The organism is Bradyrhizobium sp. BRP56 (genome assembly GCF_020194035.1).
Classification (GTDB): domain Bacteria; phylum Pseudomonadota; class Alphaproteobacteria; order Rhizobiales; family Xanthobacteraceae; genus Bradyrhizobium; species Bradyrhizobium australafricanum.
Map to the genome: position 1 here is coordinate 1 of NZ_JADYVV010000082.1, position 42687 is coordinate 42687.

General features: G+C 65.8%; 44 protein-coding genes. 24 read left to right on the forward strand and 20 right to left on the reverse strand.

Annotated features, from left to right (window positions below; translation table 11 throughout):
- Positions 1 to 170: 170 nt before the first annotated feature.
- Positions 171 to 1034 (reverse strand): LysR substrate-binding domain-containing protein, encoded by an 864-nt coding sequence (locus tag I6F38_RS37480; RefSeq protein WP_225163934.1) that lies wholly within the window; start codon positions 1032 to 1034, stop codon positions 171 to 173.
- A 98-nt stretch (positions 1035 to 1132) separates the two neighbouring features.
- Here I6F38_RS37480 and I6F38_RS37485 point away from each other — a divergent pair, with 98 nt between their 5' ends.
- Genes I6F38_RS37485 through I6F38_RS37495 form a run of 3 tightly spaced genes read left to right on the forward strand, consistent with a single transcriptional unit; the run spans position 1133 to position 4210 of the window.
- Positions 1133 to 2059, forward strand: a complete 927-nt coding sequence (locus I6F38_RS37485; RefSeq protein ID WP_225163935.1) for a DMT family transporter — start codon at positions 1133 to 1135, stop codon at positions 2057 to 2059.
- Positions 2056 to 2820 (forward strand): MBL fold metallo-hydrolase, encoded by a 765-nt coding sequence (locus I6F38_RS37490; protein ID WP_225163936.1) that lies wholly within the window; start codon positions 2056 to 2058, stop codon positions 2818 to 2820. Before I6F38_RS37485 ends, I6F38_RS37490 begins: the two co-directional genes overlap by 4 nt.
- A gap of 58 nt (positions 2821 to 2878) precedes the next feature.
- Positions 2879 to 4210, forward strand: a complete 1332-nt coding sequence (locus tag I6F38_RS37495) for a divalent metal cation transporter (protein ID WP_225163937.1) — start codon at positions 2879 to 2881, stop codon at positions 4208 to 4210.
- A 14-nt stretch (positions 4211 to 4224) separates the two neighbouring features.
- Here I6F38_RS37495 and I6F38_RS37500 read toward each other — a convergent pair whose 3' ends face one another.
- Complete coding sequence (locus I6F38_RS37500) at positions 4225 to 4716, reverse strand: Lrp/AsnC family transcriptional regulator (protein ID WP_225163938.1); 492 nt, start codon at positions 4714 to 4716, stop codon at positions 4225 to 4227.
- 147 nt (positions 4717 to 4863) lie between these two features.
- Between I6F38_RS37500 and I6F38_RS37505 the strand changes: the two genes are divergently transcribed.
- Complete coding sequence (locus I6F38_RS37505; RefSeq protein ID WP_225163939.1) at positions 4864 to 6174, forward strand: aspartate aminotransferase family protein; 1311 nt, start codon at positions 4864 to 4866, stop codon at positions 6172 to 6174.
- 1 nt (position 6175) lies between these two features.
- On the opposite strand, the gene I6F38_RS37510 is transcribed toward I6F38_RS37505, so the two are convergent.
- The 5 genes from I6F38_RS37510 to I6F38_RS37530 all read right to left on the reverse strand — a co-directional run bounded on the left by I6F38_RS37510 (position 6176) and on the right by I6F38_RS37530 (position 13621).
- Positions 6176 to 6958 carry a TIGR02186 family protein gene (locus tag I6F38_RS37510; RefSeq protein ID WP_225163940.1) on the reverse strand — a complete coding sequence of 261 codons (783 nt, stop codon included), beginning with the start codon at positions 6956 to 6958 and terminating at the stop codon, positions 6176 to 6178.
- Positions 6955 to 7884, reverse strand: coding sequence for a sulfite exporter TauE/SafE family protein (locus tag I6F38_RS37515; protein WP_225163941.1), 930 nt, complete (start codon positions 7882 to 7884; stop codon positions 6955 to 6957). Before I6F38_RS37515 ends, I6F38_RS37510 begins: the two co-directional genes overlap by 4 nt.
- A gap of 265 nt (positions 7885 to 8149) precedes the next feature.
- Positions 8150 to 8851: a hypothetical protein gene (locus tag I6F38_RS37520; protein WP_346657166.1), complete on the reverse strand. Its 702-nt coding sequence runs from the start codon at positions 8849 to 8851 to the stop codon at positions 8150 to 8152.
- Positions 8852 to 9107: 256 nt separating this feature from the next.
- A complete protein-coding gene (locus tag I6F38_RS37525) occupies positions 9108 to 12665 on the reverse strand; it encodes a tetratricopeptide repeat protein (RefSeq protein ID WP_225163943.1) in 3558 nt (1185 codons plus the stop codon).
- A gap of 368 nt (positions 12666 to 13033) precedes the next feature.
- Positions 13034 to 13621, reverse strand: a complete 588-nt coding sequence (locus tag I6F38_RS37530; protein WP_057016062.1) for a PadR family transcriptional regulator — start codon at positions 13619 to 13621, stop codon at positions 13034 to 13036.
- A gap of 160 nt (positions 13622 to 13781) precedes the next feature.
- Here I6F38_RS37530 and I6F38_RS37535 point away from each other — a divergent pair, with 160 nt between their 5' ends.
- The 4 genes from I6F38_RS37535 (at position 13782) to I6F38_RS37550 (ending at position 19672) form a co-directional block, all read left to right on the forward strand.
- Entirely contained in the window at positions 13782 to 14198 is a 417-nt protein-coding gene (locus I6F38_RS37535) for a nuclear transport factor 2 family protein (RefSeq protein ID WP_225163944.1), read from the forward strand.
- Between the two features lie 107 nt (positions 14199 to 14305).
- Positions 14306 to 16093 (forward strand): acyl-CoA dehydrogenase C-terminal domain-containing protein, encoded by a 1788-nt coding sequence (locus I6F38_RS37540; RefSeq protein WP_225163945.1) that lies wholly within the window; start codon positions 14306 to 14308, stop codon positions 16091 to 16093.
- Between the two features lie 137 nt (positions 16094 to 16230).
- On the forward strand, positions 16231 to 17439 hold the full coding sequence (locus tag I6F38_RS37545) for an acetyl-CoA C-acetyltransferase (protein WP_225163946.1): 1209 nt from the start codon (positions 16231 to 16233) through the stop codon (positions 17437 to 17439).
- 19 nt (positions 17440 to 17458) lie between these two features.
- On the forward strand, positions 17459 to 19672 hold the full coding sequence (locus tag I6F38_RS37550) for a 3-hydroxyacyl-CoA dehydrogenase NAD-binding domain-containing protein (RefSeq protein ID WP_225163947.1): 2214 nt from the start codon (positions 17459 to 17461) through the stop codon (positions 19670 to 19672).
- A 305-nt stretch (positions 19673 to 19977) separates the two neighbouring features.
- On the opposite strand, the gene I6F38_RS37555 is transcribed toward I6F38_RS37550, so the two are convergent.
- The 3 genes from I6F38_RS37555 to gstA form a co-directional block, all read right to left on the reverse strand.
- Positions 19978 to 20364 carry a hypothetical protein gene (locus I6F38_RS37555; protein ID WP_225163948.1) on the reverse strand — a complete coding sequence of 129 codons (387 nt, stop codon included), beginning with the start codon at positions 20362 to 20364 and terminating at the stop codon, positions 19978 to 19980.
- A gap of 82 nt (positions 20365 to 20446) precedes the next feature.
- Positions 20447 to 20602: a hypothetical protein gene (locus tag I6F38_RS37560; RefSeq protein WP_225163971.1), complete on the reverse strand. Its 156-nt coding sequence runs from the start codon at positions 20600 to 20602 to the stop codon at positions 20447 to 20449.
- A 47-nt stretch (positions 20603 to 20649) separates the two neighbouring features.
- Complete coding sequence (gene gstA / locus I6F38_RS37565; protein ID WP_225163949.1) at positions 20650 to 21267, reverse strand: glutathione transferase GstA; 618 nt, start codon at positions 21265 to 21267, stop codon at positions 20650 to 20652.
- A 130-nt stretch (positions 21268 to 21397) separates the two neighbouring features.
- On the opposite strand from gstA, the gene I6F38_RS37570 reads away from it, so the two are divergent.
- From I6F38_RS37570 to I6F38_RS37580, 3 genes are all read left to right on the forward strand, one after another.
- Positions 21398 to 21922, forward strand: coding sequence for a MarR family winged helix-turn-helix transcriptional regulator (locus I6F38_RS37570; RefSeq protein ID WP_225163950.1), 525 nt, complete (start codon positions 21398 to 21400; stop codon positions 21920 to 21922).
- A 93-nt stretch (positions 21923 to 22015) separates the two neighbouring features.
- Positions 22016 to 23386 carry a glutamate--cysteine ligase gene (locus I6F38_RS37575; protein WP_225163951.1) on the forward strand — a complete coding sequence of 457 codons (1371 nt, stop codon included), beginning with the start codon at positions 22016 to 22018 and terminating at the stop codon, positions 23384 to 23386.
- Between the two features lie 179 nt (positions 23387 to 23565).
- Positions 23566 to 24084 carry a PAN domain-containing protein gene (locus I6F38_RS37580; RefSeq protein ID WP_225163952.1) on the forward strand — a complete coding sequence of 173 codons (519 nt, stop codon included), beginning with the start codon at positions 23566 to 23568 and terminating at the stop codon, positions 24082 to 24084.
- 103 nt (positions 24085 to 24187) lie between these two features.
- Here I6F38_RS37580 and I6F38_RS37585 read toward each other — a convergent pair whose 3' ends face one another.
- From I6F38_RS37585 to I6F38_RS37605, 5 genes are all read right to left on the reverse strand, one after another.
- On the reverse strand, positions 24188 to 24481 hold the full coding sequence (locus I6F38_RS37585; protein WP_225163953.1) for a nucleotidyltransferase family protein: 294 nt from the start codon (positions 24479 to 24481) through the stop codon (positions 24188 to 24190).
- Entirely contained in the window at positions 24478 to 24825 is a 348-nt protein-coding gene (locus I6F38_RS37590) for an MmcQ/YjbR family DNA-binding protein (protein ID WP_225163954.1), read from the reverse strand. Before I6F38_RS37590 ends, I6F38_RS37585 begins: the two co-directional genes overlap by 4 nt.
- A gap of 108 nt (positions 24826 to 24933) precedes the next feature.
- The gene (gene lepB, locus I6F38_RS37595; protein WP_016847099.1) at positions 24934 to 25704 is read right to left on the reverse strand and encodes a signal peptidase I; all 771 of its coding nucleotides are present in this window, start codon (positions 25702 to 25704) and stop codon (positions 24934 to 24936) included.
- Entirely contained in the window at positions 25704 to 27128 is a 1425-nt protein-coding gene (tldD, locus tag I6F38_RS37600) for a metalloprotease TldD (protein ID WP_225163955.1), read from the reverse strand. The genes lepB and tldD overlap by 1 nt, the downstream gene beginning before the upstream one ends.
- Positions 27129 to 27399: 271 nt before the next feature.
- Positions 27400 to 27855 (reverse strand): helix-turn-helix domain-containing protein, encoded by a 456-nt coding sequence (locus tag I6F38_RS37605; RefSeq protein ID WP_225163956.1) that lies wholly within the window; start codon positions 27853 to 27855, stop codon positions 27400 to 27402.
- 132 nt (positions 27856 to 27987) lie between these two features.
- On the opposite strand from I6F38_RS37605, the gene I6F38_RS37610 reads away from it, so the two are divergent.
- Genes I6F38_RS37610 through I6F38_RS37620 form a run of 3 tightly spaced genes read left to right on the forward strand, consistent with a single transcriptional unit; the run spans position 27988 to position 29529 of the window.
- Positions 27988 to 28380 (forward strand): DoxX family protein, encoded by a 393-nt coding sequence (locus I6F38_RS37610; RefSeq protein ID WP_225163957.1) that lies wholly within the window; start codon positions 27988 to 27990, stop codon positions 28378 to 28380.
- A gap of 10 nt (positions 28381 to 28390) precedes the next feature.
- Positions 28391 to 28894 carry a hypothetical protein gene (locus I6F38_RS37615; protein ID WP_225163958.1) on the forward strand — a complete coding sequence of 168 codons (504 nt, stop codon included), beginning with the start codon at positions 28391 to 28393 and terminating at the stop codon, positions 28892 to 28894.
- Positions 28895 to 28929: 35 nt separating this feature from the next.
- Positions 28930 to 29529, forward strand: a complete 600-nt coding sequence (locus I6F38_RS37620) for a TlpA disulfide reductase family protein (protein ID WP_225163959.1) — start codon at positions 28930 to 28932, stop codon at positions 29527 to 29529.
- A gap of 117 nt (positions 29530 to 29646) precedes the next feature.
- On the opposite strand, the gene I6F38_RS37625 is transcribed toward I6F38_RS37620, so the two are convergent.
- Both I6F38_RS37625 and I6F38_RS37630 read right to left on the reverse strand, forming a co-directional pair.
- Entirely contained in the window at positions 29647 to 30195 is a 549-nt protein-coding gene (locus I6F38_RS37625) for an invasion associated locus B family protein (protein ID WP_225163960.1), read from the reverse strand.
- 12 nt (positions 30196 to 30207) lie between these two features.
- The gene (locus I6F38_RS37630) at positions 30208 to 30498 is read right to left on the reverse strand and encodes a hypothetical protein (RefSeq protein WP_156436115.1); all 291 of its coding nucleotides are present in this window, start codon (positions 30496 to 30498) and stop codon (positions 30208 to 30210) included.
- 282 nt (positions 30499 to 30780) lie between these two features.
- On the opposite strand from I6F38_RS37630, the gene coxB reads away from it, so the two are divergent.
- The 9 genes from coxB (at position 30781) to I6F38_RS37675 (ending at position 38078) form a co-directional block, all read left to right on the forward strand.
- Complete coding sequence (gene coxB, locus I6F38_RS37635) at positions 30781 to 31620, forward strand: cytochrome c oxidase subunit II (protein WP_050385950.1); 840 nt, start codon at positions 30781 to 30783, stop codon at positions 31618 to 31620.
- Positions 31621 to 31701: 81 nt separating this feature from the next.
- A complete protein-coding gene (gene ctaD / locus I6F38_RS37640) occupies positions 31702 to 33318 on the forward strand; it encodes a cytochrome c oxidase subunit I (RefSeq protein ID WP_225163961.1) in 1617 nt (538 codons plus the stop codon).
- Between the two features lie 64 nt (positions 33319 to 33382).
- On the forward strand, positions 33383 to 34321 hold the full coding sequence (locus tag I6F38_RS37645) for a heme o synthase (RefSeq protein ID WP_225163962.1): 939 nt from the start codon (positions 33383 to 33385) through the stop codon (positions 34319 to 34321).
- Between the two features lie 37 nt (positions 34322 to 34358).
- The gene (locus I6F38_RS37650) at positions 34359 to 34523 is read left to right on the forward strand and encodes a hypothetical protein (RefSeq protein WP_028334632.1); all 165 of its coding nucleotides are present in this window, start codon (positions 34359 to 34361) and stop codon (positions 34521 to 34523) included.
- 5 nt (positions 34524 to 34528) lie between these two features.
- Positions 34529 to 35158, forward strand: coding sequence for a cytochrome c oxidase assembly protein (locus tag I6F38_RS37655; RefSeq protein ID WP_225163963.1), 630 nt, complete (start codon positions 34529 to 34531; stop codon positions 35156 to 35158).
- A gap of 55 nt (positions 35159 to 35213) precedes the next feature.
- A complete protein-coding gene (locus I6F38_RS37660) occupies positions 35214 to 36110 on the forward strand; it encodes a cytochrome c oxidase subunit 3 (RefSeq protein WP_057016083.1) in 897 nt (298 codons plus the stop codon).
- 203 nt (positions 36111 to 36313) lie between these two features.
- Positions 36314 to 36700 carry a DUF983 domain-containing protein gene (locus tag I6F38_RS37665; RefSeq protein WP_225163964.1) on the forward strand — a complete coding sequence of 129 codons (387 nt, stop codon included), beginning with the start codon at positions 36314 to 36316 and terminating at the stop codon, positions 36698 to 36700.
- Positions 36697 to 37467, forward strand: coding sequence for an SURF1 family cytochrome oxidase biogenesis protein (locus I6F38_RS37670; protein ID WP_225163965.1), 771 nt, complete (start codon positions 36697 to 36699; stop codon positions 37465 to 37467). Before I6F38_RS37665 ends, I6F38_RS37670 begins: the two co-directional genes overlap by 4 nt.
- Before the next feature lie 59 nt (positions 37468 to 37526).
- On the forward strand, positions 37527 to 38078 hold the full coding sequence (locus tag I6F38_RS37675) for a GrpB family protein (RefSeq protein ID WP_225163966.1): 552 nt from the start codon (positions 37527 to 37529) through the stop codon (positions 38076 to 38078).
- 53 nt (positions 38079 to 38131) lie between these two features.
- Here the strand turns inward: I6F38_RS37675 and I6F38_RS37680 are convergent, their stop codons facing one another.
- Entirely contained in the window at positions 38132 to 39733 is a 1602-nt protein-coding gene (locus I6F38_RS37680) for a DHA2 family efflux MFS transporter permease subunit (protein ID WP_225163967.1), read from the reverse strand.
- The gene (locus I6F38_RS37685; protein ID WP_225163968.1) at positions 39733 to 40926 is read right to left on the reverse strand and encodes an HlyD family secretion protein; all 1194 of its coding nucleotides are present in this window, start codon (positions 40924 to 40926) and stop codon (positions 39733 to 39735) included. The genes I6F38_RS37680 and I6F38_RS37685 overlap by 1 nt, the downstream gene beginning before the upstream one ends.
- Before the next feature lie 283 nt (positions 40927 to 41209).
- Between I6F38_RS37685 and I6F38_RS37690 the strand changes: the two genes are divergently transcribed.
- Entirely contained in the window at positions 41210 to 41926 is a 717-nt protein-coding gene (locus I6F38_RS37690) for a TetR/AcrR family transcriptional regulator (RefSeq protein WP_225163969.1), read from the forward strand.
- 6 nt (positions 41927 to 41932) lie between these two features.
- Here the strand turns inward: I6F38_RS37690 and I6F38_RS37695 are convergent, their stop codons facing one another.
- On the reverse strand, positions 41933 to 42649 hold the full coding sequence (locus I6F38_RS37695) for a dihydrofolate reductase family protein (protein WP_225163970.1): 717 nt from the start codon (positions 42647 to 42649) through the stop codon (positions 41933 to 41935).
- Positions 42650 to 42687 lie beyond the last annotated feature (38 nt).

A 42687-nucleotide genomic window follows, 5' to 3' on the forward strand; every position in this document is an offset into this window, starting at 1 on the left:
GGCTGCATCGCTGGCGCTCCTTCGAATCAAAGCGCCAGTGAGAGAATCATACAACATGCTGCAGAGACGCCACTTCTTGCTGCACCGAGTCAATCTGTCGCGCCCCAAAACCGTGTAGACACGCTAGTGCTTTCGCAGGGACGACAGCGGAGTAGCGGCGCGACCTCGCCCTAAGCCGCCTTCGCCTGCACGCTTTCGCAATACTCCGCGAGCCTGTCGGCCAGCCGCAGTGTCGCCGGGCTGGCTTCGGGGGCGGCGACGAGGGCGACCTCGGTGCGGTCGATCGGCGCAAAGCCGTCCTTTGCGGTCAGCACGCGATGCTCCGCCTGGATCGACATTTCCGACAGGATGCTGAGCCCGAGGCCTGCGGCGACCGCGGCCTGGATGCCGGCGAGGCTGGAGGAGGTGTAGGCCATATGCCAGTTGCGGCCGGCGCTCTCCAGCGCATGGATGGCGCGGGCGCGGTAGAGACAGCCCGAGGCGAAACCGATCAGCGGAACCGAGCCGGCCGTCGTATCGCGCGGGTGGCCCTTGCTGGTGACCCAGTGCACGCGTTCAGGCCAGACCGCGATGCCGCCCTTCTCATTGGCGGCGCGCTTGATCAGCGCGAGATCGAGATCGCCGCGTTCGAGATCACGGTACAGGAAAAGGCTCTGCCCGGAGCGCACGTCGAGCCGCAAGGTCGGATGACTGCGCGCGAAGGTGGCGAGCAGCTTTGTCAGCCGATAGGCGGCAAAATCCTCGGTGATGCCGATCCGGATCGCGCCTTCGCTGCCGGGGCGCGAGAGCACGTCGCGGGCCTCTTCGGCGAGTGACAATAGCCGCCGCGCATAGGTCAACAGCCGCTCGCCGGCTTCCGTCGGGGTGACGTCCTTGCCGCTACGGATCAATAGCGGCTGGCCGACATCCTCCTCCAGGCGCTTGATCTGCTGGCTCACCGTCGACTGCGTGCGGTGGACGCGCTCTCCGGCGCGGGTGAAGCCGCCGGCATCGACCACCGAGACGAAACTGCGCAACAGCTCCAGGTCGAGCATCGCAGCCTCCATTTATAAATCCACTGCACGCCAGTCTATCATTTAATTTCCAAATATCAAGGCGCGGGCCTAGATCATGGCCGAAGGAGAATTCGCCCATGTCCGCCGCTACCTCGATGGCCGCCCCCCGCGCCCGCTTCAACACCCTGCCGCTGCTGATTGCCCTGTTCTGCCTGCTCTGGAGCTACGCCTTCGTCGCCGGCAAGATCGGCGTCACCGATTGCCCGCCGCTGATCCTGCTGGCCGCGCGGTTTTCGCTCGCCGGGGTTCTGATCCTCGCCATCTCCTGGCTGCGCCGCGACCAATGGGATCTCAGCTGGCGCGATGCGGCGGTATTTGCCGTGCTCGGCGTCGCCAACAACGCGCTCTATCTCGGCCTCGGCTATACCGGCCTGAAGACGGTCTCGGCCGGGCTTGGCGCGCTGATCGTCTCGGCCAATCCGGTGTTCACCGCCATGCTGGCGGCGCTGTTCCTCGGCGAGAGCATGACCTTGCGCAAGGTGATTGGTCTCGTGCTCGGCATCGTCGGCGTCGCCTTCATCGTCTGGCATCGCATGTCGGTCGGATCGGACAGCCCGCATGGCATCCTGTTCACGCTGGCCTCGCTCGCCTCGATCGTCGCCGGCACCGTGCTGTTCAAGCTGCTGGCACCGAAGGGCAGCCTGTGGATCGGCAACGGCATCCAGAACATGGCCGGCGGCCTTGCGGTGATGCCGTTCGCCTTCACGCTCTCCAGCGTCAGCGACATCGTGCCCAGCATGCGGCTTGCCGGCGCCTTCACCTTCCTCGTGCTCGGCGGCTCGATCCTTGCCTATCTGCTCTGGTTTCATCTCCTGAAAGTGTGTGGTGCGACCGCCGCAAGCGCCTATCACTTCCTGATGCCGCCGCTCGGCATGCTGTTCGCCTATCTCGTGCTCGGCGAGCATGTCGAATTTCGCGACCTGCTCGGGATCGTTCCGGTGGCGCTCGGCATTTACCTGGTGACCCGCCCCGCAGCCGCCGCGGCCAACAGGAGTATGACGTGAGCATCACCATCACGCTGATCGGAGGCCCCACCGCCCTGATCGAGATCGACGGGTTCCGCCTGCTCACCGATCCGACCTTCGATGCGCCCGGCGAGTATCAATTGCCGCATGTGAAACTGGAGAAGCTGACGGGTCCCGCGCTCGGCGTGCGCGATGTCGGCGCGATCGATGCGGTGCTGCTGAGCCACGACCAGCATTCCGACAATCTCGACCATTCCGGCCGGGATTTCCTTAAAGGCGTGAAGCGCGTGCTGACGACGGAGGCCGGCGCCAGGCGGCTCGGCGGCAACGCCGAGGGCTTTGCGCCCTGGGCCTCGACCGAGTTGCAGAAGGGCGGCCGGACCCTCACCATCACCGCGACGCCGGCGCGGCACGGACCGGCCGGGATCGAGCCATTGTCCGGCGACGTCATCGGCTTCGTTGTGCAGCCGGCAAGACCGGGCCGTCCGGTCTATGTCAGCGGCGACACCACCTGGTTCGACGGCGTCGCCGAGGTTGCGCGGCGCTTCGACTGCGGCGTGGTGCTGCCGTTCGCCGGCGCCGCGCAAACCCGCGGCCCCTTCCATCTCACGATGGACACCAATGACGCGATCGAAACCGCGCACGCCTTTGCGGACGCGGTGATCGTGCCGGTTCATACCGACGGCTGGGCGCATTTCCGGCAGAGCGCGAGCGACCTGCGCGCGAGCTTCGATACGCTCGGCTTCGGCCGCCGTCTGCGCATCCTCGAGCCCGGCGTCGCCACGGTCATCGAGCCGTAGGTTTCGTCCCAGGAACCTTGCCGGTATCCGGCTCGTTGTCTGACGGCTGGAACCGGACATGACGCGGCAAGGGACAATCTCGCAGCACGACGATCAAGACGATGCGCCGGCGGCGAAGCCCCGGCGCCAGCCGTTCAGTTTCAGCCGCGTCCTGAAGGCGCTCGGACCCGGGCTGATCACCGGCGCTTCCGACGACGACCCTTCGGGGATCGGCACTTACAGCCAGGCCGGCGCGCAACTCGGCTACGGCATCGGCTGGACCATGCTGCTGACGTTTCCGCTGATGAGCGCGATCCAGGAGATCTCGGCGCGGGTCGGCCGCGTCACCGGGCATGGCATCGCGGGCAATGTATGCCGGCATTATCCAGGCTGGCTCCTCGCCGTCGTGGTGACGCTGCTGTCGATTGCCAACACCATCAACATCGCGGCCGACCTCTCGGCCATGGCCGATGCCACAAAGCTTCTGATCGGCGGTCCGGCCATTCTCTATGTGGTGCTGTTCGGCGTCACCTCGGTGGCCGCGCAGATCTTCATGAACTACCGGCGCTACGTCACGATACTGAAATGGCTGACGCTCAGCCTGTTCGCCTATGTCGCGGCGCTCGCCTTTGCCAAGGTGTCGTGGATGGAGGCCCTGGCCGGCGTGCTGCTGCCGCGCATCAGCTGGAGCGCCGACTATTTCACGACCATCGTTGCGATCCTCGGCACCACGATCTCGCCCTATCTGTTCTTCTGGCAGGCCTCGCAGGAGGCGGAGGAGCAGCGGGTCGACGCCACCAAGCATCCGCTGATCGAACGGCATTACGGCGCCCAGCACGAATTCTCGCGCATCCGCGCCGATACCATCACCGGCATGGCGTTTTCGAACCTGATCGCATTGTCGATCATCGTCACCGCCGCCGCATCGCTGCACGCCACCGGCAAGACCGACATCCAGACCTCGGCGCAGGCCGCCGAGGCGCTGCGCCCGATCGCCGGGCCGTTTGCCGAGGTGATCTTCGCGCTCGGCATCGTCGGCACCGGCCTTCTGGCGATTCCGGTGCTCGCGGGTGCGACGGCTTATGCCGTCGGCGAGGGCCGGCGATGGCGGGTTGGGCTGACGCGCAGGCCGAAGGAGGCGATCGCGTTCTATTCGGTGCTGGCGCTGTCGGGCGGCATCGGCATCGCGCTCAACTTCACGCCGATCGATCCGATCGCGGCGTTGTACTGGAGTGCGGTCGTCAACGGCGTGCTCGCGGTGCCCGTGATGGTGCTGCTGATGTTCATGGCCCGCCGCCGGGACGTCATGGACCGCTTTGTGGTCCGCGGATGGCTGTACTGGCTCGGCTGGCTCTCGACCGGCGCGATGGCGCTCAGCGTGATCGCGATGGGGATCGGCTTCCTGCTGTAGCTTGTTCGAACTCCTCAACCCTCGCCGAACAGCGAGCTATCGATCTTGGTCGTCGATTTGACCTTTCGCAGGATGATCGTCGTGCGGTAGCTCGCGACGTCGCTATCCGGATGCATAAGGCGGTCGAGGATGAACGATTGGTAGCGCGCGAGGTCCGAGGACACGATCCGTAGCGAGTAATCCCAATCGCCGGCAATCATGCAACATTCGACGACCTCCGGAAGGTCGATCACCTTCCGCTCGAAGCGCGTGAAGGATTCCCTGTTCTGTTGCTTGAGACGGACCTCGACGATCACGTCGAACCCGAGTCCAACCCGCGTCGGGTCCACCAGCGCCACATAGGAATTGATGACGCCGGCCTCTTCGAGGGTACGAACGCGTCGCATGCAGGGGGCGGACGAGAGGCCGATCCGCTCGGCCAGCTCGAGATTCGTGATGCGCCCCTCGACCTGCAGCACGTCGAGGATTTTACGGTCGATCACGTCAATCACGATCGCGGTTCCCATTTCTTTCGCATTCTCCATCTTTTGCGCAATTGTTTGCAGAAGAAGGGCTGAAATGCATCTCAAATCGCAATGTCATTGCCCTCGCGCGCGCATAAGATGTGGTGCGAGGGTTCTTTGATCGCTGCGACCGAGCAGCAAGGAGCGGGCATGGCCGGAAATGACGACAAATCCTTTTGGGATCGCGCGCGGCGGCACCTCATTCGCTATGGCGGGACGTTCGCTCCCGTCATCATCGAGCGCGCCTCCGGGGCCTTCGTCTATGACGCCGACGGCCGGGCCATCCTGGATTTCACGTCCGGGCAGATGAGCGCCGTGCTCGGTCATGGTCACCCGGAGATCGTCCAGACCATCAGCGAGCATGCCGAACGGCTCGACCATCTGTTCAGCGGCATGCTGACGCGCCCGGTCGTCGCGCTGGCCGAACAGCTCGCGGGCCTGCTGCCGCCGGGGCTTGATCGCGTCATGCTGCTCAGCACCGGCGGCGAGTCGAATGAAGCTGCGATCAAGATGGCCAAGCTCGCCACCGGCGGCTTCGAGACCGTCGCGTTCGCGCAGTCCTGGCACGGAATGACGTCTGGCGCGGCCGGAACGACCTATTCGGCCGGCCGCAAGGGTTATGGTCCCGCGCCAATCGGCTCGCTCGCGATCCCGACGCCGAACCCCTATCGCCCGCGCTTCGGCAACGCGGCCGATTGGCGGGCCGAGCTGGCCTATGCCTTCGATTTGATCGATCGCCAATCGACCGGCTCGCTCGCCTGCATGATCGCCGAGCCGATCCTCAGCTCCGGCGGGCTGATCGATCTGCCTGAAGGCTACCTTGCCGAGCTCAAAGAGCTGTGCCGGGCACGCGGCATGCTGCTGATCGTCGACGAGGCACAGACCGGCCTCGGCCGAACCGGCGCCATGTTCGCTTTCGAGCGCGACGGCGTCGTGCCTGACGTCCTGACCTTGTCGAAGACCCTCGGCGCCGGCCTGCCTCTGGCTGCGGTCATCACCTCCGCCGAGATCGAAGAGCGCTGTCACGAACGCGGTTTCCTGTTCTACACGACGCATGTGTCGGACCCGATTCCGGCCGCGGTCGGGCTGAAGGTCATCGAGATCATCCTTCGCGACAGATTGGTCGAGCGCGCCGGGATAGCGGGCGCGCGGCTGAGGGACGGGCTCCTCGCACTTCAGAACCGGTTCGAATGCATCGGTGACGTGCGCGGCAGGGGGCTGATGCAGGGTATCGAGATCGTGCGCGACGGTTACAGCAAGGAGCCTGACGAAGCGCTCGGAACGCGTGTCTCCCAGCGCTGCATGCAGCTTGGACTGAGCACCAACATCGTTCAGTTGCCCGGCATGGGCAGCGTATTCCGCATCGCCCCGCCGCTGACGATCAGCGACGACGAGATCGATCTTGGCCTCTCGATCCTCAGCGACGCGTTCGAAAGCGCATTGCAAAGCAGGGCTGGCTAGATCAATCCTTGCGGAACACGATCGAGGCCATCCAGCCGGTCATCAGCGCCATGAACGCGGTGATCAGGCCGTAGACAAGGCCGTTATGCCGCGCGGTGGTGGCGACGAACTGCTCGAACCCGACCTTGACGATCTCGAACGCGGTCTCGGCCTTGGTCACCAGCGCGCCGTCGGAAAACAGCTTGATCTCGACATTATAGGTGCCGATCGGCACCTCCGCCGGCAGCGGAATGCCGGTGCGGAACAGGGTCGGGGTCAGGAAGGTCACTGCCGAGGTCGCCTCACGGTACAGCCCGTGCTCGGAGCGCAGCCGCACGAAGGCGCTGCGGAACGGGTCGTTCGGCACCACGTCGGCATAGTCGGGCCCGACCCGCTGCATCAGCAGCACGTTGTTGAGCCCGAGCTGCTGCCGCCGCTGCACCTCGGGCGAGGCGATCTGGTCGAACGGGCGATTCGAGAACAGCGCGAGATAACCCGGCACCTGCAGGAATTGGCGCGAGTCGGTGTTGATCCAGATGCCGAACTTGCGCTCCTTGCGCCGCGTGACCATGTCGGCGCGCGGGCCGGACACCGTGACGACGAGATCGTAATTGTTGCGATTGGCCGGCGTCTTGTCGTCCTTCTCGACCGAGCCGAACAGCACGAGCTCGCCGCCGGAATAGTTCGGCGTCACAGTGACGCGGTGGTTGGAGACCGACACGATCAGCCGCTCGGCATGAGCGGGCGCGGCCGCCAGGCCGGCGGCGGCGAAGCCGATGATCGCGAGCGCCGCGCGCAGCCTCATGGCGGGGCTCCGCCGGTTTCGCGGATGCTGTAGAGGTCCTGCGGCCGGATCACCAGTTCGACCGCAAAGCGGATGCCGACCGCGAGCACGAGCAGGCCGAGCAGCAGGCGCAGATGCTCGCCACGGATCTTCTGGCCGGCGCGGGCGCCGAACTGCGCGCCGGTGACGCCGCCGACCATTAGGATCAGCGCCAGCACGGCGTCGACCAGATGGTTGGTCACTGCGTGCAGCATGGTTGCAAACACCATGGTGACGAGCGTGAGCACCATCGAGGTGCCGATCACGGTCGAGGTCGGCACCCGCAGCACATAGATCATCAGCGGCACCAGGATGAAGCCGCCGCCGATTCCCATCACGGCGCCGACGAAGCCGATCGCGAGGCCGACCACGACCACCGGGATGACGGAGAGATAGATCTTGGAGCGCTTGAAGCGCAGCTTCAGTGGCAGGCCGTGGATCCAGCCATGGCTGCCGGGCTTGCGCAGCGCGATCGGACCGCCGCGGCGGACGCGCAGCATCGCGCGCAAACCTTCCCAGAACATCAGCCCACCGACCGTCGTCAGCAGGATGACGTAGGACAGCGCGATCATCAGGTCGAGCTGGCCGAGCGAGCGCAGGAAGGTGAAGGTCCACACCCCGAACGTGGTGCCGAGCGTGCCTCCGACCAGCAGCACCGCCGCCAGCAGCGGATCGATCGCGCGTCTGCGCCAATAGGAAATGGCACCGGAGAACGAGGAGGCCGCGATGTGGCTGGCGACGGAGGCGACCGCGACCGCGGGCGCGATGCCGACGAAGATCAGCAGCGGCGTCATCAGGAAGCCGCCGCCGATGCCGAACATGCCGGAGACGAATCCAACCGCCGCGCCCATCGCCAGGATGAGGAAGACATTGACCGGAATGTCGGCGATCGGGAGATAGAGCTGCACGCGCGTCGCTTCTTGTCGGTTCGCCGCGAACTCGGCACAAGGCCGCATCACGGCGTGATGTCGTTCTGGTCGGGCATTCTCCGGCTGAACGAATCCGGTCGGCGCGCAAGACGCAGGCGAACGCGGGTCGATTGCCGCGTTCTTGCATAACCGAATTCGGCGGGGGGAGGGACTAAAGAATCCGCTCCCGGGGGCATTTTTCGCCGCACTCGGCCGCCGTCTGCGGACGTGGTTGATAATTCAGATTAATGGCGCCGGTGGCGCCTCACGGCCGATCGACAGGCTTGGTGATCAGGTTCAGCGCGAGCGCTTCCTTCGGGTTTAGCCAGCAGATATCGGAGGTTTGCGACATCGCCTCGACGATCGCGGAGGAGACGCCCATCTTGGTCATGTAGCCCAGCACCATGCCCTGGATGCGTTGGGCCTCGGCGAGGGGATCGCTGACGGGCGTGCTCGTCGTGAAGCGATGCACGCCGAGCCGCGAGCCCGCGATGCCATAGCGGGTCTGACCGCCGGCATAGACCAGGACGCAAGCGCTGGCGCAGGACGCGGGGCGGAGCTTGCCCGAGACATCTGATGCGGCGACCGCGGTGACGAGCCCGCGCGTGCGGATCACCTCGCCCATGATGGCGGCCTGGTTCAGCGCGCCGCCGGGCGACGATAGCAGCACGACGTCGCCTGGTGTGAGACGCGCCTCGCTGAGCCGGTCGCGGAACCAGCTCGCGCTGGCCGAGCCGATCTTGCCGCTGATCGCAAGCGCCCGCCGGCCGCGGCCCGATCCGTCGATGTCGACATCGGGAATCACCGCGGACGTCATGCTGGCTGCGATGTAGGTCTCGCGCCAGAAGTCCCAGGCGCCCGGCGTCGACAGGTCACGGTAAGCCTGGATGGCGACGCTCGACAGCAGCAGCACGAAGATGATGATGGACCAGAGCGAGAACCGGAACGCGCGGGGCGGCGATGCCACGTTCCCTTGCGGCGTCGGCGGAGGCGAGGCCGAAGGGCGCCGGGCAAATGGAGACGGCGCCTGCCGCGGCGGCGCAACGCGGGGACCGGTCGGGGACGAACGGTGGCCCGTTCCATCATCCTGGCGATCGTCGACAGACAAGCCTGACCCTCCGGAACGCGTGCGCCGACGGCGCGGAACTGCGCGCCTGTCTACACGGCCGAAGGCCGGAGGTATAGGACAGCGGCGCCGTCAGGGCGCCGCAGCCGTCTCGAACCTAGTGAGCTGGAGCGGCGAGCGCCGCCGTCCGCTTCGAGGGCTGCTTGACCGGCTTCGCCGCTGCGGGCTGCGCGGCCGCGCCGTCCCAGCCGCCGGCGGGCGCCGGGACGTTGACCGCATCGCTCGGCTGCGGCTCGGCGGTGAAAGTCTGGATCGCCAGCTTCGCTGCGGCCAGCGACTGCGGGTCGAGCCGCTTGGCAATATCGTCGCGCTTGTGGCCGGCGTCGGCGTCGCCCTGTGCGGCCGCGAGGCTGAACCACTTGAAGGACTCGGCGAGGTTCTGTTCGACACCGATGCCGCGGGCATAGAGGATGCCGAGATTGACCTGGCTGTCGGCAACACCGCGATCGGCCGCCTTGCGGAACCACTGCGCGGCGCTCTTGTAGTCGGCGCCCTTGCCGCCGCCATCGGCGTCGAGCACGGCGAGATTGTGCATCGCCTTGGCGTTGCCGCGCTCGGCGGCCTGCACGTAGTAGCGTCGCGCCATATCGAAGTCGCGCTTCACGCTGAGGCCCTTCTCGTAGAAGGTGCCGAGCCGGAACATCGCGGGCACCACGCCGGCCTGCGCTGCGCGGGCATACCATTTGGCGGCTTCGTCGACATTGGCGGTCACGCCCTTGCCTTCGGCAAAGCGGACGCCGACTTCATAGGCCGCGGCCGCATCGCCCTTGATCGCAGCCGTGCGCAGCGCCGGACCGCCGATCGCGTCGGGTAGCTTCTCGCCCGCCGGGATCTGGACCATGGCGAGCTTGCCGCCGAGCGGCGGTGCGGTCGGAATCGTGCCGGTGACGTCGTTGGCGGCGGCTGTTGGCGCGGCGGTCGGCTCAGGCGCGGCGGCGGGTGCGGGTGCGATTGCCGGCGGGATCGTCACCTGCGCGCTGTCGAGCGTGTTCGGCGCCGGAGTATTGTTGGACTGGCGGCCGAGCGGGGTCGGCGAGGTCATCGACGGCCCGGGCACTGACGGTCCGGGCACGCCGGACGGCGCAGCCGGGGCGGGCGCGACGGAATTCTCGGCAGGCGGCTGCATGGGCGGCGTGGCCGGCTCGCTGTGCTCGATCGCCGGCACCTGCGGCGCGGAGCTGGTGTCGAGCAGGTTCATCGCCATCTTGGCGGTCGAGAGCAGGATCACGACCACGCTCGCGCCGACCAGCAGCGAACGGATCTTGGAGGTGATGGTCGAAGGCTGCGCCTCCGGCGCGCCAGTCGCCGTCGCGCCGGCCGCGGCCGTGCCGGCCTTGGCGGCAGCCGCCTTCGCGGCCTTGTCGGCCTTCTCCTTGGCCTTGGCTGCAGCCTTGCTCGCGGCGCGCGCCGCCTTCTCGTTGACGGGTTGCGCGGCAGCGGCCTGCGCGGCGCGGCGCGCGGCGGCGATGAAGCTCGATGTCGAGACCGGCTCCTTCTTGCCGGCGGGAAGATCAGAGATCGCGCGCTCGGAATCCGCGATCCGCTCCGACGGCGAAGCGACCCGGCCGGAGGGGCGTGTGCCCGGTTCGAGCGGATGATCCGGCGGCAGGTCCGGCGCGATCGCGGCGCGTGCGGACGCCGCATGCGGCTCGAGGATCTCGCTGATCGCGCGCGGCGGCAGCGGCGGCGGCGGCGCGCTCTCGACCGGCTGCGCGGCATGGAATTCGCGCGGCGCGGACATGAAGTGCTCCTGCGCCAGCGCAGGATTGGGCAATCCGGGCCTGTACGATTCAGGCTTGTACGCTTCAGGTTTGGGCTGCGCGATCGGCTGCGACATCGCCGCGCGCGGCATCTCCATCCGCGGAGCTTCCATCCGCGGTTCGGCCGGCGCGGGAGCAGGCGGCGCGGTGCGCACCGTACGCAGATCGTTCTCGATCATCGCGAGACGATCGACGACATGGCCGAGCGTGTTGTGAACGGTCTCCAGCGAATCCTGGGTGCGGCGGTCGGTCTCCGACTGGCTGAAGCGGATGTCGGACAGCTCGCGCTTCACCATGTCGACGATGCCGCTGTCCATCATCGGCTGCGGCGAGGAGGTGTTGACGTTGCGGGCGGCGTCGGCGAGCGAGGCGATGTGGGCGTGCTGCGCCTCGAGGTGCCGCATGATGTCATGCAGCGCTTCCTCGACCCGGCCGAGATTGCCGGAGCGCTGGTCGGCGGACTCCAGGCGCTCGAGCAGATAGGAGACGCGCTGCTCGAGATGGGTGAATGCCGACGAACTGTCGTTGCCGACCTGCAGGCGGTCAATCCGCTCCGACAGCGAGCGCAGGGCGCCTTCGATGGCATCGGTGTTGTCGTAGCCGGCCGGCCGCTCGCGGGTCTCCAGCGTCGAGGCCAATGCGGCAATGCGTTGCTCGATCCCGGCGAAGGCATCGTCATGGGTCTCGGCGCGCGACATCTGCGACAGCTGGTCGACCTTCGCGGCCAGCGCATGCACGTCCCCGGAGAGCTGCAGCAGCGCGTCGTTGGAGGCGACGTTGGAGACGATGGCGCGCAGCGCGGCGATCGCGCTCTCGAGCTGATGCACCGTCGACGGATCGTCGTTGGCGCGCAGGATCATGTCGAGCTTGGCGCCGAGATTGCGGATCGCCTCGTCGTAGCCGGTGAGCTGCTCGGCGGGCGTGAGCGTGCGCAGCGACTCGCGGATCTCCGACAGCGCGCGTTCGATGCCGGCGATCGCCTGGCCCTGGCCGTTGCGGCCCTCCTGGCGGAGCTCGTCGATCCGGTGATGCAGCGAGCGGATCTCGTTCTCGATCGACTCGATCGCCCGGCGCGGCATCGCCTCGGTGATCGCCTGGCGGATTTCCGCAAGCTCGCCGCGGAAGGCCGCGATCGACTGCTCGATATGGTCAGGCCGCTGCAGCGCCTCGATCTGGCTCGTGATCTTGAGCAGCTGACGCTCGAGCGAGGAGAAGTCGGGCCCGACCGGCGGCGGTGGCGCATAGGCGGCCATCGGCGGCGTCGATTGCGGCATCGGCGGCGCGCCGCGCGGCGGCATCTGGCGTTGTGCCGATACGTCGAGCTCGTTCTGGCGCGCGGCGATCTCCGCGATCGCGAAATCGAACGAGGCCGGGCTCAGTGGCGGCGAGGGACGATAGACCTGGGCTGCGGCGCGCTCGACCGCCTCCGCCTGGCGCAGCCTCTCCTCCAGTTGCCGGTCATGCATCTGCGGCTCGCGCTGCATCTGCGATTCGCGCATCGGCTGTGGCTGCGGCTCGCGCGCCGGCTGCGGCCGCGAAATTTGCGACAGCCGGGCATCGAGGCGCGAAATCGCGTCGTTCAGCTGTCGCGCGACGGCGGGCTGGCCGCGCGGCACTTCGGCGCGCACCGCTTCGGCGCGCGTCAGAGGCTTTGCAATCTGTTCGATCTGCCGGGTGATGGCGTCGAGCCGCTGGTGGATATCGGCGACCTCGCGGCTTTCCCGGCTCGGCATCGGCTGCCGTTGCTCCATGCGCCAATCCGGCGGGCTCGGCTCGCCGACGGTGGAGTTGAGCCAGTCGTTCAAAGACATGCCGGCGCGGCGCGCAGCCGCCTCGGCCCTGTCGCGGACGGAGGGATCGATGCCGTCAACACTCCACGATACGCGCGAATTCATGATTCCGTCCGGTCCCGACTCCGGCGCTACACCCTGCGCCCGCAGCCTCCCCGCGCATTCCCGTTAAGAGACAATCGAATTCTGCGCCGGGCGTCTGCCTCAGCTGCTGACTTTTTCCCGTCACGGTAAATAACGGGTTAAGGAATGCGGCCGGCGGGCGCTAAAGTTAGGGAATCCGGGAACCTGTTGCGCCGGATCAGGACAGCGACTTGTGTCGCCGCCAAGCTTCTCCTTCCCCCTGAAAGGGGGAAGGTCGGGATGGGGGTCAGCCGCACACACTGCTGCGTGTGGAGAGAGATGATCTCCACCCGCTTTGCTCTTCGAGCAAAGCGACCTCCCCTTTTCAAGGGGAGGTTGGAGATTTGTTTCTAGCCGTTGCTTTCGCGCTTGCCGTCGTCGAGCGGCAGCACATTGCTGCGGCCGGACATGGCCGAGAGCGCGTCGAGCGCCTCCTCGCACCATTCCACCACCATGCGCTCATGGCGCATGCCGAGGCGCAGACTGAGCATCTTGCCGACATCGGCCGGCGGCGCGGTGCCGTCGGGGAAGCGCTTGTTGAGCAGGCGCTCATAGCGCTCATAGCGGTCGCGGTGATGCTCCAGCCGCGCCATCAGGTCGTTGCGCAGCGGCTCGATATCGACGCAGTCGAGCGCATAGAGCCGGACCAGAAGGTCATCCTTGATCGAGGGCGGCACGCTCGGGCGCGCTGCCCAGTGCTTCAGCGCCGCGCGGCCTTCGGCGGTCAGGGTATAGACCAGCTTGTTGGGCTTGCCGGACTGCACCACCTCGCGGCCCTGGACGTGCCCCTTGTCGCGCAGCCGCGAGAGCTCCCGGTAGATCTGCTGATGGTCGGCCTTCCAGAAGAAGCCGATCGACGCATCGAACGTCTTGGCGAGCTCATAGCCCGTCATCGGACGTTCCGTGAGGCAGGCAAGGATTGCGTCACCGAGTGCCAACGCCCACCTCCATCTCAGTTCCCCAAAAGGCCATTCTGAAGTTCGCTTGACTTTATGCATTAGTGTGCATATGCGTCAATATGCATATGGTGATCGGCGTGCCGCCCTGTCGCGCGCGCCGATGTCCAGGCTTCTTAACCCCGCCGCAGGAGACGTCCGAATGAGCAAGCCGGGCCTCGACAAGTGGTACGCCTACATGAAGTCCCACGACACCGCCGCTCTGTGGGACCTGCTGCATCCCGACGCGGTGTTCGAAAGTCCGGTCGTGCACACGCCGCAGCGTGGCCGCGACATCACCTTCAAATATCTCACCAGCGCCGCCAAGGTGCTCGGCGGCCCGACCTTCAAGTATCTCGGCGAGTGGCGCAATGACACCGGCGTGGTGCTCGAATTCGAGAACGAGATCGACGGCATCAAGCTCAACGGCGTCGACATCATCACGTTCGATGGTGACGGCCGGATCACGCATTTCAAGGTGATGGTGCGTCCGCTCAAGGCGATCAACCTGCTGCATCGGATGATGGGCGAGGAGTTGATGGAGCAAAGCGGCGCAACGTCGCAATCACAGTCGCGATAGCATCTGCCGCGGACCTCCGGAACCGGATAAGGTCCGCTCCAACAACCCAAGGACACGCTGCGCAGCGTCCGTCGCATATGCGGCCATGTGCCAGCCGGGAGACCAGCATGCCAACCTACAAAGCCCCCGTCGAAGACGTCAGCTTCCTGCTCAACGACGTTTTCCAGATCGACCGCTACGGCAATCTTCCCGGCTTCACCGATGCCTCGGCCGATGTACGCGAGGCGATCCTCGGCGAGGCCGCCAAGCTCAGCGAAGAGGTGCTGCAGCCGCTCAATCGCACAGGCGATCTCGAAGGCTGCAAGCGCAATGACGACGGCAGCGTCGCCACGCCGAAGGGCTTCAAGGACGCCTTCAGGCAGGTCGCCGAAGGCGGCTGGCTCGGCCTCTCGGCGCCGACGGAATTCGGCGGCCAGGGCCTGCCGGTGACGCTCTCGCAGGCGGTCAACGAATTCCAGATCTCCGCCAACATGGCGTTCTCGATGTATGGCGGGCTGACCATGGGCGCGACCGCAGCGCTCCTGGTGCACGGCACCCCCGAGCAGAAGCAGACCTATGTGCCGAAGATGGTCGCCGGCCAGTGGACCGGCACCATGAACCTGACCGAGCCGCAGTGCGGCACCGATCTCGGCCTGCTCCGCACCAAGGCGGTGCGCCAGGCCGACGGCAGCTTCAAGATCACGGGCACCAAGATATTCATCTCCGCCGGCGAGCACGACCTCACTGAGAACATCATCCATCTGGTGCTGGCGCGCATCGAAGGCGCGCCGGCCGGCATCAAGGGCGTCTCGCTGTTCGTGGTGCCGAAGGTGCTGGTCAATGCCGACGGCTCGCTCGGGCAGCGCAACGGCGTCAGCTGCGGCTCGATCGAGCACAAGATGGGCATCCACGGCAATTCCACCTGTGTGATGAACTACGACAACGCCACGGGCTGGCTGATCGGCGAAGAGAACAAGGGCATGCAGGGCATGTTCGTGATGATGAACGAGGCCCGCCTCGGCGTCGCGGTGCAGGGCCTCGCGCAGTCCGAGGTCGCCTATCAGAACGCGGTCGCTTATGCCCGCGAGCGCCTGCAGGGCCGCTCGCTGACCGGCGTGAAGGAACCCGAGAAGCAGGCCGATCCGATCATCGTGCATCCGGACGTGCGCCGCACGCTGCTCACCATCCGCGCCTTCAACGAGGCGGCGCGCGCCATGGTGGTATGGACCGCGCTGAAGAGCGACGTCGCGCACCGCTCCAACGACGCTGGGGATCGCCAGGCTGCGGACGATCACATGGGCCTGATGACGCCGGTGCTGAAGGGCGTCCTGACCGACACCGGGTTCGCCAACACGGTCTCGGCGCAGCAGATGTTCGGTGGCCATGGCTACATCGCCGAGCACGGCATGGAGCAGTTCGTGCGCGATGCGCGCATCGCGATGATCTATGAGGGCGCCAACGGCATCCAGGCGCTCGACCTGGTCGGCCGCAAGCTGCCGCGCGACGGCGGCCGTGCCGCGATGGCGTTCTTCGGCGAGGTCGGCGCTTTTGCCAAGGAGCATGGCGCCGACGAGGCGATGAAGCCGTTCATCACCCCGCTCTCCACCGCGCTCGGCCATCTGCAGCAGGCCACCGGCTGGCTGATGCAGAACGCGCTGACCAAGCCCGACAATGCCGGCGCCGCGGCGACCGACTACATGAAATTGTTCGGCCTCGTCGCGCTCGGCTACATGTGGGCGAAGATGGCCAAGGTGGCGCAGGACAAGGCCGCCGCCGGCACCACGCCGTACCTCAACACCAAGCTCGTGACCGGCCGCTTCTTCATGGAGAAGCTGCTGCCGGAGACCGCCGTGCATCTGGCCCGGATCCAGAGCGGCAGCGCCACCACGATGGAATTGGCCGCGGAAGCGTTCTGAAGCGTTTTCCAGCGAAGTGGAGACCGGTTCGCGTGAAGAAAACGCGTCAAACAAGAAAGCCCTGAAAATTGCCGCCGCACTGCTGCGGCGGCGTGTCCTTCCGTATATATTATGATCCTCATATCAAGGAGGGCGTCATGCCTGAGGCATACATCTACGATCACGTTCGTACCCCGCGCGGCCGCGGCAAGGCCGACGGCGCGCTGCACGAGGTCACCGCGCTGGCGCTCGCCACGGTGCCGCTGAAGTCGCTCAAGGAGCGCAACAATCTTCCCGAGGATTCCGTCGACGACGTCGTGCTCGGCGTGGTCGATCCGGTCGGCGAGGCCGGCTCCGACATCGCCCGTTTCGCGGCGCTGAACGCCGGCCTCGGCGAGAAGGTGCCGGGCGTGCAGATCAGCCGCTTCTGCGCCTCCGGCCTCGATGCCGTGAACTTCGCCGCAGCCCAGATCATGAGCGGCCAGCATGAGCTCGTGATCGGTGGCGGCGCGGAATCGATGAGCCGCGTCGGCATCGGCGCCTCCGGCGGCGCCTGGCCGATGGATCCCTCGATGGCGGTGCCGGCCTATTTCATGCCGCAGGGCATCTCGGCCGATCTGATCGCGACCAAATACGGTTTCTCGCGTGACGACGTCGACGCTTACGCGGTGCAGAGCCAGCAGCGCGCGGCCAAGGCCTGGGACGAGGGCCGCTTCGGCAAGTCGGTGGTGCCGGTCAAGGACGTCAATGGGCTGACCATCCTCGCCAAGGACGAGCACATGCGCCCCACGACGACGATGCAGTCGCTGGCGCAGTTGCAGCCGTCATTCGCGGCGATGGCGGCGATGGCCGGCTTCGACGCGGTGGCGATCCAGTCGCATCCCGAGGTCGAGAAGGTCAATTACGTGCATCACGCCGGTAATTCCTCCGGCATCGTCGACGGCGCCGGCGCCGTGCTGCTCGGCAGCAAGGAGGCGGGCGCCAAGCACGGGTTGAAGCCGCGGGCGAAGATCCGCGCATTCGCCAATATCGGCTCGGAGCCCGCGATGATGCTGACCGGCCCGGTCGACGTCACCGAAAAGCTGTTCGATCGCTCCGGCATGAAGAAGTCGGACATCGACCTGTTCGAGCTCAACGAGGCCTTCGCCTCGGTGGTGCTGCGCTACATCCAGGCGTTCGACATCGACAACGCCAAGATCAACGTCAATGGCGGCGCGATCGCGCTCGGCCATCCGCTAGGGGCGACCGGCGCGATGATCCTCGGCATCGTGCTCGACGAGCTCGAGCGCACCAACAAGGAAACGGCGCTGGTGACGCTGTGCATCGGCGGCGGCATGGGCACCGCCACCATCATCGAGCGCGTCTGAGGCGAGGGGAGCGAGCAACATGGCTTACAAGAATTTCAAGTTCGACGTCGACGCCGACGGCATTGCGCTCGTCACCTGGGACATCCCAGATCGCTCGATGAACGTGTTCGACGAGATCTCGACCCAGGAGATCAGCGAGATCATCAAGCAGACGACCAGCGATGCCGCGATCAAGGGCGTCGTGATCACCTCGGCCAAGGAGGCGTTCTGCGCCGGCGCCGACCTCTCGATGCTCGAGGGCATGAACCGCTCTTACGCGCAGCTCTTCAAGGAGAAGGGCGAGGAAGCCGCGAACCAGATGCTGTTCGAGCAGAGCCGCCAGATGTCGCAGTCGTTCCGCGCGATCGAGACCTCGGGCAAGCCGTGGGTCGCCGCGATCAACGGGCTTGCGCTCGGCGGTGGCTTCGAGATCACGCTGGCCTGCCACTACCGCGTCGCGGCCGAGAACCCGAAGACCCGGCTCGGCCTGCCCGAGATCAAGGTCGGCCTGTTCCCTGGCGCCGGCGGCACCCAGCGCGTGCCGCGTCTTGTGCAGCCGGCGGACGCGATGCAATTGCTGCTCAAGGGTGAGGCGGTCAATCTCACCCGCGCCAAGGCACTCAACCTGATTCACGCGGTGGTGCCGGCGGCCGACCTGATCAAGGCCGCGAAGGACTGGATCAAGGGCGGCGGCAAGGCGGTCGCGCCGTGGGACGAGAAGGGCTTCAAGTTGCCCGGCGGCCCCGTCTTCTCCAAGATGGGCATGCAGATGTTCCCGGCCGGCAATGCGATCTATCGCCGCGAGACCTACGACAATTATCCGGCCGCGCGCGCCATCATGAGCTGCGTCTATGAGGGCCTGCAGCTGCCGATCGACGCCGCGCTGCGGGTCGAGTCGCGCTACTTCACCAAGGTGCTGCGCTCGAAGGAAGCGGCGGCGATGATCCGCTCGCTGTTCCTGTCGATGCAGGAACTGAACAAGGGCGCCCGCCGCCCGGCGGGCGTGCCGCCGACCAAGGTCAAGAAGCTCGCCGTGATCGGCGCCGGCTTCATGGGCGCCAGTGTCGGTTATGTCTCGGCGCAGGCCGGCATCGACGTCGTGCTGGTCGATCGCGACCAGGAAAGCGCCGACAAGGGCAAGGGCCACGCCAAGACCGTGGTCGACGGCCTGATCGCCAAGGGACGGATGAAGCAGGACGCGGCCGATGCCATCCTGGCGCGGATCTCGGCCACATCAGACTACAACGTGATCTCGGACTGCGACCTCGTCATCGAGGCGGTGTTCGAGGATCGCAAGGTCAAGGCGGATACCTATGCCAAGGCGCAGCCGCTGCTGAAGCCGGGCGCGATCTTCGCCTCCAACACCTCGACGCTGCCGATCAATTCGCTGGCCGAGGAGTTCAAGGATCAGGGCAAGTTCATCGGCATCCACTTCTTCTCGCCGGTCGAGAAGATGATGCTGGTCGAGATCATCCTCGGCAAGAACACCGGCGACGTCGCGCTGGCGACCGCGCTCGACTATGTGCGCGCGATCGGCAAGACGCCCATTGTGGTGAACGACTCCCGTGGCTTCTTCGCCAACCGTTGCGTGATGCGTTACATCTCCGAGGGCAACGAGATGCTGCTCGAGGGCGTGCCGCCGGCGATGATCGAGAACACCGCCAAGATGGCCGGCATGCCGGTCGGGCCGCTGTCGCTGCAGGACGAGGTCGCGCTCGATCTTGGCCTGAAGATCACCAAGGCGACCGAGGCCGATCTCGGCCCCAACGCGATCGACCAGGCGCAGAAGAAGCTGATGGTCGAGATGGTCGAGAAGCAGGGCCGCTTCGGCCGCAAGAACGGCAAGGGCTTCTACGACTATCCCGAGAAGGGCAAGGGCCAGAAGAGCCTGTGGCCGGGGCTCGCCAATCTGCAGCCGAAGCAGCTCGATCCCGACACGCTCAGCGTCGAGGAATTGAAGCAGCGCTTCCTGGTGGTGCAGGCGGTGGAGGCCGCGCGCACCGTCGAGGATCACGTCATCACCGACGTGCGGGAGGCCGATGTCGGGTCGATCCTCGGCTTCGGTTTCGCGCCATTCACCGGCGGTGCGCTGTCCTACATCGACTTCATGGGCACCAAGAACTTCGTCGCGCTCTGCCACAGCTTCGAGAAGAAGTACGGCTCGCGCTTCACGCCGCCGAAGCTGCTCGAGGAGATGGCCGCCAAGGGCGAAACCTTCTACGGCCGCTTCCCGCCGAAGAAGCAGGCGGCGTGAACTTCTGGGGCGAACTCGCGCAGGATCAAGCCGGTCATCGATCCGACTTGATCCTGTTGCGCGACGGTCATGCGCGTCAAAGTCCCGCCACGCTCGTTCCCCACTGGCACCACGCTGCTGGCATCACTCTTGCTCGTCGATCGCCGGGGCGACGATCAGCGTGAGGGTGTCGTGCGATGAGTTCTGCGTTCAAGGAAGGTGCCGCGGAGATCGCGGCGAAGGATTCCTTGTCTTCCCTGCGGTCGTCGAGGTGGCGGAAGCCGCTGCGTCTGCGGGGCAAGGGCCCGTCATGGGCCGGCCTCGCGCTACTCGTTCTGGCCGCGGATATCGTGCTCGCCGCGACGGTCTGGCAGGCCGTCAATTTCTTCCGCCATTGAGCCGTTAATCTCCGGCGAGAGCAGGGCGCCGGCGAGATAGGCGAACTGGTTGAAGGCAAGACAGGCGACGACGATCGGCGCGCCGGTGGCAAAGGAAAAGCCGTCGGATTGGAGCACGATCGCCGCGAGCACCGCGACCAGCGGCGACTCCAGCATCAATGTCCAAACCCGAAAGTACAAACTGGTTGCCAGCCCAACCAGGGTGCTGGTCAATAAAAGGGTAAAGGCGATCGTCACATTTTTAGACCAGTTGGAGCGGAGGGCGCGCCGCAGGTCATAGTCGGTTAGTTGGATCGCTCGAACAAGGACGGCCACGCCCTCAGCCGAAAGTAGTCTTAATCGGTAGAATGCCGATTAAATTGATTTTGTTCCAGCACGTCCTGAAGGTTTGCACCGTTCATTTCTCCCTGAAGGCGCGATGGACCCGGTTGGCTAGCGGCTTCATCAGACAGGAGAGCACCGTCCGCTCGGCGGTCGGAACAAACACCTCAACCGGCATGCCCGGCAGCAGATGGGTCGTGGCCAGCTTCTTCCTGTCGAAAATTGTCGGCAAGGGGCCGGCCGCGTGGTGCCACGAGGCCGGCCGTGTTCGGCGCGAGCTCAGGCCGCCTTGAGCAGGCCTTCCTTCTTCAGCGCCTCCTGCACCTTCGGGCGCGCCGCGACGCGGGCCTTGTAGGCGGTCACGTTAGGCAGGCCGGAGAGATCGAAGCCGAGCCGGTCCTGCGCCCACATGATCATGGTGAAGAGGTAGCCGTCGGCGACCGTGAACTGGTTGCCCATCAGATAGTCGCGTCCGGCGAGCTGGCTCTCGACATATTTGAACTTGCCCATGGCGCGGTCCTTGAAGAAGGCCTTGGCGTCGTCGGCGAGCACGGGCGAGAACATCGGGCCGAGATTCTTGTGCAGCTCGGTCGTGGTGTAGTTCAGCCATTCGAGCAGCTTGTAGCGCTCGTTGGAGTCCCTCGCCGGCGCCAGCCTCTTGTCGGCGGCCTTGTCGGCGATCATCTGGATGATGATCGGCCCCTCGGTGACCATCTCGCCGGTATCCAGCGCCAGCGCCGGCACTTGGCCCTTGGGGTTCACCTGGAGGAAATCGTCACCGTTTTCGAGCTTCTTGGCGCGGAGATCGACCTTGACTAGGTCGTAGGGCAGCCCGGCCTCGAGCAGGGCGATATGGGGGGAGAGGGAGCAGGCACCGGGGGTGTAATAAAGCTTCATAGGGGTATTCCTTCCCTTGTTCTTGGCGTCCGGAGAGGGATTGCCTACATGCGCCTGCATGAAATAGTCAAGATTGATGCAGATGCATTCAGTGCGGTACAGTCGGTGCCGGGACCCTATGAGCTAGACCATGAAACGCAAGCTATCGAGCGAGGCGACGGCCGCCTGGATCCGCCTGATGCGGGTGCCGAGCCGGGTGCTGGACTGCGTCGAGCAGGATTTGAAGAAGGCCGGTTTTCCGCCGCTCGCCTGGTATGACGCCTTGCTTGAGCTGTCCCGCGCGCCGTCGGGCGAGCTGCGCCCGGTCGAGCTCGAGCGCCAGATGCTGATCCCGCAATATTCGACCTCGCGGCTGATCGACAAGCTGGTCGACGAGGGGCTCGCCGCCCGCCGCGAATGCAAGATCGACAAGCGCGGCCAGTTCGTCGAGATCACCGACGCTGGACGCGAGCTGCAGAAGAAGATGTGGAACGCCTATTCCGCCGCGATCGACAAGCATGTCGGCTCCAAATTATCCGACGCCGACGCAAGCAGGCTATGCGGTCTGCTCGACCGGCTCGGCTGCGCCTGCGGCGACGCCAAAGGCGACGTCAAGAACGAGACCAAGGCTGATAGCAAGGCTGCGCCCGCGCGAGACGGCGTGCCTGCCCGATGATATTGCTGATTCCATCATCCGCAGCCGTTGTGGCTCGCGGATGTCCCTGCCACCGCGCGCCTTCGATCGAAGCGCCCTTGAGTTGGATTATCTATGGCGCGTGACCAGATCGACATGACGCCGCTGCAGTCGCGCGACGAACTCGTGGCGTGGCTTGAAGCCGGCGTGAAGCCTGAGTCCGAATTCCGGATCGGCACCGAGCACGAGAAGACTCCGTTCACGCTCGAGGGCCATCAGCCCGTGCCCTATGAAGGCGCCAAGGGCATCGGCGCGCTGCTCGAGGGCATGAAGCTCTTGCTCGGCTGGGAGCCGATCATGGAGCGCGGCAACATCATCGGCCTCTATGACGTCACCGGCGGCGGCGCGATCTCGCTCGAGCCGGGCGGGCAGTTCGAATTGTCGGGCGCGCCGGTCGAAACCGTGCATCAGACGCAGTCGGAATTGATGGCGCATCTGGCGCAGGTGCGGGAGATCGCAACCCCGCTCGGGATCGGCTTCCTCGGCCTCGGCATGACGCCGTCCTGGTCGCGCGCGCAGATCCCCGTGATGCCCAAGGGGCGTTACAAGATCATGCGAAACTACATGCCGAAGGTCGGCAAATACGGCCTCGACATGATGTTCCGGACCTGCACGGTGCAGACCAATCTCGACTTCTCCTCCGAAGCCGACATGGTGAAGAAGCTGCGCGTGTCGCTGGCGTTGCAACCGATCGCGACCGCCTTGTTCGCCAACTCGCCGTTCACCGAAGGCAAGCCCAACGGCTTCCTGTCGTTCCGTTCCGAGATCTGGCGCGACACCGACAATGCGCGCAGCGGCATGGTGCCGTTCGCGTTCGAGGACGGCATGGGCTTCGAGCGCTATGTCGATTACGCGCTCGACGTTCCGATGTATTTCGTCAAGCGCGGCGAGGAATATATCGACGTCTCCGGCTCCTCGTTCCGGGATTTCTTCGCCGGCAAGAACGCCGCCTTCCCGGGCGAGCGCCCGACCTTGTCGGACTGGGCCAATCACCTCTCGACGATCTTCCCCGAGGTGCGGTTGAAGCGTTACCTCGAAATGCGCGGCGCCGACGGTGTGCCGTGGGGCCGGCTGCCGGCGCTGCCGGCGTTCTGGGTCGGGCTGCTCTACGACAATGACAGCCTTGATGCCGCCTGGGACATCGTCCGCCACTGGAGCGCGCCGGAGCGGCAGGCGCTGCGTGACGACGTGCCGCGTTTCGGCTTCAAGTCACGGATCAAGGACCGCTATCTGTTCGAGATCGCCAAGGAATGCCTGATCCTGTCGCATGCCGGATTGCGGCGGCGCGGCCGGATCGATCATCTCGGACGCGACGAGAGCCGCTTCCTCGAACCGCTCGAGCGTATCATCGAGGCCGGCCGCTCGCCGGCCGAGGAGATGCTGGAGAAGTTCAACGGTCCGTGGAAGGGCTCGGTGGAACCGGCCTACCAGGAATACGCCTTCTAATCCCCGCTCGGCCCCAATCCGGGCGTGAGGCGCGCGCGGACGGCGGTGGTGTCGCACCCGCCGTTCATCCGCCGTACAGGTTCATGGCGTTCAAATGACGCCCCGCGAAACGCGCGGGGCTGCGCGAATTTGAAAGCAATCTCATGGGGATAGGCCGCCTCTTTAGGGCGTGTGTGGTGATGTTTGCGGCCCTTGCGGCCGCGGTCGTCGCGCGCCCGGCATTGGCGCAGACCAATTTCGACCGCCCCGGCGGCGACTATCTCAACGCGCCGGTGACGACGGGCGATCCGGCCGATTGCGCGCTGACCTGCGAGCGTGACCGCCGTTGCCGCGCCTGGAGCTTCAACTATCCGACCGACGCCAATAATGGGGCGGTGTGCTGGCTGAAGAGCACCGTGCCGCCACGGGTGCAGAACGTCTGCTGCGTCTCCGGGGTGCGCGGCGCGGGCGTGGTCGAACCGCGCAACGGCCCTATCGAAACTTCGATCGACCGGCTCGGCGGCGACTACAAGAATTTCGAGCTGAAGAGCAGCGACGGCGACGAGGCCTGCCAGGCCGCCTGCACCGCCGACAACAAGTGCCGCGCATGGACCTACGCCCGGCCCGGCTATGCCGGCCGCGACGCGCATTGCTTCCTGAAGAAAGAGATCAAGCCGCCGCGCCGCAAGGCGGGGTTCACGTCGGGCGTGGTGCGGTGAATCCGTAGCCCGGATGGAGCGAAGCGTAATCCGGGACCGCGCTCACCGTGGATGGGCCTGCCCCGGATTTCGCTGCGCTTCATCCGGGCTACGCGACGACGGGCTACTCCGCCGCCAGCACCGTGATCTCGGGCCAGAGCGCCTTCCAGCGCGCCGCCTTCGTCGCATAGTTCGCCGGCGAAAAGTTCGCGGTCCGGTTCGGCCGCACGATCATGCCGGCGACGTGGTCGCTGATGCCATGATCGAGCGGCCGGCTGGTCAGCACGTTCCACACGGTCTGCACCAGGCAGCCGGCGACCAGCCACGCATCGGGCAGACCGAGGCGGTACAGCTCGTCGGTGATGGCTTGATTGGCCGGGTTGCGCAGCGCGGCTGCGAGGAATTCGTCCTGCGTCACGACGAGGCGGTCGCGTCGTAGTCCCGGACCGCCTTCTTCGACGCCAGCGTGCGCCAGTGCCGGCGCAGCAAGGGCTCGACGGTCTGACGTTTGGCCTTCGACAGGCGGATCAGGACCGTCGGGTAGTCGCGGTAGTGATCGGTGAAGTAGAACACTTGGGGCTGATGCTCGACCAGCATGTCGCGCTCCTCCGGCGGGACGCCCGGCATCACCAGGCTGTCGCCGTCCTCCTTGAGCCGCACCATCATCTTGTTGCGCACCTTCAGCGCCGGCGTGCCGTAGGAAGAGCCGTCCTCGACCTCCGGCCATGCCAGCGCGATGTGCCTGATGTCGTCGAAGGTCACGACTATCATCCCGCAAGGAATGTAGCCCGGATGGAGCGAAGCGAAATCCGGGACATCTTGCCGAGTGGGAGATCCCGGATTGCGCAGCGCTCCATCCGGGCTACGCGTCTACTGCACCGAGGTGAAGAAGCGCGCGAGGCGGAAGCCTGAGAGCCAGGTCCAGACCGGCTGGCTGCGGATGCCGAGGTCCCAGGAGCCGACCACGGCGTCGGCGCGGCCGATCAGATTGTCGATCGGCAACAGCCCGACGCCGCCGTCGCGCACCGGCACGCGGCTGTCGGCGGAATTGTCCCGGTTGTCGCCGAGCACGAACAGTTTGCCCGGCGGCACCGTCACCTCTTGGGTATTGTCGAGCCGGCCGTTGTCGCGGATCTTGAAGATCGCGTGGTTGACGCCGTTCGGCAGCGTCTCGATATAGCGGTACGCCTCCTCGCCGCCGCCGCGATCGTCTTCGGCGAAGCCGGTGCCGTCGGGCTTCAGCGTCGCCGCATGATCGTTGATGAAGAGCTGACCCTGCCGCATCTGGATGCGGTCGCCGGGCAGCCCGACCACGCGCTTGACCCAGGCCTGCGAGCGGTCGCCCGGCCAGCGGAACACGACGACGTCGCCGCGCTTCGGCGTCTCGCCGAACACGCGGCCGGTTTCAGGCAGCGTGATCTGGATCGGCAGCGAGGCCGCGCCGTAGCCATAGGGATATTTCGAGGCGACCAGCGCGTCGCCGATCAGCAGCGTCGGCTCCATCGATCCCGACGGCACGTAGAACGGCTCGGCGATCGCGCCCTTGGCGAGGAACACGACGGCCACGATCGCGGCCAGTTGCACGGCCTGCCCGCGCCAGCTGGTCGGCTTGGCCGTCACGACTTCGTTTCCGCTGCTCACTAGCCCGTTCCTCCGACCGTAATCCGTTCCATCCTGAGCGTCGGCTGGCCGACGCCGACCGGCACGCCCTGGCCGTTCTTGCCGCAGGTGCCGATTCCCGTATCCAGCGCAAGATCGTTGCCGATCATGGTGATCCTGTGGAGATCGGTCGGTCCGTTGCCGATCAGCATGGCGCCCTTCAGCGGCGCGCCGAGCCTGCCGTTCTCGATCTTGTAGGCCTCGGTGCACTGGAACACGTACTTGCCCGAGGTGATGTCGACCTGGCCGCCGCCGAAATTGGCGGCGTACATGCCGTTCTTCACCGAGGCGATGATCTCGGCCGGGTCGCGGTCGCCCGACAGCATGTAGGTGTTGGTCATGCGCGGCATCGGCACGTGGGCATAGCTCTGCCGCCGACCGTTGCCGGTCGGCTTCATGCCCATCAGCCGGGCGTTCTGGCGGTCCTGCATGTAGCCGACCAGAATGCCGTCCTCGATCAGCACGGTGCGGTTGGTCGGCGTGCCCTCGTCGTCGATCGACAGCGAGCCGCGGCGCGAGGCCATGGTGCCGTCGTCGACCACGGTGACGCCCTTGGCCGCGACCTGCTGGCCCATCAGGCCGGCAAAGGCGGAGGTCTGCTTGCGGTTGAAATCGCCCTCGAGCCCATGGCCGACGGCCTCATGCAGCATCACGCCGGGCCAGCCGGCGCCGAGCACCACGTCCATCTCGCCGGCGGGCGCCGGCACCGATTCGAGATTGACCAGCGCCTCGCGCAGCGCGCCGTCGGCGGCGTCGCGCCAGGCCTTGGTCTCGATGAAGCGGGCATAGCCCTCGCGGCCACCATAGCCCTTGCTGCCGCTCTCCTGCCGGTCGCCCTGGCCGGCGACCACCGAGATGTTGACGCGCACCAGCGGGCGGATGTCGCGATAGCTCTCGCCGTCGGGCCGCAGGATCTCGACCACCTGCCAGGTCGCAGTGAGGCTGGCGGAGACCTGCCGCACCCGCGGGTCCTTGTCCCTGACATAGGCGTCGATCTCGCCGAGCAGTTTTACTTTTGCCTCGAACGCCGGGCCATCCAGCGGGTTCTCGTCGCCATAGAGCTTGACGTTGGTGTGGGCGGGCGCCGCGGCGAAAGTGCCGGCATAGCCGCCGCGCACGGCCGCGACCGCATCCGCGGCGCGGATCAGCGCCGGGATCGAGACGTCGGAGGAATGCGCATAGCCGACCGCGTCGTCCTTGACCGCGCGCAGGCCGAAGCCCTGCGAGGTGTCATAGGTCGCCTGCTTCAGCCTTCCGTTGTCGAACACCAGCGCCTCGGTCTGCCCGAACTCCAGGAACAGCTCGCCGTCGTCGGCGCCTTCAAGGCCGCGCGACACCTCGCGGCGGACAGCATCGCGGTCCAGATTGGCGCGGTCGAGCAGGGAGGTCGTGGCGGGATTGGTCATGGTCACTCCGACGCAATGCGATTGCTTGGCGATTCCTCGTCATCCTTGCTTGAAGCGCTACTGATTGCCAGTGGGGAACCCGCAGCAGGGATTTCGGGGGATTGAAGCAGAGACGAGCGGAAAACTCATCTTACAACCCGGAAACCTGTACCGGTCCCGGTTCAGACCCGGACGGCGATCACCAAAGATAGTGGTTGGGATGGCAAACCGGGAGTGCCTGCGGCTATGCGGTCGATCACAGTGCCCCGTCGGCGTCCTCACCTTGTCGTCATCACCTTGAGCGCCGATCCGCCTTCGACGGCTGGCCTTCGCGCTCGGCTGCATCGCCCGATTGCGGCTTCGGCTCTGCGGTGCCCTGCGCCGAGGTCGGAAAGCCATGCTCCTGTGCCCAGCGGTACAGTTCGTCGAACACCGGCTTGAGCGCCTTGGCGGACGGCGTCATCTCGTACTCAACCCGGGGCGGCACCTCGGGATAGACCGTGCGCTTGACGAGGCCGTTGGCCTCGAGATCGCGCAGCTGCGTGGTCAGCATGTGCTGGGTCACGCCGGGGATCGACTGGCGCAGCTCGCCGAACCGCCGCTTGCGCTCGACCAGTTGCCAGAGGATGTCGCCCTTCCATTTTCCGGCCAGCACCGACAGCGCGCGATGAAATTGCGCCGACAGGTCGCCGTTGCACGGCTCGGACGCCGCCGGAGGCTCGGCAGGCTCAATAGTCAGTTTTTTCATACTACCTCACAAAAAGCATCCTACTTGTTCTTTTCATCTTACTCCCGAATTTAGACCACCGAAAGCCGCGGGCCAGCCGCCGATCGGTCGGGTGGCCGCGGTCCGGCCTTACGAACAATTCGGGAGTCATCAATGTCAGTTGCAGTTGCCGCGGCGCCGTCGCGCTGGAAATCCGTCAGCCTCTGGGTCGTCAGGGGACTGCTCGCTTTGGCCTTTGCCGCCGCGGGCGCCGCCAAGCTCTACGGTGTGCCTATGCTGGTCGAGGAATTCGAGCATATCGGGCTCGGTCAGTGGTTCCGCTATTTCACCGGATTGCTGGAGCTGCTCGGCGCGGTCCTGATCCTGCTGCCCCCGGTCGCGGCGTTCGGCGGCGTGCTGCTCAGCTGCATCATGGTCGGCGCCACCATCACGCATCTGTTCGTGATCGGCGGCTCGCCGGTGCCCGCCCTCGTGCTGCTGACATTGAGTGCGATCGTCGCCTACGCCAAGCGCAACCAGTTCGCCCTGCTCGCGAGCGCGCCGTGAGGCGAGCGCGATGCGCATCTCTCGCCGCACGCTGACGGTCGTGACCGGGCTGGTGCTGGCCTTCGCGGTGCCGTTCGCCGCGACAATGCTGCTCACCGGTTCGGTCGCGGCGGTCTCCAAACCCGAGCCGAAGAAGCCGGAGCCGCGCATGCACCGCCTGGTGCTGCCGATCAACAGCGACGACCCGACCACGATGCGGGCGCTGATCTCGACCGCGCTCAACCTCCCGAAATATTATCGGGAGCGCAACGAGCCGTTCGAGATCGAGGTCGTCGCCTACAATGCTGGCGTCCACATGCTGCGCGCCGATACCTCGCCGGTGAAGGATCTGCTGCGGGTGGTGCGGGGGCTCACGCCCGACATCCGCTTGGTTGTCTGCGAAGCCACCAAGCTCGGCATGGAGCGCGCCGAGGGACATCCGCTGGTGCTGCTCGATCATGTCGACCTGGTGCCGAACGGGCCCGGGCGCATCATCGAATTGCAGGAAGCCGGCTGGTCCTACATCCGGTCCTGAGCGATGTGGCCATCAAGCCAAGCGGAGAACTTGTCATGACGTCAGCTCACGCACCGACGCGCCGCGCGGTCGTTGCCGGAATGATTGGCGCCGGCGCCTCGCTCGCAATGCCCACCGGAGCTGCGCGCGCAGCGTCGGGACCGCCGCAATTCGGCACCATCCGGCATCAGTTCACGCAGGTCGAAGGCGCCCGCCCGGTGCCGCCGGTCGCGATCCCGGCGCTCGCCGGCGGCGCGATCGATCTCACCGCGTTCAAAGGCAGGATGGTGCTGGTGAACTTCTGGGCCACCTGGTGCGCGGCGTGCCGGACCGAACTGCCGATGCTGGATCGCCTCGCCGCCAGCGGCCGCAGCGATCTCGTGGTCGTCGCTGTCAGCACCGATCGCAACCGCGCGCTGGTCGCGCCCTACGTCAAGCAGCTCAAGCTGCGCCACCTCGCGGTCGGCTTCGATCCGGGCGGCCTCGTGTCGCGCGTCGACGTCGCCGAGGTCAATACGCCGTTCGCGCTCTACGGCATGCCGATCTCATTTTTGATCGGCATCACCGGGCAGGTCGTGGGCTACATGACAGGAGAGGCGGACTGGCTGTCCGCCGAGGCGAGCGGGTTGTTCGACTATTACGCCGGCGTCCGCTGAGATGGCGTAGCCCGGATGAAGCGCAGCGAAATCCGGGACTGGTCAATCCGCGATGAGAGCGGCCCCGGATTGCGCTGCGCTCCATCCGGGCTACGCTTCCCTGTGCCGCTCGGGGCCCTAGGGCAATTTGTCATATCCCTCGCCCAGGCCATTCAGGCTGAGCGGAAAGCCGATCCCTTCCTCGGGCGTCTCGAAGATGATGAAGGTCGCGGTCTTGGCGTTCTTGAGCTGGCCGAGCAGCTTGTCGTCCATCACGACCTCGGCGACGCAGCCATTGGGCAGGCATCTGACGAAACCGGCACGGCCGACGTCCTGATTGTCGAGCTTGAGGCCGAGGCCGGAGGGCAGCAGCACGCCGAGCGGGGCAACCACGCGCATCAGGCGGCTCTTCTGGTCGGCGGTCTTCAGCACGATCACGGTCAGGCCGGCGTTGGAGCGGTCCTCCGCTACCACGCTCTGGATCAGCGCGCATTGCTCGGCCTGGGCGCCGGGCGGAGTGTCGCAGCGAATCTGCCAGTCGCCATGGACCGAGCGCACCGCGCCTTGCGCGTTCGCAGGCTGGGTCAGGCTAAGAGAAAGGCCAACGGAAAGGCCGAGGCAGAGGGCCAGAATCGCGTGGCCGCCGAGCCAGCTGGCCATCGTCAAACGAATGTTCGAAGCGCCCATCCGGGTCGATCCTTATAGATGTTCGGTCGGTCCGGCCGTCCGGCCGCCGGTAGCACGCGCGCCACGATGCGCTTCCCGGAAGCGAATCATGATCTCATCTTCTTGTTTGAGCATGATCTTTCGGAAAACCGGTTTCCACTTTTCCGGATCATGCTCAGGCGTCGACTGATACCGCAATGACGGCGCCTTGAAGGCGATCGTGAAGCCATTCTCGCGCCGGATTGGGGCAGCCCGCAGCGAATCAGGTTCCTGTGCGCTGCCCTGTCTGTGGGTACATCCGGTAATCCCCCTGTCAAGCGGCATGGACAATTGGTCCAAGTGCTTTCGCTTGATTTTGCGGGAAAAATCGCAACCGGCAGCTTCATCGCAGGCGCATGGCTTTCGGCCCCACTACTGCATTGCGAGCGCCGGAGAATTATGGTTTGAGAGGCTGGATTTCGACGCGTTCTAGCGATCTGGCTCCCGTACCCACCTTGACTCAGAGACGGGTATGTCCGGAAGGCCGTTTGTCAGGGCGGATCGTGCTGCATTTTCGGCCACATGCCGGGGGTGCTTTGGGGAATAGTGCAAGGGAGCGCGAGCGGCATGAAGATGTCGATTGGCCGGTTGGGCAGGCAATTGCTGGGGTTGGCGGTGGCGGGTGTGGCGTCTGTCGCCGCGGGATCGGCCTTCGCCGAAATGGGGCAGCCGGCGCCGTGGGAGCACACGCTGCAGGAAGGCGTGACCCCGGTGATGGAAAACATCATCTGGTTTCACAATTTCCTGCTGGTGCTGATCACCCTGATCACGCTGTTCGTGCTCGCGCTGCTCATCATCGTGGTGGTGAAGTTCAACGCCAAGGCCAACCCGGTCCCCTCCCGGACCACCCACAACACGCTGATCGAGGTGGCCTGGACGCTGATCCCGGTGCTGATCCTGGTCGGCATCGCGGTGCCGTCGTTCCGCCTGCTGTTCCTGGAGCTCGACGTGCCGAAGCCGGACCTCACGGTGAAGGTCACCGGCAAGCAGTGGTACTGGTCCTACGCCTACCCGGATAACGGCAAGTTCGAGTTCGACTCGCTGCTCGACAAGGACAAGCAGCCGCGCCTGCTCGGCGTCGACAACGAGATGGTGGTCCCGGTCAACAAGGTGGTGCGGATCCAGACCACCGGTGCCGACGTGATCCACTCCTTCGCGGTGCCGGCCTTCGGCGTGAAGATCGACTCGATCCCCGGCCGCCTCAACGAGAGCTGGTTCAAGGCCACCAAGACCGGCGTGTTCTACGGACAGTGCTCGGAACTGTGCGGCAAGGACCATGCCTTCATGCCGATCGCGGTCAGGGTCGTCAGCGACCAGGAATTCGCGACCTGGGTTGAAGGCGCGAAGAAGAAGTTTGCGACCAACCCGGCGAATTCCTACGCCTCGGCTGGTCAGGCGGCGCAGTAAGCCTCACGGCTTACGGCGCGGATGGAATAAGGGCGACGGGACCGCAAGGTCCAAGAGGGACTGCAAGGCAGGATTTTGAACATGGCGACAGGCGCAGCGACACACGACGATCACGCCCATGATGATCACGCCCACCATCCGACCGGATGGCGGCGTTATCTCTACTCCACGAACCACAAGGACATCGGTACGATGTACCTGATCTTTGCGGTGATCGCGGGCATCATCGGCGCGGCGATGTCGATCGCGATCCGTGCCGAGTTGATGTATCCGGGCGTCCAGATATTCCACGAGACGCACACCTATAACGTGTTCGTGACCTCGCACGGCCTGATCATGATCTTCTTCATGGTCATGCCGGCCATGATCGGCGGCTTCGGCAACTGGATGGTGCCGCTGATGATCGGCGCGCCCGACATGGCGTTCCCGCGCATGAACAACATCTCGTTCTGGCTGCTGCCGGCCTCGTTCGCGCTGCTGGTGATGTCCACCTTCGTCGAGGGTGAGCCGGGCGCCAACGGCGTCGGCGCGGGCTGGACCATGTATGCGCCACTGTCGACCTCGGGCCATCCGGGACCGGCGGTCGATTTCGCAATTCTCTCGCTCCATCTCGCGGGTGCCTCGTCGATCCTCGGCGCCATCAACTTCATCACCACGATCTTCAACATGCGCGCGCCGGGCATGACCCTGCACAAGATGCCGCTGTTCGTGTGGTCGATCCTGGTTACCGTGTTCCTGCTGCTGCTGTCGCTGCCGGTGCTCGCCGGTGCGATCACCATGCTGCTGACCGACCGCAATTTCGGCACCACCTTCTTTGCCGCTGACGGCGGCGGCGACCCGGTGCTGTTCCAGCATCTGTTCTGGTTCTTCGGCCACCCCGAAGTGTACATCCTGATCCTGCCCGCCTTCGGCATGATCAGCCAAATCGTCTCCACCTTCTCGCGCAAGCCCGTGTTCGGCTATCTCGGCATGGCCTACGCCATGGTCGCGATCGGCGGCATCGGCTTCGTGGTGTGGGCGCACCACATGTACACCGTCGGCATGTCCTCGGCGACGCAGGCCTATTTCGTCGCCGCCACGATGGTGATCGCGGTGCCGACCGGCGTGAAGATCTTCTCGTGGATCGCCACGATGTGGGGCGGCTCCATCGAGTTCAAGGCGCCGATGATCTGGGCGATCGGCTTCATCTTCCTGTTCACCGTCGGCGGCGTCACCGGCGTCGTGCTGGCCAATGCCGGCGTCGACCGCGTGCTGCAGGACACCTACTACGTGGTGGCGCACTTCCACTACGTGCTGTCGCTCGGCGCCGTGTTCGGCATCTTCGCCGGCTGGTACTACTGGTTCCCGAAGATGTTCGGCTACATGTACTCGGAGCGTGTCGCCAAGCTGCACTTCTGGTTCACCTTCGTCGGCGTCAACCTGGTGTTCTTCCCGCAGCACTTCCTCGGCCTGTCGGGCATGCCGCGCCGCTATGTCGACTATCCGGATGCGTTCGCCGGCTGGAACCTGATCTCCTCCTGGGGCTCCTACATCTCCGGCATCGGCGTCTTGATCTTCATCTACGGCGTGATCGATGCCTTCGTCCGCAAGGAGCAGGCCGCGAACAATCCGTGGGGCGCCGGTGCGACCACGCTGGAGTGGACGCTGGCCTCGCCGCCGCCATTCCACCAGTTCGAAGTGCTGCCCCGCGTGCAGTAAGTCCACGACAACGCGGCGCACTTTAAGGGTGCGCCGCGCCTTTTGAGAGAAGCGAGACCTGATCTTGTCGGTTGTCGATCACAACGCCATCGAGCTGCCCCGGATTTCCGAGGCCGAAGTGGGCGACTACATCGCGCTGTTGAAGCCGCGCGTGATGTCGCTGGTGATCTTCACCGCGCTGGTCGGGCTGATGATCGCGCCGGTGCACGTGCATCCGGTGCTGGCATTCACCTCGATCCTGTGCATCGCGGTCGGTGCCGGCGCTTCCGGCGCGCTCAACATGGCCTATGAGGGCGACGTCGACGCGCTGATGACGCGCACCGCCAACCGGCCGATCCCGCGCGGCCGCATCACGCAGACCGAAGCGGCCGCGTTCGGCATCACGCTCGCCTTCTTCTCGGTGATGACGCTCGGCATCCTGGTCAACTGGGTGGCGGGCGCACTGCTTGCCTTCACCATCTTCTTCTATGCCGTGGTCTACACGATGTGGCTGAAGCGCTGGACCGCGCAGAACATCGTGATCGGCGGCGCCGCCGGTGCCTTGCCGCCGGTGGTGGCCTGGGCCGCCGCGACCGGATCGCTCTCGGTCGAGCCGATCCTCCTGTTCCTGATCATCTTCTTCTGGACTCCGCCGCATTTCTGGGCGCTGGCGCTGTTCCGCAGCGACGACTATGCCCGCGCCGGCATTCCGATGCTGCCGGTCGTCGCCGGTCCCGACGCGACCCGGCTGCAGATCCTGCTCTACACCATCGTGCTGGTCGCGATCGCGCTGGCGCCATGGCCGCTCGGCTATTTCGACGCGATCTACGGCGTCACCTCGCTGGTGCTCGGCGCCGGCATGCTGTGGCTGGCCATCGAAGTCTATCGCCGCCGCGAGGGGACGGCTGCCAACCGCGCCACGCGCCGGCTGTTTGCCTTCTCGATCCTCTATCTGTTCGCACTGTTTGCCATCCTCCTCGCCGAGGTCGTGGTCCGCGCGATTGCGCCTGTCTTCATCGGATAGGGAGCCGGGGGGCGAGATGGGGGCGCATGGGATATCAATGGACGAGAAACGCGAACCAGAAGGAATCGTCCTCACCGAGGCGCAGCTCAAGAGCCGCCGCCAGCGCTCGATCGCCATCGCGCTCGCGCTCGGCATCCTGGTCGTGCTGTTCTTCGCCGTCACCCTCGTCAAGGGACCGGCCGTGCTGGTGCGGCCGCTGTGAGTGAGATGGCGAACCAGGGACCGCAGCAGGGTGACGGCGCCAAGGTCACGCGCCGCACGCTGACGCGCGACGCCGTGGTTGCCTCGATCTGCGGCTTCGTCGTGGTGCTGATGGTCGGCGCGTCCTACGCCGCCGTGCCGTTCTACAACTGGTTCTGCCGCACCACCGGCTTCAACGGCACCACCCAGGTCGCGACCTCGGTGCCTTCGGATGCGCCGCTCGAGCGCACCATTTCGGTCAGCTTCGATTCCAACGTCGCGCCGGGCCTGCCCTGGAAGTTCGAGCCGGAGCAGAACACGATCGACGTCAAGATCGGCCAGGTGGTCACGGTCTACTACACCGTCACCAACCAGTCGGCGCGCACCACCACCGGCCAGGCGTCCTACAATGTCGCGCCGCTGACGGTCGGCGCCTATTTCCAGAAGATCAACTGCTTCTGCTTCACCGAACAGACCATGGCGCCGGGCGAAAAGCGCGAGATGGCCGTGGTGTTCTATGTCGATCCGGCGCTGGCCAAGGACAGCGAGAACGACACGCTGAAGACGATCACCCTGTCCTACACCTTCTTCCCCGTGCGCGACGCCGCGCCAAAGCCCGTGGCGGCGGGCGAGGCGGAGCAGCGCAAGGGCGGCTAGTTTTGGAATTTAAGATTTAAGACGTGCCTTGCGGCACGCGAATGGAGAGACGGCAATGGCTGAGGCGCAAGTCAAGCATCACGACTATCATCTCGTCGACCCGAGCCCGTGGCCGGTGGTCGGCTCGATCTCGGCCTTCATCATGGCGTTCGGCGCGATCGGCTGGATGCACCACATGTTCTCCGCGGCCCCGATCGTGTTCGGCGTCGGCACCATCGGCGTGCTCTACACGATGGCGAGCTGGTGGGGCGACGTGATCAAGGAAGCCCAGTACAAGGGCGACCACACCCGCGTGGTGCAGATCAGCCACCGCTACGGCATGATCCTGTTCATCGCCTCCGAGGTGATGTTCTTCGTCGCCTGGTTCTGGGCCTTCTTCAATGCGGCGCTGTTCCCGGCCGACGCGGTGCATGCCACGCGCGATGCGGTGTTCGGCTGCGGCGCCGGCACGGCGATGGGCGCCTGCTCCGTTCCCGGTACCTGGCCGCCGCACGGCATCGAGACCTTCGATCCCTGGCATCTGCCGCTGCTCAACACGCTGCTGCTCCTGACCTCGGGCACCACCGTTACCTGGGCGCACCATGCGCTGCTGGAGAACGACCGCCAGGGTCTCAAGCAGGGCCTGATCCTCACCGTGATCCTCGGTGCCCTCTTCACCTGCGTGCAGGCCTATGAGTACGCCCATGCGACGTTCTCGTTCGGCGGCAACGTCTATGGCGCGACCTTCTTCATGGCGACCGGGTTCCACGGCTTCCACGTGCTGGTCGGCACCATCTTCCTGCTGGTCTGCCTGATCCGCGCCTATGCCGGCCACTTCACGCCGAAGCAGCACCTCGGCTTCGAGTTTGCCGCCTGGTACTGGCACTTCGTCGACGTGGTCTGGCTGTTCCTGTTCATCTGCATCTACGTCTGGGGCCACGGCGCCGAGACGATGGCCCACGGCGCACACTAATTGCCGGCCGACGTGCTAAGAGGGGGCGGCCGAATGGCCGCCCCTTTTTGTTTCCCTTCTGCCCTTGTGGGAGAAGGTGGCGCGGATGTAATCCGCGCCGGATGAGGGGTCTCCATCCGCGGAGACAGACCCCTCACCCGGCTACATCTCGCTCCGCTCGATTTCGCCACCCTCTCCCACAAGGGGAGAGGGGAAGGAGCCAAATGACCGATACCCCGCCGACCGTCACTGAGAGCGCACTGCGTGGCATCGCCTGCCGCTGCCCGCGCTGCGGCAAGGGCAAGCTCTATTCCGGCTTCCTGACGCTGGCGCCGCGGTGCCAGGCCTGCAGCCTCGACTTCGCCTTCATCGATTCCGGCGACGGGCCGGCGATCTTCGTCATCATGCTGGCCGGCGCCATCGTGGTCGCGGCGGCGCTGATCGTCGAGGTGAAGTACCAGCCGCCGTTCTGGGTGCATGCCGCGCTGTGGCTGCCGTTGATCCTGGTCACAACGATCCTGCCGCTACGATCGATGAAGGCACTTCTGATCGCGCTGCAATTCCACCACAAGGCCGCCGAAGGCCAATTGATCGAGCGCGACCCGAAATGAATGATGTGACGACGCGCCGGCCGAGCGCGGCCGGCTTCGGCATTTTCACGTTGATCCTGATCGCGGTGTTTATCGCCCTCGGTTTCTGGCAATTGCAGCGCCGGGTCGAGAAGCACGCGCTGATCGCAGCGCTCGAGGCGCGGCTGGCCGCGCCGACCGAGGCGCTGCCGCCGCCGTCGGCATGGCCGACGCTGACCTCCGCCAAGGATGAATTCCGCCGCGTGACCCTGACCGCGACCTATGCGAAGCAGCCTGACGCGATGGTGTTCAGCTCCGGCTCCGCCGTGCGCGACGACATTTCGGGTCCCGGCACCTGGGCGTTGCTGCCGGCGAAGCTCGCCAGCGGCGAGACCGTCGTGATCAACACCGGCTTTGTCCAGAACACGATGCAGGATCGCGCCTTCGAGGATCGCGTGGTCGGCCGCCTCGTCACCAGCGCGCCGGTTGAGCTGACGGGCTATATCCGCTTTCCCGAGCCGCCGGGCCGGCTGACGCCGAAGGAAGATCCGGCGAAGCGGCTGTGGTTCGTGCGCGACCATCGCGCGATGGCGCAGGCGCTCGGCTGGGGCCAGGTCGGGCCGTTCTACATCGACCTCGAGGCGCCGGTGCCCGACAGCGGCACGCCGAAGCCCGGACCGCTCAAGGTGCGGCTCAAGGACGACCACATGCAGTACGCCATCACCTGGTTCTCGCTGGCCGCCGCGGTCACCATCGCCTTCGGCCTGTGGTGGCGTGGCCACCGGCGCCGCGCCTCTGGTCGAACCTAGCCTCATCATGGTTTGATTGATCCGCGAAGGGACTTCGCAGCAAGCAATCAGGGTGTGCCATGGAGAAATACGGCGCCGGGCCAATCGTTGTCCTGGAGTATGATCCTAACTGGCCGGCCATGTTCGAGACGGAGCGCGCGAGGATCGAGCATGCGCTCGGCTCGCTGGCTCTGGCCATCGAGCATGTCGGCAGCACCGCGGTTCCGGGCTTGCCGTCGAAGCCGATCATCGACCTGATGGTCGGTGTCCCCAGCCTCGCGGAGGCACGGGAGCGCTGCATCAAGCCGATCGATACGCTCGGCTACCACTACATACCGGAATACGCGACGTGGCTGCCCGGCGAGTTGTTCTTCCGCAAGGGCCCTCCGGGGCCGTGGACCCATCATCTGCATCTGATGGAGCCATCCAATCCGCGCTGGGAAACGCTGCTGGTGTTTCGCGACTATCTTCGCGCGCACCCCGAGGTGTCCCGTGCCTACGCCGAGATCAAGCAGGCCCTTGCTGCCTCCTCAAGAGAGGACATCGCGGCCTATCGCAACGGCAAAACGCGTTTCGTCGAGGAGACGACCGCGAAGGCCCGCGCGTGGCGCGCGAACCTGTCCGGTCGATAGCGCGGCCGCGCCACGCCTGCATTTTGCCGTAGCGCACCATGCCGGCGTCGGGATCAATGACCGATGGGAGCGGGGCCGCCGCCGAGCTTGACCTTGCGCAAGGTCAGCGCCAGCGGGATGGCGGAGAGCGAGATCAGCATCAGGACCCAGAACGCATCCATGTAGGACAGGAACGACGCCTGGGCCTGCACTTGCTGTCCGATCCACTGGATCGCCTGGCTGTGCGCCTGCGCCAGCGAACTGCCCTGGGCGACGAAGAAGTCGGTGACCTGGTGCAGCGTGTCCTGGTATTGCGGGCTGGACGGTGTCACCTGCTCGACCAGCCGGCTCTGGTGGAATTGCTGGCGATGCGTCAGCACGTTGGACACGATCGAGACGCCGATCGAGCCACCGGTGTTGCGCGCCGCGTTGATCAGCGCGGAGGCCTGGTCGGTCTTCCCAGCGGGAATGCCGTCATAGGACGCCGCCATGATCGGCACGAAGATCAGCGGCAGGCCGACGCCGATCAGCATGCGCGAGCGCGCCATGAACCAGAAGCCGAGATCGGCATACACGTTGGTCATGCTGTACATAGAGGCGGCGATCACCAGCGCGCCGGCAACGATCAGGTATTTCGGCTGCACCCTGGCGGCGAGCCGGCCGACCACGAACATCATCATCATGGTGACGACGCCGCCGGGCGAGAGCACGAGGCCGGCCCAGGTCGCGGTGTAGCCGAAATCCTGCTGCACCAGCTGCGGCAAGAATTGCGTGGTCGCGAGCAGGATGGCGCCGATCGCCAGCATCACCAGGAAGCAGGCGCCGAACTGCCGGGTTGCGACCATGCGCAGATCGATCATCGGATTGCGCCGGGTCATCTCCCACGGGATCATCAGCACGAACGCCGCGGCGCAGATCACTGCAAAGGTGATGATGAAGGGCGAGGCGAACCAGTCGTCCTCGAGGCCGCGGTCGAGCACCACCTCGAGCGCGCCGAGGAAGGTCGCGACCAGCCCGAAACCGATGAAGTCGAACGTGTTGTCCTGGGGCTGCGCTCCCTTGGCTTTCGCGGTCGCGGACTCCTGCAGCACGGCCGCGATCAGCGCGATCGCGAACACGCCGACCGGCGCGTTGATCAGGAAGCACCAGTGCCAGGAGAGGTTGTCGGACAGCCAGCCGCCGAGCGTCGGCCCGACCACCGGCGCCACCACGACGGCAATGCCGAACACCGCGAACGCCTGCCCGCGCTTGGCCGGCGGGAAGGCGTCGGCGAGAATCGATTGCGCAACCGGCACCATGCCGCCGCCGCCGAGACCCTGCAGGATACGGAACAGCAGCAGCGCGTTCAGATTGGGTGCAAAACCGCACAGGATCGAGCTGACCGTGAAGATGCCGAGGCAGATCAGGAAGAAGGTCTTGCGCCCGAGCGTGCGGGCGAGAAAGCCGGAGGCGGTCAGTATGATGGCGTTGGACACCAGATAGGTGGTGACCACCCAGGAGGCCTCGTCCTCGCTCACGCCCATGCCGCCGGCGATATAGGGCAGCGCGACGTTGGCGATGGTGGTGTCGAGCACCTCCATGAAGCTCGCGAGCGCGACCACGATGGCGATCAGCCAGGGATTGACGGTGACGCTCGGAGCCGGAATGCCTTTGGCGTCGATGGCGGCGGCACTCATCACAGCCTCCCGAGGCTCGACTTCTCAAGGCGCTCGAACAGGGACGGCGCGGCATCGATCCGCACCGTCGGGACGACGGACATGCCCGGGCCGAGCGCGACGTCGGCCGGCGGGTTGTCCATCACGATCTTCACCGGCACGCGCTGCACGATCTTGACGTAGTTGCCGGTGGCGTTCTGCGCCGGCAGCAGCGAGAACGCCGTGCCGGAGCCCGGCTGCACGCTCTCGACATGGCCCTGGATGGTGCGTCCGGGATAGGCGTCGATCTTCATCGTCACCTTCTCGCCCGGCCGCATCTTGTCGAGCTGGATCTCCTTGAAGTTCGCGGTGACCCAGGTCTGGTCGGGCACGAACATCGTGAGGTTGGTGCCGGCCTGCGCGAACTGGCCGACCGCGGCCGACAGGCTGACGACGCGGCCCGGCTGGGCGGCGGTGACCGTCGTATAGGACAGATTGAGCTTGGCCTGGTCGCGTTGCGCCTCGGCCTGGGCGAGGTTGGCGACCGCGCTCTTGCGCTGCGCCTTCAGCGACTCGACCTGGCGCTGCGCGAGGTTGAGCGTCGCCTGCGCGCTCAACAGCGCAGCCTGCTGCTGATGCAGCTGCGAGGTGAACTGCTCGGAATTCTGCACGGTGCCGTAGCCGGATTGCTCCAGATGCTGGTAGCGCGTCGCCTGCTGCTGGGCGAACACCAGCGCCGCCTGCGCCTGGTCGACCTGCGCCTGGTTGGCAGCAATCTGCGCCTGCTGCACGTCGAGCTGCGCATCGACATTCTCAATGCTGGCGCGCGCGGCCGCGACCTGCGCCTCGGCCTGCGCCAGCGCGACGCGATAGTCGCGGTCGTCGAGCCGGGCGATCACGTCGCCGGCCGCGACATGCTGGTTGTCGGTGACCGGGACGGCGGTGATGTAGCCTGAGATCTTCGGCGCCAGCGCCGACTGACGCGCGGCGATGAAGGCGTCGTCGGTGGATTCGAAATGCGCGCTGTAGTCCATGTAGAGATAGCCGCCGCCGATCGCTGCGGCGAGCAGCACGGCGCCGATCGCGGAGACGACCGGACGGCGGCGGAGAAAGCTGCGCCGTGTTGTCTTGCCGATGACCTCGGGCGGGATTGTTGCCGGCGGGGCGGGTTGCTTGCCCGCGGGATGCTCCTGCGCCCGGAGCCCGCGCGGTGACCGCGGGCAGGTCAGGCTCATGGGAGGCCGGAGCCGAGGACGCCCCCTCGATACCCTCATGCCCCGGTTGGTCGCGCTCCAAAACAGTGTCTTCAAACATGATGGCGGCTCCTGCTGTCAGGCGAGGTCTGCAAGGCCTTCGCAAAAAGGAACGGAACCGTTCCGTTCTATGCGGCAAATAGTCTCGCCGTGGTGCGCCGTCAATAGAAACGGAACTGTATCGTTCTATTTACAACTAGATGTGATAAGGCTATATTGCCTGATATTGCCGGCCTGACCGGCCCATCGAACCCGGGTCGCTGCGATGACCACCAGCACCCTGAAGAAGCCGCGGGTACCGAAAACCAGGCCGGTCGAGGTGCGCGCCGGCCGGCCGCCGAAGGAGCTCGCCGGCGAGGTCGATGCACGCATCCTCGACGCCGCGCGCCGGGTGTTTCTGCAGCGCGGGTTCGAGGGCGCGAGCATCGACGAGATCGCGGAAGTCGCGCGCTCCGGCAAGCGGACTATTTATGCGCGCTTCCGCGACAAGCGGGCGCTGTTCACGGAAGTGGTGACGCGAGACATCCTGGCACGCATCGCCGAGTTCAAGGCCGATCCGCCGGTCGGCGCGACCATCGAGGAGCGCCTCACCAGCGTTGCCTCGACCCTGCTGCATTGGGGCTTCGATGCCGACCGGATCTGCCTGATGCGGCTCGCCATCGCGGAGGCGCACCGCTTCCCGGATCTCGCCGCCAACGTCAACCGCAGGGCGCGCGCGCTCAGCACCGAACTCGGCATTCACCTGCTGCGCGACCTGACGCAATCCGACGAGCTCGGCAAGCTGACCGCCTTCGCGCCCGAACACCTGCCGACCACGGCGCGGATGTTCCTCGACATCATCGCGGTGCCGATGCTGCTCCGGGCGCTGTTTGAAGTCGACCTGAAGGCGCTCGATCCCGAGATCGATGCCCATGTCGCGCGCGGCGTCGCGTTTTTCGTTGCTGCATGTCGGACCGGCTGGGTGGAGAATCCCAAGCCGTAGGCGCGATTAATCCGGCGCGCGCTCTACCGCGTGACGCAGCCAGACCATGCCGCCTTCCAGTGTCTCGCAATGGGTGAGCCGGAGCGATTGTCCGGCGCCGGGGCGGTCGCCGTCGGGGCCGTGATAGTCGACGATGCTTTGCGAGCCGGCGACGCCGTCGACCGCCGGGAAGATCAATGTGCTGAACTCGTCGATCAGTCCATGCTTGAGGAAGGCGCCGTTGATCCCGCCGCCACCCTCGAGCAGCAGCGTCTTGGCGCCGAACAGCGACGCCAGCTGCGCCATCGCGCCCGGCAGATCGTCGCCCTTCGTGCCTGCAAAGATGTAGGACGCACCGTCCTCGCGCAGCTCGGCGAGATGCGCGTCGGACACCTGCTCGCCCAGCACCGCGACGGCGTGATCGCCGCCGACATTGTCCTTGCCGAAATGCACGCGGCCCGACGGATCGATGCCGACAGCAAGCTTGCGGCCGTTGCGGTTGCCGAGATGCGCCTCGCGCGCCAGCCTCAGTGGGTTGGCGATATGCCGCTCCGTTCCCTTGGCCATCTCGTTCATGGTGACGCGGCCGATGATCCATCCATCGGCATCGAAGCCGTCATGGATCCGTTCGTAGTGGCCGCGCAGCACGTCGGCCGGGATGCCGGCGGCGGCCTTGGTGAAGCGGCTGGGATGAAGCCGGCCGTCGATCGACGTGCCCATGTGGCAGATGATGTGGGGGCGCATAGGCTGAACTCTTCGGTGGGGGATGACCGCGTCACAGG

Coding starts and splice junctions, on each gene's coding strand:
- I6F38_RS37480 (WP_225163934.1), bottom strand. CDS start 1,034: ATGCTCGACCTGGAGCTGTTGCGCAGTTTCGTCTCGGTGGTCGATGCC.
- I6F38_RS37485 (WP_225163935.1), top strand. CDS start 1,133: ATGTCCGCCGCTACCTCGATGGCCGCCCCCCGCGCCCGCTTCAACACC.
- I6F38_RS37495 (WP_225163937.1), top strand. CDS start 2,879: ATGACGCGGCAAGGGACAATCTCGCAGCACGACGATCAAGACGATGCG.
- I6F38_RS37500 (WP_225163938.1), bottom strand. CDS start 4,716: ATGGGAACCGCGATCGTGATTGACGTGATCGACCGTAAAATCCTCGAC.
- I6F38_RS37505 (WP_225163939.1), top strand. CDS start 4,864: ATGGCCGGAAATGACGACAAATCCTTTTGGGATCGCGCGCGGCGGCAC.
- I6F38_RS37510 (WP_225163940.1), bottom strand. CDS start 6,958: ATGAGGCTGCGCGCGGCGCTCGCGATCATCGGCTTCGCCGCCGCCGGC.
- I6F38_RS37525 (WP_225163943.1), bottom strand. CDS start 12,665: ATGAATTCGCGCGTATCGTGGAGTGTTGACGGCATCGATCCCTCCGTC.
- I6F38_RS37535 (WP_225163944.1), top strand. CDS start 13,782: ATGAGCAAGCCGGGCCTCGACAAGTGGTACGCCTACATGAAGTCCCAC.
- I6F38_RS37540 (WP_225163945.1), top strand. CDS start 14,306: ATGCCAACCTACAAAGCCCCCGTCGAAGACGTCAGCTTCCTGCTCAAC.
- I6F38_RS37545 (WP_225163946.1), top strand. CDS start 16,231: ATGCCTGAGGCATACATCTACGATCACGTTCGTACCCCGCGCGGCCGC.
- I6F38_RS37550 (WP_225163947.1), top strand. CDS start 17,459: ATGGCTTACAAGAATTTCAAGTTCGACGTCGACGCCGACGGCATTGCG.
- gstA (WP_225163949.1), bottom strand. CDS start 21,267: ATGAAGCTTTATTACACCCCCGGTGCCTGCTCCCTCTCCCCCCATATC.
- I6F38_RS37570 (WP_225163950.1), top strand. CDS start 21,398: ATGAAACGCAAGCTATCGAGCGAGGCGACGGCCGCCTGGATCCGCCTG.
- I6F38_RS37575 (WP_225163951.1), top strand. CDS start 22,016: ATGGCGCGTGACCAGATCGACATGACGCCGCTGCAGTCGCGCGACGAA.
- I6F38_RS37580 (WP_225163952.1), top strand. CDS start 23,566: ATGTTTGCGGCCCTTGCGGCCGCGGTCGTCGCGCGCCCGGCATTGGCG.
- tldD (WP_225163955.1), bottom strand. CDS start 27,128: ATGACCAATCCCGCCACGACCTCCCTGCTCGACCGCGCCAATCTGGAC.
- I6F38_RS37605 (WP_225163956.1), bottom strand. CDS start 27,855: ATGAAAAAACTGACTATTGAGCCTGCCGAGCCTCCGGCGGCGTCCGAG.
- I6F38_RS37610 (WP_225163957.1), top strand. CDS start 27,988: ATGTCAGTTGCAGTTGCCGCGGCGCCGTCGCGCTGGAAATCCGTCAGC.
- I6F38_RS37615 (WP_225163958.1), top strand. CDS start 28,391: ATGCGCATCTCTCGCCGCACGCTGACGGTCGTGACCGGGCTGGTGCTG.
- I6F38_RS37620 (WP_225163959.1), top strand. CDS start 28,930: ATGACGTCAGCTCACGCACCGACGCGCCGCGCGGTCGTTGCCGGAATG.
- I6F38_RS37625 (WP_225163960.1), bottom strand. CDS start 30,195: ATGGGCGCTTCGAACATTCGTTTGACGATGGCCAGCTGGCTCGGCGGC.
- I6F38_RS37630 (WP_156436115.1), bottom strand. CDS start 30,498: ATGCCGCTTGACAGGGGGATTACCGGATGTACCCACAGACAGGGCAGC.
- coxB (WP_050385950.1), top strand. CDS start 30,781: ATGAAGATGTCGATTGGCCGGTTGGGCAGGCAATTGCTGGGGTTGGCG.
- ctaD (WP_225163961.1), top strand. CDS start 31,702: ATGGCGACAGGCGCAGCGACACACGACGATCACGCCCATGATGATCAC.
- I6F38_RS37650 (WP_028334632.1), top strand. CDS start 34,359: ATGGACGAGAAACGCGAACCAGAAGGAATCGTCCTCACCGAGGCGCAG.
- I6F38_RS37655 (WP_225163963.1), top strand. CDS start 34,529: ATGGCGAACCAGGGACCGCAGCAGGGTGACGGCGCCAAGGTCACGCGC.
- I6F38_RS37660 (WP_057016083.1), top strand. CDS start 35,214: ATGGCTGAGGCGCAAGTCAAGCATCACGACTATCATCTCGTCGACCCG.
- I6F38_RS37665 (WP_225163964.1), top strand. CDS start 36,314: ATGACCGATACCCCGCCGACCGTCACTGAGAGCGCACTGCGTGGCATC.
- I6F38_RS37670 (WP_225163965.1), top strand. CDS start 36,697: ATGAATGATGTGACGACGCGCCGGCCGAGCGCGGCCGGCTTCGGCATT.
- I6F38_RS37675 (WP_225163966.1), top strand. CDS start 37,527: ATGGAGAAATACGGCGCCGGGCCAATCGTTGTCCTGGAGTATGATCCT.
- I6F38_RS37680 (WP_225163967.1), bottom strand. CDS start 39,733: ATGAGTGCCGCCGCCATCGACGCCAAAGGCATTCCGGCTCCGAGCGTC.
- I6F38_RS37685 (WP_225163968.1), bottom strand. CDS start 40,926: ATGAGCCTGACCTGCCCGCGGTCACCGCGCGGGCTCCGGGCGCAGGAG.
- I6F38_RS37690 (WP_225163969.1), top strand. CDS start 41,210: ATGACCACCAGCACCCTGAAGAAGCCGCGGGTACCGAAAACCAGGCCG.
- I6F38_RS37695 (WP_225163970.1), bottom strand. CDS start 42,649: ATGCGCCCCCACATCATCTGCCACATGGGCACGTCGATCGACGGCCGG.